Raw genomic sequence first — 54,750 nt, 5'->3', positions numbered from 1 at the left:
CCGTTCTATCCGGCGGCGGTGCACTCGGTGAGCGCGGTCGAACCCGCCGATCTCGGCTGGCGGCTGGCCGCGGAACGGATCGCCGCGGCGACGGTTCCGGTGGAGCGGGCCGGTCTGGACGGGCAGGCGCTGCCGTTCGACGACGACAGCTTCGATTCCGCGCTGTCGACGTGGACGCTGTGCACCATCCCCGATGTCGGGACCGCGCTCGCCGAGGTGCGCCGGGTGCTGGCGTCCGGCGGCACTTTTCATTTCGTCGAGCACGGTCTCGCACCCGATGCCGGTGTCCGGAAATGGCAGCAGCGGCTCAATCCGATACAGATGGCACTGGCCGGCGGCTGCCACATCAATCGCGATATTCGCGGATTGATCGAGGACGCGGGATTCGAGATCCGCGATATCGATCAGTATTACCAGCAGGGGCCGAAGCCCTGGGTCGCGCTGTCGGTGGGCACCGCGGTGGCCGTCTAGCTTTCACCGCGGCGCCCGGTGAGAGTTACTGCGGCCAGCCGCCGTACGGGACGGTGATCAACTCCATGTAGTGGCCGACGGGATCGAGGAAATAGATCCCCCGGCCACCGTCATTGTGGTTGATCTGATTGACGCCCTGCTGACGCGGATCGGCCCAGTAGGTCATGCCGTACCGCTTGATCTTGTCGTAGGCGGCGTCGAATTCTTCCTCGGAAACCAGGAAGGCGTAATGCTGCGGCTGCGGTTCGCCCTCGAAACCCGGTGGCAGATCGGCGAAGTCGAAGGTGACGCCATTCCCGACGGTAATCGGAATGAACGGACCATACGGCTTGCCCACCTCCACCCCGAGGATGTCCGCCCAGAATTCGGCGGAGACTCGTTTGTCCGTGCACGCGACAATGGTGTGGTTGAACTGGATAGTGATAGGAATTCTCCTGCGCTCGTGACGATCCCGACCCTGGACCGGTACAAGTCGGCCGACAGGAGCATCGCCACGCCTTCGACGTTAACCACCCGCCGGCGAATCCGCCAAGCGCCCTGTGCGAACCGTCACAGCGGTGGGCGGCGCCGGAAAGCAGGGGCAGCTCAGGTGTCAGGTGCGCCGCGGTACCGAGTATTCCTGTTCCGGGCGGCCGATGCTGCCGTAGCGCAGCCGCACACGCAGGTCGCCGGCCCCGGCCAGATTCGCGAGGTAGCGCTGGGCGGTGGCGCGGGAGATGCCGATGGCGGCCGCCACCTGGGCGGTGGACATGGGCGATTCGGCATCGCGGACCGCTTGCAGGACAAGCTCTTTCGTAGGCGAGGCGACGAGGGACGCTCCGGCCGCGATACCGGCCGGGGCCGCCGCCCGCCGCCTCGCTCTACATGCGCTGCGAGACCGTGGCCGGGCACCCGGACATCGTGCAGAAACTGGCGAACCCCTTCGTCCAGACCCTGCGGTGGGTCAAGACCCACTCCCCCGAGGAGATCGCGGCGAAGATACCGAGTCAGTACGCGGGCGGCGATCCGCAACTCTACGTCCCATCGCCGACTCGATCAGCATGTTCAACGACGACGGCCTGATGAAACCCGAAGGCGCGCATAACGTCCTGCGCATTCTCGCCCAGTACTCGCGCAATGTCGCCCCGGTGCTGGACCGCATCGATCTCGGCGCCACCTACACCAACGAGTTCGCGGAGAAGGCCCAGGGCGCACGCAAACCCTGACCGGCCCACCTGGAACCGCACATCGATTGAGGGGTATGCGGTTTCGCGCTATTCCGGGACGGCGACCACGGGTCGGCGGGAGCGGCGCAGGGCATCGACGGTGAAGATGGCCAGCGCCAGCCAGATCAGCCCGAACCCCGCCCAGCGGGACGCGGGCATGGGCTCGTGCCCCACCGCCACACCCCAGGCCAGCTGCAGTCCGGGCGTGAGGTACTGCAGAATTCCCATGGTGGACAACGGCACTCGCGGGGCCGCCAGCGCGAACAACACCAGTGGTACGAGGGTGACCGGGCCGGTCAGCATGAGCAATCCCGTATACGGAAGTGAGGAACCGAAGGTCGCGTTGCCGGTCACCGCGATCACGATCACCGCGATCAGCGCGAACGGCGCGGCCGCCAATCCCTCTGCCGCCAAGCCGGGTAGCGCGTCGAGCCGAATCACCTTCTTGACCAGTCCATAGGTGGCGAAGGAACAGGCCAGGATCACCGCGATCCACGGCGGCCGACCGTAATCGATGGTCAGCACGATCACCGCCGTGGCCCCCAGCCCCAGCGCGACCCACTGCGGAGCCCGCAGCCGTTCCCGGAAGATGACGACCCCGAATGCCACCGTCACCAGCGGATTGATGAAATACCCCAGCGCACACTCCACCACGTGATGCGAGATCACGCCGTAGACGTACGCGCCCCAGTTCATCGAGATCGCCGCCGACGCGACGACCGCCAACCGCCAGGTCCGCGTATCGATCCGCCGCAGCTCCCCCAGCCGCCCGGCGAGCGTCATCACCAGCAGCGAGACCACCAGCGTCCAGAGAATCCGCTCGACCAGGACCTCGCCCGCGCTCGCGAAGGACAGCAGTCCGAAGAAGGCCGGAAAGAGTCCCCAGATGAAATACGCCCCGATGCCGAAGGCGATGCCCGCGTCCCGGGGGCCCTCGTGTCCCGTCGGCCGACCACGCCGACCCGTATCGACCGCTGCGTCCGAGTTCCCAGGTCCTTCCGCCACCCGAATACGTTAGCCCGCGCAACAAAAGTCACGACAGCGAATACATGGGATGATCCTCACACACCCCTCTGTCCCATAACGGGCAGCTACGGGCCAGTTTCTTTGGTCGCCCTTTACTGTGGAGGGCATGTCGATTACTGCGCAGGCAGCTAGTCCGCCCAGTCCACCCGCGCTGGGGCTCACCTCCGCCGAGGTGGAACAGCGGCGCCGCGAGGGGCTGACCAACGACGTGCCGGAGCGCGCCAGCCGATCCGTCAAGGACATCGTCCGGGCGAACGTCTTCACCCGGATCAACGCGATCCTGGGTGTGCTGTTCATCCTCGTGCTCGCCACCGGATCGCTCATCGACGGCATGTTCGGGCTGCTGATCATCGCCAACAGCGCGATCGGCATCATCCAGGAACTGCGCGCCAAGAACACCCTCGACAAACTGGCCATCGTCGGGCAGGCCAAACCCATGGTGCGTCGCGAGGGCCGGGCCACCGCCGTGGCGCCGCAGGCGATCGTGCTCGACGACATCATCGAACTCGGGCCCGGCGACCAGATCGTCGTCGACGGCAAGGTGATCGAGACCGAACTGCTCGAGGTCGACGAGTCACTGCTCACCGGTGAGGCCGACCCGATCGACAAAACCCTTGGCGCGCCGATCATGTCGGGCAGCTTCGTGGTGTCCGGCAGCGGCGCCTACCGGGCCACCAAGGTCGGCAAGGACGCCTACGCCGCCAGACTCGCCGACGAGGCCAGCAAGTTCACCCTCGTCAAGTCGGAACTGCGCAGCGGCATCGACACCATCCTGAAAGTCATTACCTACCTGCTGATTCCGGCGGGCCTGCTGTCCATCTACAACCAGCTGTTCTCCTCCAAGGAATCCTGGCGGCCCGCCGTCAACGGCATGGTGGCCGCACTGGTGCCCATGGTGCCCGAGGGCCTGGTGCTGATGACCTCCATCGCCTTCGCGGTCGGCGTGGTCCGGCTCGGCGCGCGCAAGTGCCTGGTGCAGGAGCTGCCCGCCATCGAGGGGCTGGCCCGGGTGGACGTGGTGTGCGCGGACAAGACCGGCACGCTCACCGAGAACGGCATGCGGCTCTCGGAAGTCCGTCCGGTGAACGACATTCCGGAGGCGACGCTGCGCGAGGTGCTCGCCGCGCTGGCCGCCGACGACCCGCGGCCCAATGCCAGCGTGCTGGCCATCAAGGAGGCCCTGCCGGACGATCCAGGCTGGCAGTCCACCGGGGTCGCGCCGTTCTCCTCCGCCAAGAAGTGGAGTGGCATGTCCTACGGCGAGCACGGCAACTGGCTGATGGGCGCGCCGGACGTGCTGCTCGACCCAGCGTCCGAGATCGCCGACACCGCACAGGACATCGGGGCCAAGGGCCTGCGCGTGCTGCTGCTGGCGCGCACCGACCGGCCGGTGGACGCGCCGGACGCGCCCGGGCAGGTCACCCCGGCGGCGCTGGTGGTGCTGGAGCAGAAGGTGCGGCCCGACGCCAAGGGGACCCTCGAATACTTCGCGTCCCAGCATGTTTCGACCAAGGTCATCTCCGGCGACAACGCGGTGTCGGTCGGCGCGGTGGCGTCCTCGCTGGGGCTACTCGGCGGTGACGACCCGGTCGACGCCCGCACGCTGCCGACCGATCAGAACGAGCTCGCGGACGTGCTCGACCACAAGACCGTGTTCGGCCGGGTCCGCCCGGATCAGAAGCGCGCCATGGTCGGTGCGCTGCAGTCGCGCGGCCACACCGTCGCCATGACCGGCGACGGCGTCAACGACGTGCTCGCACTGAAGGACGCCGACATCGGCGTCGCCATGGGTTCCGGCAGCCCCGCCACCCGCTCGGTCGCGCAGATCGTGCTGCTGGACAACAAGTTCGCCACCCTGCCCTACGTGGTCGGCGAGGGCCGCCGGGTGATCGGCAATATCGAGCGGGTCTCCAACCTGTTCCTCACCAAGACCGTGTACTCGGTGGTACTGGCGTTCCTGGTCGGCATCGCGGGCATCGGATCACAGATCTTCAGCTACAAGGCCATCGGCTATCCGTTCCTGCCGCGGCACGTGACGATCGCCGCCTGGTTCACCATCGGCATCCCCGCCTTCATCCTCTCGCTGGCCCCCAACAATGAGCGCGCCCGCACCGGGTTCGTCGGCCGCGTCATGCGTTTGGCGGTCCCGTCGGGCGTGGTGATCGGCGTCATGACCTTCATCTCGTACCTGATCGCCTACAAGGGCCCCGACGTCAGCGAGACCGCGAAGGTCCAGGCCGGCACCACCGCCCTGATCACGCTGCTGATCATCGCGGTCTGGGTGCTCGCCATCGTGGCCCGGCCCTGGAACTGGTGGAAGATCCTGCTCGTCGCCGGTTCCAGCGCCGGCTACCTGATCCTCTTCGCGGTTCCCTTCACCCGCCACTTCTTCAAACTCGACCCGTCGAACATCGCCCTGACGACGCTGGCCATCGTATGCGGCGGCATCGGCATCGTCCTGGTCGAGGTGGCGTGGTGGCTGAGCGCCAGGCACCTCGGCGAGTCACCCCACACCCGAATGCCGGACGACAACGACTGAACCGGAGTTCGTTTCGAGCCGGGACCACCTCGAGGTCCCGGCTCGAATCATGTTCGGCCGCGCGGTACAGGAAGACGTTGGGGCGGTGTCGGATTGCTCGCGTGTCCAGGGGTCTGGTCAGCCAATTGGTCGCATGCTTCGGCTCGCCGTGGGTAATGCCGTCCTGGGCAGTGATTGAATTCGCAGGTACCTTGAGCGACATGGAGGTCTTGCTGCATCAGCTCGACGCATTCGCCGACGCACCGTTCTCGGGCAATCCCGCCGCGGTCATGCCGCTGCTGTCCTGGCTGCCGGACGAGCTGCTGCAGCGACTCGCCGAGGAGAACAATCTCGCGGAGACCGCCTTCTACACCTCGGCGCTACCGGCGGAAGCGGGTGCGCCGCCGGACAACTCGCCCGCCTTCCAGCTGCGCTGGTTCACCCCGACGGTGGAGGTCGACCTGTGCGGGCACGCCACCATGGCGGCGGCCGCGCAGATCCTGGAGGACATGCATCCGGGGGCCGATCGGGTCCACTTCTACACGCGCAGCGGATGGTTGCGGGTGGATCGGGATCGGGACGACCTGGTGCTCGATCTGCCATCGGTGTCGTCGGTGGAAATCGATGTGCACGATGACATTCCGCGTCAGCTCGCGGAGGCGCTCGGGGTGCGGCCGGTGCGCGCGTTCGAGGGGACCGATGTGGTGCTGGTCGTGACCGCCGAACACGAAGTGCGCGAATCCCGTCCGAACTTCTCGGTCTTCCCCGACCTGAACCGCGCCGCAATCCTCACCGCCGAAGGCGACGAGGTCGACTTCGTCTCCCGGGTCTTCGCGCCCGGCCAGGGCATCCCCGAGGACCCCGTCACCGGCTCCGCCCACGCCCAGCTGACCCCGCTGTGGAGCCGGGAACTCGGGCGCACCACCCTCACCGCCCGCCAGCTCTCCCGGCGCGGCGGGGCCATGCGCTGCGCCCTCACCGGCGACCGGGTGCGGCTCACCGGCCGGTGCCGCCGCTACCTCGACGGCGTGGTCCGCCTGCCGGACTGAGCAATTCAGCGTTCGGTGACCTGCCGGGTCAGCGCGTTCAGGTCCGTGACGCGGTAGCCCGGGTAGCCGTGCATGACCTCCAGCCATTCAGCCGGGATGGCCGACGCGCCCCAGCGCGCACCGAGCAGACCACCCGCGATGGCCGCCGTGGTATCGGTGTCGCCGCCCGCACGGACAGCGAGTTCCAGTGCGGCGGGCAGGGTTTCGGCGTGCGTGATGGCCCACCAAGCCGTCTGCAGGGCGTGCACCACCCAGCCGTTCTTGGGGAAGTCGGCGGGACTGCCCGATTCGGCCTTGTCCAGCAACGGTTCCCAGAAGCCGGTGTCCACCTGCGACAGCGCCTCCCGCAGGCCGTCGTAGGTGCCGAACAGGATGGCGTGCCGGATGGCCAGGGACCAGAGCTTGCACGCCTGCATGGCCTGCATGTCGTAGTGGGTCAGCGAACTGACGAGTTTGGCTGCCTTGCCACACTTCTCGGCATCGTCGAGATAGGTGAGGGCGACCGGGGCGGTGCGCATCAGCGAGCCGTTGCCTGCCGTCAGGCCCTTCAGATCGTGGGCGCGCATCTGCATGGCGCGGCCGGTCTGATCACGCCACTCCAGCACCTCTCGGGTCTGGTTGCCGATGTCCTTGGGGCCGGAATCCCACCAGGCCACGAATTCGGCCGCGACCGCGTCCAGCCCCTCCGGACTACAGATGTCCCCGACCCGCGCGGCCGCCCGCGCCACCGCGACCGCCATGGCGGTGTCATCGGTCCATTCGCCGGGCGCCCAGCCGAACGAGCCGCCGCCCTTCATCCGAATCTCCGCGTCCGGGCCCGGCACGGTGAACTCGTAGCCCGCCCCCAGCGCGTCCCCGGCCGCGGTCCCCAGCAGTACCCCGGCGGCCCGATCGGCCTGCTCCGGCGTCAATTCCATCTGCGCTCGCCTCTTCCGCTCCGATGCGTACACATCGATCTACCACGACCGTACTCACCCGGCGGGCACGCCGACCCGCGCAGCCGCCGTCTTTACGGGTTCTGCACTACGCTCGAGGACACTCCGGTGCAGTGTCGCCGCCGCAGTTGTTCCGTGCACTCCCTCCCGCTACTGGATGGAAGATCCGGAGGTCTGCCGATGATGAACGAGTTCGCCGACCATTCCACCCTGAACTCGAGCGACCCGCTGGCCACGCCCCTCGCCCCCGTCCCCGGCTCCGGGCACATCTTCGATGTCACCCGCCGGCTCGGCACCGTCGACATGGACGAGAACCAGCACCTGCGCATCGACGGCATCGCCCGCCACCTCCAGGACGCCGGCGTCGACCACCTCGTCCACTGCGGAGCCCTCGACACCCATCCACACTGGATCGTCCGCCGCACCGTCATCGACGTGCTGCAACCCATCACCTGGCCGGCCCAGCTGCGCATGCGCCGCTGGTGCTCGGGCATCTCCCCGCGCTGGTGCACCATGCGGGTACGCATCGACTCCGACACCGGCGGCCTCATCGAAACGGAAGGCTTCTGGATCCACATGAACAAGGAGACGATGAGCCCCTCCCGCATAGCCGACGACTTCTTCGAACTCATGTCCACCACCACCGACAACCGCCGCCTGCGCTGGCGCCAATGGCTCGACGCACCCCAGCCGACCGCCCCCGCCACCCCTTTCCCGCTGCGCCGCACCGACACCGACCACTTCCAGCACATCACCAACACGGCCTACTGGCACGCCATCCACGAAATGACCACCGAAGCAACAGATCTCACCCGCGCACCCCACCGCTTCGTCCTCGAATACAACAAGCCCATCCGCTACGGCGAAACCCTCGACATCCGCACCACCCGCACCCCCGACGCCCTCACCCTCTGGTTCGCCGTCGGCGACGACACCCGCGCCATCGCCCAGCTCCGGCCCGCCGCATCCTGATCGGCCCGATGAATCCGGGGGACTCGCGCCGTCTCGACTCGTATCAGCTCACCGAGGAGGAATGATGCTCGCAGATCCGGTATCGGCCCAGGACTTGAACATCTACGGCAAGGCGGAGCTGCCGTGGGATCGGGTGCAGAAAGCGGCGGAGGCGGGGATCGGGTTGCCCGAGACACCGGCGTTTCTCGGGACGGTGAGTGCTTCGGGGAAACCGAGTTCGGCGGGGATCGGGTGCGTCGAAGCTGGGCGGCAGCTGTACTTCACCAGTGGGCCCGGCAGCAAGAAGTCCCGCAATCTGGCGGGAAATCCGTTCTGCACGTTGTCCTTTCGGTTTCCGGAGGTCGATCTCGTGTTGTCGGGGGAGGCGTATCGGATCGTCGATCCTGGTGAGATCGATCAGGTGACCGCGATGTTCCGCGCGGGCGGCTGGCCTGCGGAAAGATCCGGCGATTCGGTTACCGCGCCTTACAGCGCTCAGAGTGCCGGGCCTGCGCCCTGGTACCTCTACCGGTTCACGATTCACACTGCGGTCGGGGTCGCGCTGACCGACCCGCACGGTGCCACGCGCTGGCAGTTCGCGCACTGAGGTCCGCAGACTGAACCAAGAGCCGAAGAACGAAAAGACAAAGAACCAAAGGACACAAGATGCCTGGAGGAGGGAGCCGGGCCGGGGGCCGCGCCCTCAGCTTCCAGCCCCCTCGCCTTCGAACCTGCATGTGGATGTCGCTGCCGGAGGTTTTCGCTTGGATCACAGGGCTGGGGCATCCGCATGACGGGTCGGCGGGTGGTCGCTGGCTGTGCCGGGGGTCGCGGTGTCCGGCTCGGGGAAGAGCGCTGAAGGTGTGGGGCTTGTGGAGGTACCGTCGTCGGTGGCGGCTCCCAACCCGGCGTCGGCGCAAGTCCGGTCGGGCAGACGACCAGGCCACACTCCCCGGGTTCCCGCGCACGCCAGCAGCACACCAGCAGCCGGGAGTTCATGCGGCCCGTGAACCCCACCCCAGGCAACTCGATTCGATCGCAGCAGCGACCCGCGCCCCGACGTGATGCCTGTCGTTCACGCGCGGGATACCGGTGGGGTCGAGACTCCTCGGGGCGATCCACCCGGTGCGTCCCCTGTATGGGGAATCTTTGCCCATCACAACGGTTTTCCAGCCCTCGGCACTGTCGTTGACCAGTGCGTGGCAGTGGTCGCAGGCCAGGGTCAGGTTGTCCAGGTCGGTGGGCCCGCCCTCGACCCAGTCGGTGACATGATGCACCGCGCACATACTCGCCGGAGTCTCACAACCCGGCCGGGTGCAGCCCTTGTCACGAGCGATCAACGCCAGACGCTGCGCCGGGCTGGCCAGTCGCTCGCAGCGACCGAGATCCACGCTCCCCCGCACGGCCTGCTTGCCACCGCCGACGCCGACACCCACAGCCGACTCCTCGGCATCATCACCGCCTAGAGCGAGGCATGGTGCACCAGCGCGTCGACGATCAGCGCCGCACCGGCAAGTAGCAGCAGGATGCGGACCGACAGCGGACCGAAGCGCTTCAGGCTGCGGACCAGCCCGCGATAGAAGCGCCGGGCGCGGCTCGATTTCAGGGTCGAGGTGACCAGGATCAGCGCCGGCGGCAGGAGCGCGATCAGGCAGTATCCGACAATGATCAGCGGCCACATCGACGGATGCGGATCGCGGGCCGAGATCATGGCCAGCGCTGCCAGATACGGCACCGCGGTCGGGGCCTGCCCCAGCCCGATCGCGACGCCCACGAGACCCAGCAGCAAGGGCCTGCGCCGCGCTTCCAGCGCCCACGGCGGGACCGCGGTCCCGCCCTCCCGCGACAAGCGCAGACCACCGAGCACGAGCAGGATCACGCCGATGAGCAGCTCCGCCCAGTAGCGAACCGTCGGAGTGATGTCGAAGCTGACCCGGTCGGTGAGAAATCCGAGGCCGAGCACGAACGCGATGCCGAAAGCCGTTGTGACGGCGAACACTCCGGCCAGAAAGCTCAGTGCGCCCGGCACCGGCGACCGGCGACTCAACCGGCTGTCATAGACCACCGCCGTCGTGACACCGACCAGCAGCACATCCAGCGAGTCCAGAAAGGCGAAGCCCGCGAGCGCCAGCAGAAAGATCACCATGACCCCACGAACATACGGGAACATTTCCCGGACGCTCTGCCACGCGCGGCGGGATGTCACCGCACCCGGTCTCCATCCGCCACATACCGATGGAGACATACAAACCGGCCGACCAGCAGCAGGATCATCAGCCCGCCCGTGGACCGACCTCCCGACGCGCCGGCTGCGCGAGAGGTTTCCACGACTCGGGTCGGACTCAGCCCCGGGACCTGGACCAGCTCAGTTGTCGGGCACGGGACCATCGTCGGAGGGTGGGCCGGCGGACTCGAGTTGTTCGGGCAGGAGCGGAGAGACCGCGAAGACATCCGCTGACGCGTCGGCAGGCAGTGCCTCGACGGCGCGCACTCCCGGGTGCGCGGCCAGCGTCCGGAGTTGATCCAAGGTGCCATGCAGGACGAGGGCGACGACACACGCGCAGTTGGCGCGCAGGCGGCCTGCCACCAGGTTCTTCACCCGGGTGGAGCGGTCGTCGAAGGTGGGCGTCGAATCCATCTGAGCGGCCGCCGATTTCACCGATGCCACGGCCACCGCGTCACCGGCAGGCACACCGATGCCGATGATCGGCGTCGCCACCCGGTCGACGGCCACGTGGTAGTCGACTTCCGAAATACGCAGGCCGCCATTGAATTCCGGGATGCGGTCGGCGGTGATGCCCTCGGAGAACGTCAGCAATGCCCAATGCCCGCCGGAGTCGGTGCCCTGCAAGGACGTCCGGGCCCGCTCCAGGTAGTGGCCCACCGGTTCACTGCTCTCCGGACCCAGCCGGTCCGAGGAGATGACTGCCGACCTGGGCGGGATGGCCCAGCCCAGCACCACGATCAGGATCGCGAAAAGCACCACGGCCGTGGCGATCCCGACGCGGCGCGGCGTCAGCGCATCCACTTGCGAGACTCCGATCAGTGCGCGCGCAGGACGTCGAGGGCGTGCTCCAGATCGGCGGGGTACTCACTGGTGATCTCGATCCAGCGGCCGTCGGCGGGGTGGTTGAAGCCCAGCTGGCGGGCGTGCAGCCACTGCCGTTCCAGCCCGAGACGTTCGGCCAGCCGCGGGTCCGCGCCGTAGGTCAGGTCGCCGCAGCAGGGGTGGCGGATGGCCGAGAAGTGCACACGAATCTGGTGGGTGCGACCGGTTTCCAGGTGGATGTCGAGCAGGCTCGCGGACTGGAACGCCTCGACGGTGTCGTAGTGGGTCACCGACGGACGGCCGTCCGCGGTGACCGCGAACTTCCAGTCGTTGCCGCGAGCGCGACCGATGGGCGCGTCGATGGTGCCGCTGCTCGGATCCGGATGACCCTGCACCAGCGCGTGATACCGCTTGTCCACGGTCCGGTACTTGAACGCCCGCTTGAGCTGCGTGTAGGCATGCTCGGACTGCGCCACCACCATCACGCCCGAGGTGCCGACGTCCAGCCGGTGCACGATGCCCTGCCGCTCATGGGCTCCCGAGGTCGAGATGCGGTAGCCCATGGCCGCCAGGCCGCCCACCACGGTGGGTCCGGTCCAGCCGACACCCGTATGCGCCGCCACCCCAACGGGTTTGTCGACGGCCACGATGTCGTCATCGGCGTAGAGGATCTTCATCCCCTCCACGGGAGTCGCCTCCACCGTGAGTTCCCGCTTGGGCTCGGGGAATTCGACCTCCAGCCAGGCCCCGGCGGTCAACCGGTCCGACTTGCCGGCCGCGACACCGTCGAGCTGAACCGCGCCCTCCTCGGCCATCGAGGCCACCGCGGTCCGCGACAGCCCGAGCAGCCGCGACAGCCCGGCATCCACTCGCATGCCGTCCAGCCCATCGGGCACCGGCATGCTGCGAGTCTCCCTCATGCTGTCTTCCCCTCCGCGCTCGACGCCGCCGACTGCCGATGCATGCGGGTGCCGTCGGGTTCGAACCCGAACACGGTCAGGGCCACCAGCAGAATGGCGCCGCACACGATCGACGAGTCGGCCACATTGAACACCGGCCACCAGCCGACAGCCACGAAATCCACCACATGGCCCTGCAGCGGGCCCGGCGCGCGGAACAAGCGGTCGATGAGATTGCCGAGCGCGCCGCCCAGCACCATGCCCAGGCCGATGGCCCACGGCAGCGAACGCAGGGTCCGGCCGATGCGGATGACACCGATCACCACGGCCGCCGCGACCAGGGTCAGCAGCCAGGTCATGCCGGTGGCCATGGAGAACGCCGCGCCCGGATTGCGGACCAGGGTCAGGCGCACCGTGTCGCCGATGAGATCGATCGGCCGACCGGGGGTCATGGTCGCGACCACGATGGTCTTGGTCAGCAGATCCAGACCCAGCAGGACCGCCGCGATGACCAGCAGCACCGGCAGGCGCAACGGCTGCGCCGGGGGAACGCTCTCCCCGGGTGACGTGTCTGGTTCCTCTGCGCCGAATTCGCGCGGCAGGTCGGTACTCACCCTGACATCATTCCCTATCCATGTCCGGGCCCTCTGAACGCCCCGAAACCACGGCCCCACGGGATCCCAGCTGTTTTTCAGGAACGCGTCGTAACCTGTTCGACGTGACGGTGTTGTCTTCCTCCCCCAGCTCGGCGAACGCCACCGCACGCTGTTCCGGCCTCCCGCGCCCGCCACGGCGCGGGCCGGGTACGCGCACCACACGCTCGGGGGTCCTGCTCCTGGTTCTCGCGGTGACGCTCACCGCGTTCGGCGTCGGCTGCAGCGATCGCGCCGAGACCACGGCCGAGGCCGACGGCTCCGAACCGGCGGGCATCAACAAAGAGGTCACCATGCCCATCGAGGCGGTAACCACCACCGTCGTCGACCCGGGCGCCGCACCCCGCTCGCCGCTGCGCCGCACTCTCGAGACCGGCGCCACCCAGCAGGTCACGCTGCGTACCGACCACCACATCGAGCAGCAGATCAATCAGCAGGCGCTGCGCGACATCTCCCCGCCCTCGGTGACCATCCCGCTCACCGCGCAGTCCGGCAGCGACGGGGTGGAACTCACCGTCGGCAATGTCACCTCCCCCGACCCGACCCTCGCCAAGGCGCTGCTGCCCGCGGACGGATCCCGGGTCGGCTTCGATGTCAGCGACCTGGGCGCGATCACCGCGATGAAGCTGGCACCCCAGCCCGCCACCTCCGACTCCGCGCGCGCCGCGCTGGAGCAGGCGTTCTATCAGGCCGTGTACCAGTCCATCGCCTTCCCGTCCGACGACGTCGGTGTGGGCGCGGTGTGGACGGTGCGGCAACAGGTTTCCGGCAGCGTGCCGCTGGAGCAGGTCACCACCTGCACCCTCACCTCGCGCGAAGGCAACCAGCTCACCATCGAACTGAATGTGGTGCAGACTCCGAAATCCACTGTCTGGCATCTGCCCAACGAGGCGGGCCAGCTGGAGATCGTCGACTACCTCATGCACGGCACCGGCACCATCGCGGTGGATCTCGGCCTGCCGCTACCGGTTTCCGGCAAGGTCGAGGTCGGCGGCAACCAGACCTACCGCGACCCCCGCAGCTCGGTGACACTGCGCCAGACCCTGCGCACGGAGGTGCAGTGGGGCGCGTGACGCGGTTGGCGCTGCTGACCGGGGTCCTGGCCCTGTCCGCCACCGCCTGCGGCAGCCACAAGGACTCCGCGCCCACGCTCCCGACCCTGGGACCGGCCGTGAAACCGTCCGGGAAGCCCGGCGGCGCAGCGGTGCTCGACCAGTTCACGCTGCGCATGGATCTGCTGGACGTCACCGCGATGCCCAAGGGATTCACCGCGCTCGACGATCCACCGCCGGGCAGTTCCGGCGGGGCGGGCGCCAAGACCGATCCGGCTCCGTGCGGGAATGTGCTGGCGACCATCGCCACTCAGGCTCCGGGGTCGGCGGCGCAGGCCGCGGCCCAGTTCGGCGGGCCCAGCTTCGCCAGTGTCGACATCGATGCCGCGTCCTACGCGAACGGCGGGGCGGCGCAAGCCTTTTCCGCTGTCCAGTCGCTGCTGCCGGGCTGCACCAAGTACTCCGGTAAGGATGCCGACAATACGAAGGTCGAATTCCAGCTGGGCGGTTTGAATCAGCCGCAGGCCGGTGACGGATCGACCGCCTTCCAGGTGCGCACCACCAGTGACGGGCTCACGCTCTACACGGACGTCAGCATCACGCTCGTCGGTTCGACGGTCGTGCAGATCGCCTACTCTGACGCGAAGGAACCCGACCCGCAGCAGCTCAGTGCCATGACCGCGGCGCAGGTACGCAAGCTTCAGGGCGCGGCCGGCCCGTAGGCACGGACCATCCACGGTCCTCCCCCGAAAACACCTCCGCACCCGTTCCGACAAGGAAACGGGTGCGGATCGCGGTGGCCCGGCGGCTACCGCCGGGCCCTCATGGTGACTACTGCCAGCCCGTCACATTGATCGGACCGGGGTTCCACAGACCGGTGCGGGTGTCGGTGGTCACCACCGGCTTGGCGGTCTGCGCCGAGCGGTCGATCCGCTCGAGCCGCTGCAGTTCGCCCCAATCCATGCGCGGGTCATGGTCCAGGTAGGTCGCCAGGGTGACCGGACGCAGCAGCATCGAACTCCAGCCCAGGGCGCCACCACCGTCGTGGCTCTGCCACAGCGTGGTCATGGCCGCGCCGCCGCGGTCGGGCATGATGCGGTAGTCGGGCACCTCGGCGATACCGTCGAGGTGATCGAAGGGCCGCTGGCACGGGAACTGCAGGCCCACTTCCCAATCCAGCAGCACCGGCTTGTCCCGGCCGACGTAGTCCTCCAGCGTCACCGTCTGCGGAATGCGCGGCGGGGTGAGAGCCACCCACTGCTTGGGATCACTGTCCCGATCCTCGGCCACCACGCGAATCGCGGTGGCCTGCACCGGAATATCGCTCAGCGGCACCCGCAGATTGCGCCAGGTCGGCGCGGGACCGATATCGATGGGCATGATGCGGCCCTGGGGTTCGACGGCGCCATCGGCACCCGGCACCCCGTACTCGACCTCGACCTGCTGGCCGGGGGTCACGACGCCGTCCTTGTCGGCCGAGCGGATGCGGCCGGCCGCGGTGAGGGCGATGATGCCGGACCGGTCCTGCTGACCGGGCAGCGCGTACCAGCCCGTGGTCATGGTCGAGACCGCCTCGCTGCTGCCGTAGCTGCCCAGCACCGGGGTGCTGGTGTCCAGACCGAAAGGCAGTGGCGCCGTGGTTGTTCCGTCGACCGTGCCGTTGCTGCGGTTGCTGACCGCGCTGGACACGCTGCCGCCGGTGTCGGCCTCGTCGTCGAGGCGCAGGTCGGTGGACACGCCCTTGGGCGAGAAGCCGACCGCGTCCGCGGTGAAGGTGCCGAGCGCATCGCCGTTGAGCGGCTTCAGCATTCCCTGGTTCGGGTCCGTCTCGACCAGCACGTCGCGGGCCAGGCCGCACGGCTTACCCGCCACCGCATCCACATTCGAGCGCGCCAGCGAGTACGCCGGGTACTGCGCGACCGCGCCCTTGGCCAGCGAGCCCACCTCGAACAGCACCATGAACGCGGCCGCCACGGTCAGCGGCGGAATCGCCACGAAGCGCCAGCCCAGCTTCGAGATCCGGTGCGGGCCGGGCTGTTCCGGCGCGCGCACATGGAACCAGCCGGCCAGCGCCAGCAGCGCCACCGTGATCGCGAGGAAGATCTTCGCGACTCCGATCCCGGCCAGCACCGGTGGCTTGTCGTTCCATGAGATGGCCCAGTTGGAGACGTACCAGTAGCCATTCCAACTGGAGAAGGAGACAGCCAGCGCGAAGGCCATCACCGCGGCGAACAGCGCGCGGTTGCGCGGCGAGCGCATCACCCGCGGCCCCACCGCCACGGCGGCCAAAACCGCCACGACACCGGCGATTCCGGCATAAATGCCGTTGTGGTGGGTCCACTTGGTGGGGGTGAACATCATCAGCAGCATGATGCCGAAGCCGGTCCCCAGCACCCGCCGCACCGGACCCGGCGCGGTGAACGGAATCCGGCCGCCCTTGCGCAGCAACGCGAACACACTCACCAGCAGGCCGATCCAGAAGGCGACCATACCGAAGCGACGCGACAGCGACCCGTCGATGGTGGGCATGAACAGATACTGGTAGCGGATGTATTCGCCGTCCCAGTGCACGTCCGGGCCGACCGCCGTGTGCACCCGGCTCATCTCGAACATCGATGACAGCGGCTGATCGCAGAACATGATGGCCAGCACCACCGCACCGGCCGCCGCCAGCGGGGCGGCGAGGGTCAGGTAGGCGCCGAAACGGGACTTCAGGATGGCGACGGCGTTCGCATCGGGTGCGGTCGGCCTGCCCAGCACGGTCGCGCGCTTGTCGAGGATCCGCCAGGCCGGCCGGATACCGGCCAGCAACGGCGCGAAACAGATGATGCCGGATGGGCCGACCGTACAGGTGAACGCGCCGATCATGATGGCCACGCCGTAGGGCAGCAGCCGGCCGGTCGCGATGGCCCGCTCCACCGAAACCCAGGTGAGCAGGACGCCCAGCGCCACCAGCGGTTCCGGGCGCAGGCCGTTGTTGTACGGCAGCCAGACCGCCAGGAAGCCCAGCGCGCCGGTCCACACCGCGATCCGGTCGCGGCGGATGCGCGCGCCCAGGCGGGGAATCACCTCACGGCTGAGCACCAGCCAGATCACGATGCCCGCCAGCAGGGCCGGCAGGCGCATCCACACGCTGGCCGGGCTGACCTGCGCCATGTGGCCGATGAGGTCGTAATACGGTGTGCCGACCGGCGTTTCGGGGACACCGAAGTAGCCGAAGTAGTTGGCCATGTAGCCGGCGTGGATCGAGGCCCGGCCCATGCCGTACTGGTAGCCGTCGTCGGAGGTGGTCGCGCCGATGAAATGCCAGAGGATCAGTGTGCCCAGCACCACGGCGTCGACCGGCTTGAAGGTCCACCAGTGCTGCGGCAGGAAGCGGCGCGCGCGACGGCCGTCGAGACGGTCCAGCCGGAACAGCGCGAACAGGGCGACGAGGGCGCCGACGACGGCGGTCCAGATGGCGATCCGCTTGATCGTGCTCGGCGTCGAGGTGAAGCGGCTGTCCACCTGTGCGGTGACCTTGGCGCCGTCGGAGACGGTCAGGTCGCTGAAGATGCCGACCAGCTGCGGCCGATAGTCACCGTTCAGGGTGACCGGCGCGGTCGTGGAACCACTCAGCTCCGCGGTGGAGGAGGTGAAATCGGAGTGCACGGTGAGCACGCAGCCCGCGCCCAGCTGCTCGACCGGGACGCTGACCAGCGTCTTGTGGTGCAGAATCGCTTCCAGTTTGGCGGGCGTGGTCACACCGTCGGTGGTGGACGCCGCCGTGACCCGGGCCACGAAGCCGTACTTCTCCAGGTCCGGTGCGCCGTTGGGGGCGGTGGCGGCCAGCGTGCCGCCCTTCGAACCCAGCTCCGTCACCGCCGAACAGGGGATGCTGACATCGAAGTCCACCGGCGCGTAGGTCACCAGCGGAGCCTCGATGCTCTGCGCCGAATTCCCCTGCGGCCAAGCCAGTGTCGTGTGATCCACGCGGACCGGCAGGAACGGCACCGCCAGCGCCGCCAGCACCGCGACCACACCGGCGATCAGAGCGAGCGGCCGAGCCCATCCCCCTCGAATCCTTCTCTCGGGTTCGGCACCAGCACTCCCGGCGGAATCCTGCCCCGCCTTCTCCAACACGTCGGTCACGACCGCCGATCCTAAGCGGAAGTCATCTTCCCCCGCTTCCCCCTCCATGCCTTCGCACCGCGAACCCCCGGGATCCCACGCGGATTACGCATTACGCACCACAATCTGTGCGCCAGCTCACATTTCGAGCGAGTCGAAGGCGGCCCGCGAGCGGGTCACGCGGCGGTGTCCCGGCCCGGCATCCGAGTGGCTCGATGCCGGACCGGTCGGCACCGGACTAGCTGCAGGCCGGGGAGGTCTGGTTGGCCAGCGAGAGGGCGTTGCAGATCCATTCCTTCTGGACCTTCCACTTGCCGTCCTCCGCCACGAACGGCACGACGGCCTGCTGGGGCGCGCCGCCGTTGAGCGCGATCTGGGCGTCGGCGGTGACGGTGCCGTTGCCCAGGTCGGTCACATTGGTGACGGCGATGGTGGCGTTGTTCTGCTTGTAGGCCTCGGCCAGCCGGCTGGGCAGGCTCGGGTCGGCAGTGACGCCCTGCATCATGTCGAGCTTCTCCGAGTCCGGGATGCTCGGGTCCAGCGCCTTCTGCAGCTGGGTGTTCAGGTCCGCCGCGGTCGGGGCCGGCGGGTAGCTCGTCTGCGCCGCGATGCTCTTGGAGGTAGAGACCTTGGCAGGCTTGCTCTCCTTCTTGTCACCGCTCCCACACGCGGACAGCCCGAGTACGGTCACGACAGCCAGTGCGGCGACCGCGATGCGTCCAGTCTTCTGAAGCTTCAACTGCTCGTCCTTTGCGTTCGAGTAGGTCCGTTCGACAACGTGCCAGCTACACCCGACCGGCGGCGCTGCACGACACGCGACACTACCAACGCCCAGTCTCAGAAGCCCCCTCCGCGACGGATGGCGCGGCATTTTCAAACTGAATCCTCATAATTCGCGCAAACCATGCTCAACCGGGTTCAGCGCAGGCTCCCGAGGGGATCAGCACGTGTGAGCTCGGCGTCTGTGGCCGGGAAGGTGCGGGCCGGGCCCGGGCCCGTCGACCGGGTCTCGAATCGGACAGTGACCACGCCGTGTCCCGCACCCTGCACCCAGCCGTGCCCGAACTCGGGGTGTTCGACATCGAGCCCGGGATACCAGGTCCCGATGGCGAACGAGCGAGTTGCGGGCGGCACCACCGGATCCGGGGCCACCGGCAAGGCCAGCGTCGGCTCCTCGGAGACCGCGCCGTCGGCCTCCACCGTCTGATCCAATTCCGGGAACAGCGATTCCTGCCGAATCTCCGACAACCCCGCGAAACCCACGCCCACCAGGCGAATCGGGCCGATCTCGGCCGGGTCGAGGGCGGAACGCTGAGCGGCGGCGGTGAGGGTGGCGAGATCCTCGGTGGCATAGGGCAGCGTGGACGAGCGGGTCACGATGCTCATATCGGTCTTCTTGAGTTTGAGCACCACGGTGCGCGCCGCGCGGCCGTCCGTGGTGAGCCGCCGGTGGGCCGAGACCGCCATGGCGTCGATGGCCGGACGCAGCTGGGCGAGGGTGAGAATGTCGGTTTCATAGGTGGTTTCGGCGCTGATCTGCTTGGCCTCCGCGCGCTCGGCCACCGGCCGGTCGTCGATGCCGCGGGCCAGCCGGTGCAGCGCCGCCCCGACGCTGCCGCCCAGAATCGAGGACGCCTCCGATTCCGGCAGCGCCGCCAGCGCCCCCACCGTCTCGATTCCCAGTGAGCGCAAACGGCTTTCGGCCACCGGCCCGATCCCCCACAGTTTGCGCACCGGCAGCCCCGACAGGAACCCGTCCTGCTCGGCCGCCGGAATCACCCGCACCCCATCGGGTTTGGCCAGGCCGGAGGCGATCTTGGCGAGCTGCTTGCCGCTGCCCGCCCCGACCGAGGCCACCAGCCCGGTACGCGCCCGCACCGCCGTCCGCAGCTCTTCACAGAATTCGAGCACCCGATCCGGGGTGGCGCCGGCCAGTTCCGCGGGTTCCCCGAACGCCTCGTCGAACGACAGCGTCTCGAGCACCGGGATCCGGGCCCGCAGGGTGTCGAAGACCTGCCCGCTGAGTTCGCCGTACACCGCGCCGCGCGGCGGGATCACCACCGCCGACACCCCGACCAGCCGCCGCGCCTGATGCATGGGCATGGCCGAGCGCGCCCCGAACACCCGTGCCTCGTAGCTGGCCCCCGCCACCACGCCGCGCCCGCCCATGCCGCCCACCAGCACCGGCCGCCCGCGCAGCGTCGGGCGGGTCAGCTGCTCGACCGAGGCGAAGAACGCGTCCATATCAATGTGCAGCACCCAGCGCCGCTGTCCCGAACCTCGGGATCGGCTGTCGCTTTGCCGTGAATCCACCCCGGTTTGCCGTGAATCAGCCACCGCCCCGACTGCCCGGCCAGCCACGCCCTTCGACCCGGTATGACCAGCCCCACCAGGCACGACACCAGTGTTCGCGGAGTCGGCGGACGTATTCACACCGGGAAATCTACAAGCGGCTACCGACAGATACGACCAGCCAGGTGTGTGATGATTCGTCCATGACGATTCGCAAGGCCGTGATTCCCGCAGCGGGTATCGGCTCGCGCCTGCTGCCGCTGACGAAGGCGATCCCGAAGGAAATGCTCGCGGTGGGTGACAAGCCCGTCATCGAACACACCGTCCGTGAACTCGTGGCGTCCGGCATCACCGACATCACCATCGTGGTCAGCGCCGGAAAGTCGTTGATCCAGGATCACTTCCGCCCCAACCCGGCGCTGGTCGCGCAGTTGCGCGCCGACGGCAAGACCGCCTTCGCCGACGCGGTGGAGGAGGTCGGTGAGCTGAGCCGGGCCGGTCACATCACCTACCTGGACCAGCACGGCCCGTACGGCAACGGCACCCCGGTGCTGAACGCGGCCCGCCACCTGGGCAATGAGCCCATGCTGGTGCTGTGGCCCGACGACGTGTTCGTCGCCGAGGTGCCGCGCGCCCAGCAGCTCATCGACGCCTACGAGAAGACCGGCGCGCCGGTGCTGGCGCTCATGCCGATGGATCCGTCGGAGTCGACGCGCTACGGCGTCCCGGTGGTCGAGGAGACCATAGGCGACGGCCTGATGCGGATCAGCGGCCTGAAGGAGAAGCCCAAGCCGGAGGACGCCCCCTCCTCGTTCGCCGCCATCGGTGGCTACGTGGTCACCCCGGGCATCATCGCCGAGCTGCGCAAGCAGGTCGACAACTGGTACACCCATCGCACCGGCGAGGTCTACCTGACCGATGCCATCAATGTCTACGCCGCCGAGAATCCGGTGTACGGCCAGGTGATCCGCGGCCGCTGGTACGACACCGGCAACCCGGCGGACTATCTGACCGCGCAATTCGCCTCGGCGCTGGCGCATCCGGAGTACGGTCCGCTGTTGCGTCAGCTCGTCGCCGAGTAGACCGCCGCCGCACCGGAGGCTCCCGGGTTCGGCACACAAGTGCCGTGCGCCCCAACCACGCCAGACCCAAGTTTGTCGAAACCCGAAACATGGGGGCATGTTTCGGCGATCATGCGGGTGGGTCGGGATACCCTCTGGATCGAAGGTCGGTTTTGCTAGGCGGATTGGGCACCCGGGCGGCACTGCTCGCGGCGGCAAGTTGTTCTCTTGTCACTACGTTCTCGATGGTCGTGCCCATGGGTGCGGCCTACGGCGCCCCTCCCGACCCGATAACCAGCACGGCGAGCCTCGCGGGCGCCGCGGTGTCCGACGACGGCTCCACGATCACCGCTTTCGAGGTGCACGACGCCCGCAATCTGACGCTGCACGTGCACTCGGCGGCCATGGACTCCGAAATCGCGGTGGAGGTGCAGCGTCCCGCCGACACCTCCGAGCCGCGGCCGGTGCTGTACCTGCTCAATGGCGCCGGCGGCGGCCAGGACACGGCGACCTGGAAGCGCAATACCGATTCCACCCAGTTCTTCATGGACAAGAACGTGAACGTGGTGATGCCGATCGGCGGTGCGTTCACCTACTACACCGACTGGCGCAGCCCCGATCCCAAGCTGGGCCAGCCCATGTGGAAGACCTTCCTCACCGAGGAGCTACCGCCGCTGGTCGACGCGGCCCTGGGCACCAATGGGATTCACGCCATCGCGGGCATGTCCATGTCGGGCACCTCGGTGCTGCAGCTGCCGATCGCCGCGCCCGGCCTGTACCGGGCCGTCGCCGCGTACAGCGGGTGCGCGCAGATCAGCGATCCGATCGGCCAGAAGTTCGCCGATCTGGTGATCTCCATCGGCGGCGGCAATCCGGTGAACATGTACGGGCCCATGGACGATCCGGAGTGGGCCGACAACGACCCCTACGTGCACGCCGAATCGCTGCGCGGGCTGGGGATCTACGTCTCCAACGGCTCCGGCCTGCCCGGCCGCCACGACAATGTGGCCGATGTGCGCAGCCTCGGCCCGGCGGACGGCGGTCTGCCGCAACAGATCCTGGTCGGCGGCATTCTGGAGGCGGCCAGCGACTGGTGCGCCCGCAATCTCAAGACCCGCCTGCACCAGTTGGAGATTCCGGCGACCTTCGATATCGCCAAGCCGGGCACGCATTCGTGGGGCTACTGGCAGGACGCGCTACGCGCCTCGTGGCCGGTGCTCGCCAAGGGCCTGGAGCTGCCCGAAACGGATTGAGCCGCAACCGGTTCCGGTTCAGCCCTCGTCGGCGGCGTTGTAGCGCACCAGATATGCCGCCAGTCGCTTCACATCCGCGTCGTCCCAGTCGGCGAACCGGTCGGTGAACGCGGCGCTGCGGTTGCGCGCCGCGGCGCGGGCCACCCGCTTGCCCTCGGCGGTGGCATGCAGGACCAGGTTGCGGCGGTTGGCCGGGTCGACCTCGCGAGTCAGGTAGCCGTCGCGTTCCAGCGCGGCGACCTGGCGGCTGACGGTGGATTTGTCGAGGTGGAAGTGCCCGGCCAGGTCCGCCGCCAGGCACCCGTTCCGCTCGATGACCAGGTCGAGAATGCTCGACGCCACCAGCGACAGCTCCGGGTGCAGTTCGGCGGCGCGGCCGCGGGCGCGCCGGGCGAACGCCGTGAGCTCACGCTGTATGACCTCGATCGCATCGGATCGGCCGGGGAATGCGTCCGCGCTCTTCATGGTTGTAGACTACAACCTCGATTGGTTGTATTTACCAACTATTGGAGAAGAACCCATGGCCTCGTATCAGATCCGGCATGTCGCCGTGCACCTGCTCACCCCGCTGCTCATGTGCCTCGGCATGGGGCTGGCGTACCTGGGCGCGTTCCACCAGCCCGAGCCCAACCACCTCGCGGTGGCCGTGGTCGGCGACAGCCCGCAGGTCAAGGTGCTCGCCCAGACCCTGAAGGACAAGGGCGGCAATGCGCTCGACGTGATCACCGTGCCCAGCCGCGACGACGCGGTGAGCCAGTTGCTCCACCGCGATCTGGCCGGCGCTTACGTCCCCGACCCGCAACAGCCCGAATTGCTGGTCGCCAAGGCCGGATCCGATACCACGGCCATGGCGGCCGAGGCCGTCTTCGGCCAGCTCGCGGGGCTGCAGCACACACCGCTGACCGTCACCGACGTCACCATCCCGAGTTCCGGCGACCCGACCGCGCAGGGCATCTTCTTCCTGCTGGTCGCCCTGAGCATCGGCTCCTACGGCAGCGTCGCCGCCATCGGCGCGGCCGGCGCGGGCCTGTCCATGTGGCTGCGTGGCGCGATCAGCCTGGTCACCTCGCTGCTGGTGAGCCTGATCGGCCTGGCTCTCGCGGGCCCGGTGTTCCACATCGTCGACCACGACCTGGGCGCGATCTGGGGCATGTCCTGGCTGTACTCGGCGGGCATCCTGGCCATCGGCATCGGTCTGCACACCTTCCTGAAGCGCTGGACCACCCTGGCCCTGATGGTGCTGTTCGTCATGCTGAACTTCACCAGCTCCGGCGGCGTCTACAGCCCGTGGCTGCAGAACGACTTCTTCGGCACCCTGCACCACTTCTGGAACGGCGCGGGCTTCGTCGAGGGCGCACGCAGCCTGCTCTACTTCGGCAGCACCGGACTCGGTGGCCGGATGACGAGCCTGACGCTCTGGTTCGCCGCGGGCGTGCTGCTCATGATCGCGGCAGGGTCGGCCGAGAAGCGGCAGGCCGCGGCGCAATCCGTGGCGCGCCACGCCGCCCCCGGACCCGTCGAGGCCGCGACCCTGAAGAAAACCTCCGAGACCGAGGTCGCGGCCGAGGAGGAGATCGAGGAGGCGGTCGGCGTCTAGGGCAGCGGCCTATCCAATACCCAGCTGCGACAAGGCGGTCCGGATGCCCACCCGGACCGTCGCATTGTCTCCCACTCCCCCGCTGACGGTGACGCCGTCGCGGGTCATCAGGAGCACCCGGGCGGCAGTATCGATGTCGGTGTGCCCGGCGGCGCGCAACCGGTCGGCCATCAGGTCACGGAACCAGCCGCGGTAGTCGTCGACGACCTTGCGCACGGCGTGATCGGGATTCGGGAACTCCACGGCCGCGTTGAGGAACGGGCAGCCGCGGAAGCCCGGCTCGCAGCTGAGTTCGCCGAGGCGCGCGAAGATGCCGGCGATGGAGTCGGCGCCTGTGCCGGGGATGTCCTCCAAGATTTCGCGCTGGCGGGCGTATTCGCGGACCAGGTAGGCGACGACCAGGTCTTCCTTGGTCTTGAAGTGCCGGTAGAAGGTGGCCTTCGCGATGCCCGCCTCGGCGATGATGCGGTCGATACCGACGGTGTGAATACCCTCGGCGTAGAACAGCCGAGTCGCGGTGTCCAGCAGGCGATCACGGGCTTCGCTCATGGCTGACCTGCACTCCTTCCCCTCATCGGGTTCCGGTGTTGACGATAGCAGACAGATCTGTCTACCCTGAGTCCGGACGTAGACAGACAAGTCTGTCTAGATGAACGCCGGCAGGAGAAAACGAAATGGCTACCCTCTTCACCTCATCCGCCACCTCGGTCGGCCGCGAGGGCCGCTCGGTCAGCTCCGACGGCTACCTCGACCTGAAGCTGGCCCAGCCCAAGGCGGCCGGCGGCAGCGGCGACGGCACCAACCCCGAGCAGCTGTTCGCGGTCGGCTACTCGGCCTGTTTCGCCGGCGCGCTGCAGGCGGTCGCCCGCAACCAGGGCATCGAGCTGGGCGACACCTCGGTCACCGCGGACGTCAGCCTGAACAAGGACGAGGAGACCGGATTCGGCATCTCCGTCGTGCTGCACATCGAGCTGCCGGAGGAGCTGCAGAACGACAAGGGCCGGGACCTGGTCGAGGCCGCCCACCAGGTGTGCCCCTACTCCAAGGCCACCCGCGGCAACATCCCCGTGGAACTGGTTGTCGAATAACGCGATTCAGTAGAAGCGGCGAATGGTGTAGATGTCGAACTGGCTCAGCGGAGTCAGGCCGACGGGCACACCCCAGTCGTACGCGTTCAGCACATTGCCGCCTCCCGCGTAGATGCCTACGTGGGAGGCGTCGTCGTTGAGAACGACCACGTCACCCACCTGCATGGCGCCGACCGGGACCTCGAGTCCGGCGGCGGCCTGCTGCCAGGTGGTGCGCGGCATGTCGATGCCGACACTGCGGAAGGCCCACTGCACCAGGCCCGAGCAGTCCCAGGCGTCCGGGCCGGTGCCGCCCCAGCGATAGGGCTTGCCGGTCTGCGTGGTCGCCAGCCCGAGCGCGGCCATGGCCCGCGGACTGGCCAGCGGCAGCTGCGCGGAACCGCTCGCGCTGCCCGAGGCCGAACCACTGGCGCTGCCCGAGGCGGACCCGGATCCCGAGCCGGACGAGGAGCCGGTGTCCGCGTGCGCGAGGCCCGCCCAGAGTGCGGCGGCCAGTACCAGGGCCGAGGTCGTCGTGACGAACGATGCGAAACGGTGAACCTGCCTTCGAGCCATGTGCGTGCCCCTTCATAGGCGTTACCGCGGGAACATCTCGGGCCAGATTATTAGCTACCCGATAGCTGTTGTAGCGCACACGCAACATGCGTCACAAGGGAACCTGAGTTGGCGTGTCTCGAGACAGACGTCACCCTCGTCGGCGAATCGCCTGTTCAGGCGATTCAATCCTGGAAACAAGAGCGCTCGCCCGGAATCCACGGAAGGACGCTATAAGTTTGCTGCTGGTCAGTGGTGCAGTCGCAGGGCCAGGTGGTGATTGGCCTTCGTCAGCATCGGGATCAGGACGTAGGCCGAGGTGGGCACCACGATCACGGTCAGGACGAGGGTCCGCACGAACACCGGCAGGCCGGCCATGACCGGGCCGAGCAGGGCCAAGGCGAGGGTGATGGTCGGGTACACGGCCAGCCAGGTGATGAGAGCGCGCCGGTGCACCGACGGAACCGCAACGGGGGCAGCCGCATTCACGGGAGCGACGGCCGCATTCGCGGGAGCGAGAGCGGCGTTGGCGGTGGCGACTGTGGCGGGGGTGGTGATGAGGGTGGTCATTGTTCGCTCCTAGCGACCGTGTTCCCGAATATTGACGAGACGGTCCGTCTCGTCTCATGGAGTAAATTAGCCCCGGCCACCGCACCTGTCAAGACGAGACGTTCCGTCTCGCTCGGCGGTACCATGGACCCATGCCCCAGCCGCCCAATCCCGAACTGCGCAGCGCCAAGTCCCACCAGGCGATCCTCGACGCGACCTTCGAACTCGCCGTGCGCAATGGCTACGGCAAACTCACCATCGAGGCCATCGCCGCCGAGGCCGGTGTCGGCAAGCAGACCATCTACCGCTGGTGGCCCTCCAAGGGTGCGATCGCCCTCGAGGCCATCAACGACCAGATCGGTTCGGCCACCGACTTCGCCGACACCGGTGACATCGCCGCCGATCTGAAGACCCAGATCGGCGGCCTGGCCCGGATGCTGGCCGGCGATGTCGGCTGCGTCTACCGCGGTGTGATAGCCGAGGCCCAGAACGACCCGAAGCTCATGCAGATGGTCCGCGAGACCTTCGTCGAACCCCGGGCCCAGCAGGGCGCACTGCGGCTCGAATCCGCCATTCGCGCCGGGCAGATCCGCGGCGATGTGTCCCCGCAGGCCATGACCAACATGCTCTACGGCCCGGTCTACGTGCGGTTCCTGCTCGGCGTCGGCAATGTCCTCGACGCCGCGGAACTGGTAGACCCCATCCTCGACGGATTGCGTCCCCGATCCTGACGGCAGTCGGCTGACGGCAAAAGAAAAGGGGCGGAACCGTTTCGGTTCCGCCCCTTTCGACTATCGGGTCACGCCTTGACGATCGAGACCTTCACCCCGCCGACGACCTCGGGGGCATCCGCGCCCACCGCGCCGAGAGACAGTGTGGTGGCGAGGATTTCGCCCGCGATCAGCTCGCGGTGGGTCTCCGCCCAGCCCAGGCGCTCGGCCGGGACGTCGAGCACGACCGTGATGCGGTCGGAGACGTCGAGGCCCAGGGACTTGCGGGTCTCCTGCAGGTCGCGAATGAGATCGCGGGCCCAGCCCTCGGCCTCCAGTTCCTCGGTGACCACCGAATTCAGCACCACCAGACCGGCGTTGCCGGGCAGGGCGGCGGTGGACTCGGGTTCGGCGGCGACCAGGCGCTGGGTGTACTCCTCCGGCAGCAGGGCGATGCCGGCGGCGGTGACGGTGCCGTCGGCGGACTCGCTCCACTCACCGGCCTTGACCGCCTTGATGACCGTCTGCACCTCCTTGCCGATGCGCGGGCCGGCGGCGCGGGCGTTCACCACCAGCTCGAAGCGGCCGTGCGCGGCCACCTCGGTGGTGAGGTCGACCTTCTTGACGTTGACCTCGTCGGCGATCAGATCCGCGAAGGGCCGCAGGCGTTCCGCATCGGCGGCGGCCACGGTGACCTCCGAGAGCGGCAGGCGCACCCGGAGGTTCTGTGCCTTGCGCAGGCTCAGCACCGTGGAGCAGACCGTGCGGACCTCGTCCATGGCCGACACCAGCTCGGCGTCGTGCGGCAGGTCGGTCTCGGCCGGCCAGTCGGCCAGGTGCACCGACCGCTCGCCGGTGAGGCCGCGCCAGATCACCTCGGCGATGAGCGGCAGCAGCGGCGCCGCCAGCCGGGTGGTCACCTCGAGCACGGTGTGCAGCGTGTCGATGGCGTCGCGGTCCTCTTCCCAGAAGCGCGAACGCGACCGGCGCACATACCAATTGGTGAGCGCGTCGGCGAAGGTGCGCAGTTCGTCGCACGCCGTGGCGACGTCGTACACCTCGAGCGCGGCGGTCATGACATCGCGGGTCGCCGCCAGCTTGGCCAGGATGTAGCGGTCCAGCACGTGCGGGGAGTCGGTGCGCCAGGTGCCGGGCTTGGAGGCGTACAGCTGCAGGAAGGTCCACGCGTTCCACAGCGGCCGCAACGCCTGGCTGACGCCCTCGCGGATGCCGCGCTCGGTGACGATCAGGTTGCCGCCGCGCAGCACCGGAGACGACATGAGGAACCAGCGCATGGCGTCCGAGCCATCGCGGTCGAAGACCTCGTTGACGTCCGGGTAGTTGCCCTTGGACTTGGACATCTTGAGGCCGTCGTCGCCCAGCACGATGCCGTGCGCCACCACCGACTTGAACGCCGGGCGGTCGAACAGCGCGGTGGACAGGATGTGCAGGTTGTAGAACCAGCCGCGGGTCTGGCCGTTGTACTCGACGATGAAGTCGCCGGGGCTGTGCGCGGCGGAGACGGCGGTGCCTTCGAACCACTCCTTGTTCTCGAACGGGTAGTGCACCTGCGCGTACGGCATGGAACCCGACTCGAACCAGCAGTCGAGCACCTCGGGGGTACGCCGCATCATCGACTTCCCGGTCGGGTCATCGGGATTCGGGCGCACCAGCTCGTCGATGCCGGGCCGGTGCAGGTCGCTCGGCCGCACACCGAAGTCCTGCTCCAGCTGATCCAGCGAGCCGTACACGTCCACGCGCGGGTAGGCCGGGTCGTCGGAGATCCACACCGGGATCGGCGCGCCCCAGTAGCGGTTACGGCTGATGTTCCAGTCGTGCGCGTTCTGCAGCCACTTGCCGAACTGGCCGTCGCGGATGTGCTCGGGAACCCAGGTGATCTCCTTGTTGAGCTCCACCATGCGGTCGCGGAAGGTGGTGACCGCCACGAACCAGGACGGCACCGCCATGTAGATCAGCGGCTGGCCCGAGCGCCAGCTGTGCGGGTAGGAGTGCTCGATGGTCTCGTGCCGCAACAGCTTTCCGGCGGCCTTGAGGTCCTTGATGATGACCGGGTTGGCGTCGAAGACCATGAGGCCCTCGTACGGCGGCACCATGGAGGTGAACTTGCCGCCGGCGTCGAGCGGCTGCACGACCTCGATCCCGTTGGCGGAGGCCACATCCATGTCCTCCTCACCGAACGCGGGCGCGAGATGCACCACGCCGGTACCGGAGTCGGTGGTCACATAGTCGGCGTTGAGCACCCGGTGCGCGTTCGGGTGGCCCAGGAAGAAGTCGAAGGGCGGCAGGTAGTCCAGGCCCGCCAGCGCCGCGCCCGAATGTTCGGACAGCACAGTCGGTTCCTCGCCCAGCTCGCGCGCGTAGTGCGAGACCCGCTCGGCGGCAAGCACATACCGCTTGCCGTCCTTGCCCTCGACGTGGGCGTAGGTGATGTCGGGGTGCACCGCGATCGCCAGGTTGGACGGCAGCGTCCAGGGCGTCGTGGTCCAGATCAGGGCGTTGGCGCCGTCGAGGGCGTGCAACGGGTGCTCGGCCGGCACCCGCAGCACCATGTCCACGGTGACCGCCGGGTCCTGACGCATCCGGTAGGAGTCGTCGAGACGCGCCTCCTGATTGGACAGCGGGGTCTGCTCGTACCAGCTGTAGGGCAGCACCCGGAAGCCCTGATAGATCAGGCCCTTGTCGTACAGCGACTTGAACGCCCACATGACCGATTCCATGAAGTCGAGGTCGAGGGTTTTGTAGTCGTTGTCGAAGTCGACCCAGCGCGCCTGGCGTGTCACATAGTTACGCCACTCGTTGGTGTACCGGAGTACCGAGGATTTGCACGCGGCATTGAATTCCGCGAGCCCCATGGCATCGATCTGTGATTTGTCCGTGATACCGAGCTGCTTCTCCGCTTCGATTTCCGCGGGCAGGCCGTGAGTATCCCAACCGAATCGTCGTTCCACCTTCTTCCCGCGCATGGTTTGGAATCGCGGGATCAAATCCTTGACGTATCCAGTGAGCAGATGGCCGTAGTGCGGCAACCCATTGGCGAAGGGCGGGCCGTCGTAGAAGACGAATTCCTCTGCATCGGAACGGTTCTCGATGCTGGCACGGAAGGTGTCGTCGGCGGCCCAGTAGTCCAGGACCCGCTGCTCCAGCTCAGGGAAGGACACCTGACCGCTGGTCTTGCTCAGATCAACGCGGGGATATGCGCTTCGGGTGGTGGTCTCGTCCGCCATGGCGGCCTCTCAGCTCCTCGTGCCAGCACTGTGGGCACGGGGACGATGCCGGCGCTCGGTGCGCCGTAACCGCGGTACCACCCCGCTTGCCCGGCCGCAGGATCACGAAAACCCTTGCAGGACCGAGCCTCTCGTTGTGAGCTGTGACGGGCTCACCCGTTCGGTTCTAATGAGCGGGCGGGCCCGCCGTTCTTCCGAAAGCTCCCCGGTGATGGCCGGATCAACGCCGTGTAGCTGTCTACATACTAGCGGGGCGGGTCCAGCGGATATTCCGCGGACCCGCCCCGCTAGTGCTTCGCATGTCTACCGCCTGCCCGGGACGAGGTGTCCTCGTCGTCGGTCCGCAGCGACAACGCACTGACGAGCAGCAGCACCGCGCCTATCACGCACACGATGATGCAGCCCCATGCCCAGATCACCGAACCGGTGGTCAGTGCGGTCACCAGCAGGCCGAAACCCACGGCTGCGAGCACAAGCGTCACCACGAGCAAGTGCACCACCCCCTCGTTGGGCTTCGATAGCGCCGGCTATCGGAGGACTCGAAAGGTTGGCGGCGATACCGTGCCACCCGGGAGTTCCACCCGCACGACCTGGCATCGCTGGCCGTATCTACGACTTTACTTGCTGCCCTTGAGAAGTGCGCCGTTGCCCGACGGGTCCTGGCCGAACTCGCCGCCGTCGACCGGGACCGCCGAACCACGGTTCTCCAGCTCCTCCAGCTGCGATTCCAGGTAAGACTTCAGGCGCACACGGTATTCGCGCTCGAAGGTCTTGAGCTGCTCGATCCGGCTTTCCAGCACGCTGCGCTGCTGGGTGATGGTGGCCATGATCTCGGTGTGCTTGCGCTCGGCGTCGGCCTGCAGAGCGTCGGCCTTCTCCTTCGCCTGGCGCAGCTGGGAATCCGAGCGGGTCTGCGCGTCGGACAGCATGGCCTCGGCCTTCTGGCGAGCGTCGGCGATCATCGCCTCGGAGCGCGTGCGCGCATCGCTGACCAGGCGCTCGGAGTTGGCGCGGGCGTTGGCGAGCAGCTGCTCGGCCTCGGTCTTGGCATCCGAGGTGAGGCGGTCGGCCATCTCCTGGGCCAGCGAAAGCACCTTGGCGGCCTGCAGATTGGCGTCCGCGGACGGAGCGTCCTGCTTGACGGCGGCCACGGGGACCGGGGCCGGCATGGGGGCCGGGGGCGGCGGCGGAGCGGCCTTGATGGGCTCCGGCGCGACCGGCGCCTTCACGGTCTGGACCGCGGGGCCCCGATTCTTCTTGGCGTCAGCGAGTTCCGCGTCCAGCTCAGCAACCCGCTGGCGAAGATCAGCGTTCTCCTCGATGAGGCGTGAGAGCTCCTGCTCGACCAGGTCGAGGAAGGCATCGACTTCATCCTCGTTGTAGCCGCGCTTCCCGATCGGCGGTTTGCTGAACGCGACGTTATGAACATCGGCGGGGGTCAGCGGCATGGAACGATCCCTTCACGCTTCGTATGGAGATCTAGCGGTAGATCTGGGCAAGCTTTCTTTCGGCCCATTCTGTCACACCTGAGCTATCGACTGCCCTGCCTGGCCCGTGATCGTCATCAAGATGAACACGATGAAAAGCAGGACCATAATGGACAGATCGAGCCGAATTCCCCCAAGATTCACTGGGGGTATCAAACGCCTCAGAAGTTTCACCGGGGGGTCGGTGACCGTGAAGATCACCTCCAGGATGATCACGACGAAGCCCGTCGGCCGCCAGTCTCGCGCGAAGCTGCGGATGAACTCGACGATGACTCGGCTGATCAGCAGCAGCCAGAAGAGGAACAGCAGTAGGTTCAACACCTGGAACAGGGCCACCGCACCACTCTGCCCTAGATTCCATGATCGGCAAAATAGAAACACTGGGCCCGATTGCTCTCCGCTTCGCTCCGGGCGGGTTCGCGGCCCTGTTACCTCGGCCTTCCCCCTGTGTCCGATTGCCCTCCGCTTCGCTCCGGTCGGGGTTCGCGGCCCTGTTACCTCAGCCTTCCCCCTGTGTCCGATTGCCCTCCGCTTCGCTCCGGTCGGGGTTCGCGGCCCTGTTACCTCGGCCTTCCCTCCTACGCTCCCCCGCTTCGCTCCTCCGCTCCGTCAGTCCAGGCCGAGGCGGGCCGCGAACTTCGAGCGTGACCGCGACAAGAGACACATGTAGAGCCCGAGTCCAGGCATGTGATTCATGACATGCCCATCTGAATGAGCGTGCGATACCCGACAACTCGGGCGCAAGACTCCCCCACGAATCCCCCGCGACTATTTCGCAACCCCCGTTGACGAACGCAATTCGTTGCCGCCGTTCAGTTTTGGCGCAACGGTCAACCCCCGGCTGCCGCCTCCGCGTACTCGCAGCTGCGGCAGCTCGTCACTTCTGGTTGTAGAAGCCGTTTTCCGCGATCCGGCGGCGTTCCTCGGCGGAGACGTCCACGTCGGCCGGCGAGAGCAGAAACACCTTGGTGGCGACCTTGTCGAACGAACCGCGAAGCGCGAACGCGAGTCCCGCCGCGAAGTCCACCAGGCGGCGCGCGTCGGAGTTGCTCATCTCGACCAGGTCCATGATCACCGGGGTGCCGTCCCGGAAGCGCTCACCGATGATGGCGGCCTCCGCATAGGTGCGCGGGCGCAGCGTGGTGATCTTGGACAAGGTGCCTCCGTCCTCGAAGATCTGGGGACGGCGGGCCGCCTCTATCCGGCGCTCCTGCTCCCGCAGCTCCTCGATGCGCCGCTCCGCGTCGGTGTCCATCGCGAGCGCGCCGCGGGTGCTGCCGCGCACCGCGGGCGCGCTGCCGCCCATGGCACGGGTACGGCTGGACGGGGCGGTGTCGATGCGGGTGGGACGGCGGGGCGCGTCGTAGCGATCGTCGGCGTCGTAGCGGTCGCGGTGATCCCGCTCACGGTGATCGTCGGCGTAGTCGTCCCTGCGGGACACGCTGTACCCAGGCTTGTAGGGCGCCTTGTAGGACGGCTCGTACGCGGGCTCGTCGTCGTAGCGGTCCTCGCCGTATCGGTCGTATTCACGCTCGCGTTCGGCGTAGGGCCGGGGACGACGCTGGCCACGCTCATCGGCGCTCCGGGCGGCCCCGCGGTCGTCGACGTAATCGTCTTCGTAATCCTCGAGCGGAACCATCCCGAAGTACGCCTTGAACTTGTGCAGCGTGCTCATCTGGTCGACCTTCCTTCGGCCCCGGTTGGCCTGGGGTGTTGTCCTGCTCAGTCCTCGTCTGCCACCAAGCATATGTTTCATATGTGACTGGTGAGGTTTCTTTGCTACGCCGAGGTTATCGGTCGCGCGCCCATCAGGGCAGTACCGACACGCACGCAGGTGGATCCGTGGGCGATGGCCGACTCCAAGTCACCGGACATCCCCGCCGAGAGCTCTTTCGCCTCGGGGTGAACGGCCGTTAATGCGGCGTGGATGCGGGCCAGTTGCTCGAAGGCCGCATCGGGCTCCACATCCAGCGGCGGGATCGCCATCAGGCCCGCGAGCTGCAGGGATCGTGAGGCCGCGACCTGATCGGCGAGCGCGTGCAGCGCCGCGTCGCGGGCGCCGCCGCGAGCCGGGTCCGCGTCCAGGGACACCTGCAGCAGCACGCGCAAGGGGGTGGTGCGGAATCCGTCGCCCAGAGCGGCCTCCGCACCCGCGTCGAGGGCGCTCGCGAGCCGGTCACTGTCCACCGAGTAGACCGTATCGGCCCAGCGTGCAACGGATTTCGCCTTGTTGCGCTGCAGCCGTCCGATGAACTCCCAGCGTATCCGGGACAGGTGTCCCAGCTGCGCCACCTTGCCCGCCGCCTCCTGCTCACGGGACTCACCGAACTCGCGGCGGCCCAGGTTATAGAGGATCTCGATATCCGAGGCGGGGAAGAACTTGGTGACCGGCAGCAGGCGCACCGACCCTGGTTCCCGGCCCGCGGCCGCGCACGCTGCGTCGATTCGCTCGATGAGTGCCGAGAGGGCGGTGGCGAGCTCGCCGGCGCGACCTCCGCCGGACGTGACCTGCGCCGCATCCGATCCCTGTGCGGCGGTGAAGCTTTCGGTCATTCTGAAACTCCCTCGGATGACATCCAAATCACACCGGCGAGTCGGCCCGTCGGCGCGCCGCGGCGGTGCGAGAACAGCGTCTTGTCCTCGATGGTGCACCGCGGGTCCGCCGCCACCGCGCCCACGCCGGCCGCCTCCAACTGCCGGCGGATGCCCGCGCGCAGATCCAGGCCGGGCGTGCCCTTGGCCGTGGTGGTCGCGCTGCCGGGCAGATGCGCCTCGACATCGGCGCGCATGGCGGCGGGCACCTCGTACTGGCGACCACTGGCCGCCGGGCCGAGGAACGCGCCGATGCGCTCGGGCTTCGCGCCCACCGACACCATGGCCTCCAGCACCCGCGGCACGATCCCGATCCGCGCGCCGATGCGCCCGGCGTGCACGGCGGCGATGACGCCGGCCTCGTCGTCGGACAGCAGGATCGGCACACAGTCGGCGGTGAGCACGACCAGCGCGAGATCGCGACGGGTGGTCACCAGCGCATCGGTGGCGGGCACCGGCTCGGTGCGCGGCCCGTCCACGATCTCCACGTTCCGTCCGTGGATCTGTTCCATCCAGACCAGGTGGTCCGGCGCGAGCCCCAGACTCTCCGCGAGCCGAACCCGGTTGCGCCGCACCGCCTCCGGATCATCACCCACGTGATCACCGAGATTGAACGAGTCGTACGGTGCGGCCGAGAAGCCGCCCGCCCTCGTCGTCACAACCCGTCTGGTCCGAAACACCGGCGCCGCTGCAGTCATGCCTTCGAGGGTAGTAGTCACCGGCGGGCAACCCCGAACTCAGCTCCGGTCCGGAACGCGCTCGCGCCCGCTCCGGGAGCCGGAGCGGGCGCGAGGGGCGAATCCGTCAGGGGCGCAAGGTCAGTGGCGCCCGGACAGGTCAGCGACGCATGAAGGAGGGGACGTCGACGTCGTCGTCATCGGCATCCGGCGGCTGGATGTGGCCGCGATTGTTGCCCGCGACCGTCGGGTCCACGGCGGGCCGGGGCGCGCTGTAGGACGGGGCCGGGCCGCGCTCGGCGATCGGCTGCGGGGCCGGTGCGGGCTCGGGGCGCGGCGCGGGCGCCGACTCGGGGGCGCGGGCCGAGGTGTATTCGTGCGTGCGGCTGACGCTTCCGGCGCTGGCGCTCGCGGTGCCGGCGGTATTGGTGAACCGGCTGACCGCGGGTTCGATGCGCCGGGAGGGACCGCTGCCATCGAAGCCGGCCGCGATCACGGTGACGCGGACCTCATCGCCGAGAGAATCGTCGATGACCGTACCGAAGATGATGTTCGCCTCGATGTGGGCGGCCTCCTGGACCAGCGAGGCAGCCTCGTTGATCTCGAACAGGCCGAGGTCGGAACCACCCGCGATCGACAGCAGCACGCCGTGCGCGCCGTCCATGGACGCTTCCAGCAGCGGCGAATTGATCGCCGCCTCAGCGGCCTTCACCGAGCGGCCCTCGCCGCGGGCGGAGCCGATGCCCATGAGGGCCGAGCCCGCGCCCGACATGACCGACTTGACGTCGGCGAAGTCGACATTGATCAGACCCGGGGTGGTGATCAGGTCGGTGATGCCCTGAACACCGTTGAGCAGCACCTCGTCCGCCGAGCGGAAGGCGTCCATCAGGCTCACGGCGGCGTCGCCGAGCTGCAGCAGCCGGTCGTTGGGGATGACGATGAGGGTGTCGCAGGACTCGCGCAGCGCCTGGATGCCGGCCTCGGCCTGGTTGCTGCGGCGCTTGCCCTCGAAGGAGAACGGCCGCGTCACCACACCGATGGTGAGCGCGCCGAGCTTGCGAGCGATGGAGGCCACCACGGGCGCGCCGCCGGTGCCGGTGCCGCCGCCCTCGCCGGCGGTCACGAAGACCATGTCGGCGCCCTTGAGGACTTCCTCGATCTCGTCCTTGTGGTCCTCGGCGGCCTTGCGGCCGACCTCGGGATCGGCGCCGGCGCCCAGCCCGCGGGTGAGTTCCCGGCCGACATCGAGTTTCACGTCCGCGTCCGACATCAACAACGCCTGCGCGTCGGTGTTGACGGCGATGAACTCGACTCCCTTGAGTCCCTGTTCGATCATCCGGTTGACGGCGTTCACGCCGCCGCCGCCGATACCGACGACCTTGATCACAGCAAGGTAGTTGTGCGGGGGCGTCATGGGCTCTCGCCTTCCTTCGATCTGAAACAGCTTGTCGTCTTCGGCTACCGACAAAACGCCGCCACTATGGTCTCGGTCCGGTAAACCCTCAACCATAGGTTCAGCGTTATGTCAAGTATCCGACTGGTGCCGAACGGTATTCGCAGCCACCGCGTTACGGGCGCAGGCGCGCCGAACCGAGCATCAGAATCTTGTGTGATTCGACTCGTCCGACCCACCCAGGCATCGTATCGTGGACGGTTGCCCTCCGGTCCTGGATCGGAACCGACGGTGCCCTTCCGGCAAACCACCGAAAATTTCGGCAGCCCAATGGGTATCGCTCACTTTACCGTGACCAGATTCGGACTCGAAACATCGAATACCTTGCCCGGCTGGGAGAGCAGCGGTCCGACCACGGCGGCTTTCCGGGCCGAATCCCCGGTTCCGCCCCAGAGCACGGTACGGCCGTCACGCAACTCCAGGGCAATATCCGAAACCGAGCGGGCCACAACCGCTCCCACGCCGACCTGGTCGCGCAGCGGAATCGGAATGGCGGCCATGACCGCGACCGCGGCCTCGGTGACCGGGTCCGAACCGCCCGGATGATCGGTCACCAGTTTGGGTATTCCGGGCCCCGGCGGCTCGATCGCGAATTCCACGCTGTCGCAATCGAGCAGGTGGGCACCATCCGGACTGTCGAAGTACAGCACCGGAGTCCGCTCCACCACGGTCACCCGGACCGTGGAGGGAAAAACCCGCTGCACGCGGACGGAGCGGACCTTGGGCAATCGCGAGACCCGTTCGGCCATGGCATTGGTGTCCAGCCGCATCATGGACAGACCGTCCGGTACCTGTAGCGCGGCCTGAACCTGTTGTTCCGGAACAGCACTCAGCCCATCGACTTCCACCGTGCGCACCGACAGCAGCGGCGTAAACCAGGCGACCAGTCCAAACGCGATCAGCACTACGACCCCGGCCAGCGCCCCCCGGCGCACTCGGCGCGACTGCCAGGCCGTCATGATCCGCGATTCGCGGGGCGCCCGCCCGCGCCGCAGCCGGGCCCGCCGGGCCGCCGCGCTCTCGGTCGCGGATTCCCCGCTGTCCTGCGCTGCCGCACCGGATTCGGCGTCGTACCCGTCCGGGTCGTAGCTATCGACGGCGGTCCCGACCGGCCGATCCGCCGCTCCCCCACCCGAGCTCACGGTGACTCACCGCCCGTGTGCGGGTCGTGCGCGCAGCCCGTCCAGAATCTGGCTGCCCAGCATGGTCACATCGCCCGCGCCCATGGTGATCACCACGTCACCCGGCCGCGCCAGCGCGCCCACCTGCTTGCCCACCCGGGACATATCCGGCTGGTAGTGCACGGGTTTGGTGACCGCGTTGGCCACCAGCGCGCCGTTCACACCGGGCAGCGGCTCTTCCCGCGCGCCGTACACATCGAGCACCACCACCTCGTCGGCCAGCGACAGCGCCGCGCCGAACTCGGTCGCGAAAGTGGCGGTGCGGCTGTACAAGTGGGGCTGGAACACCACGATCACCCGGCCCGGCCGCGAACGCGCGCCGTCACGCGCCTCCTGCGCGACCAGTTCGGCGGCGGCGGACAGCACCGCGCGCACCTCGGTCGGGTGGTGGGCGTAGTCGTCGAAGACGCGCACGCCGTTCTCGCGCCCGGTGAGCTGGAAGCGGCGGTGCACACCGCCGAAACCCTCCAGGCCCTGGATGATCTCGCCCATGTCGGCGCCGGTCGCGCGGGCTGCCAGCAGCGCGCCCAGGGCGTTGAGGGCCATGTGGCGGCCGGGCACCGACAGCCGCAGGGTGCGCGGGGCGGCCTCGTCGGAGAGCTGGAAGACGGCCACGCCGCCGACATCGCGCGGCTCCCAGGACAGCAGCTGCGCGCCGACCGGGACGCCGGTCTCGGCGAAATCGCCGGAGCCGTAACCGATCACCCGGATGCCGCGCGGATCCTCGGCCAGCCGGGCCACCGACCGCTGCGCCAGACCCAGCGAACCCGGATCGTCCACGCACACCACCAGACGGCCGCCCGGTTCGAGCCGGTCCACGAAATCGTCGAAGACCTGGACGTAGGCCTCGTCGGTACCAAAGTAGTCCAGGTGGTCGGACTCGATATTGGTGACGACCGCGACGTCCGGCGCGTACTGCAGCAGCGAGCCGTCGCTCTCGTCGGCCTCGGCCACGAAGATGCCGCCGGTGCCGTGGTGGGCGTTGGTGCCCGCCTCGTTGAGCTCGCCACCGACCGCGAAGGAGGGGTCGAAGCCGCAGTGCTGCAGGGCCACCACCAGCATGGAGGTGGTCGAGGTCTTGCCGTGCGTGCCCGACACCAGCAGCGTCTTGTGGCCCTGCATGAGCGAGGCCAGCACGGCCGGGCGCAGCAGCACGGGCACCCCGCGCCGATGCGCCTCCACCAGTTCGGGATTGGTCTTGGGGATGGCGGCGTAGGTGGTCACCACGGCGGTGGGCCCGCCGGGCAGCAGATCCAGGGCGCCGGCGTCGTGGCCGATGCGCACCTGCGCGCCGCGCGCCCGCAGGGCCAGCACGCCGCGGCTCTCCTTGGCGTCGGAGCCGGACACCATGCCGCCACGCGACAGCAGTATTCGGGCGATCCCGGACATACCGGCACCACCGATGCCGATCATGTGCACGCGCTGCAGATGGTCGGGTAGATCGGTGTGAGCTTCCGCGGTACCCACATCACTGTCCGGCCGCTCCACTGTCACCTCGAAGTACCCCGTTCCCTGGCATGTTTCATCGGATAGTTGGGCTCCCAGGCCCGGGTGCTGCGCCACGACTCGGTGGAGCGGCTGGTGCGCCGGGCCGAATCCGAATCTATCGACCGCCGCGCCGACGGTTCCGACCCGCCCCGGCCTCGACCCGAGGGTAGCGCGCGCCGCTGCGGACCCGACTTCACCTTGGCGTTGGCCTTCGCCTTGGCCTGGGTGCGGGCGCGGGAGGCCCTCGCGCGCTCGGGCGAATACAGTTCGGGTTTCGGCAGTCGCAGCAGACGGCTGAAGCGCCCGTCCTGGCCGGCGTGCAGGGCCGCCACCGCCTCCGGCTCGTGCCGGGCGGCGTTGGCGATGATGCCGAACATGAGCAGCGTGATGGCCAGCGAGGAACCACCCGCCGACACCAGCGGCAGCTGCAGACCGGTCACCGGCAGCAAACCGACGACATAGCCGACATTGATCAGCGCCTGACCGGTGATCCAGGTGGTCGCCGAGGCGGTGAGCAGCCGGATGAAGGGATCCACCGAGCGGGTCGCGATGCGCAACCCCGCGTACACGAACAGCGCGAACAGTCCCAGCACCAGCGCACAGCCGAGGAACCCGAGCTCCTCGCCGATGATGGCGAAGATGAAGTCGTTGTGCGCGTTGGGCAGATAGCTCCACTTGGCCCGGGACTGGCCCAGCCCGCGACCCCAGATGCCGCCGTCGGCCAGCGAATACATGGCCTGCCGGGCCTGATAGCCGATGCCCTGCGGATCGTCGCCCGGACTGAAGAAGGCGCGCATGCGGTCGGACCGGTAACCGGCCGAGAGCGCCAGGATCGCCGCCGCGACACCACCCGAGACCGCGATGGTCACGAACATGCGCAGCGGCAGCCCGCCGAACCACAGCAGCGAGGTCAGCACGATGCCGAGCGCGATGGTGGTGGACAGGTTGGGTTCCAGCACGACCAGGAAGCACACCAGCAGGCCCGCGGGCACCAGCGGCATGAGAATGTCCTTGTACCCGGCCTTCTCGCTCTGCCGGGAAGCCAGCAGGTGTGAACCCCACACCACCAGCGTGACTTTCACGACCTCCGACGGCTGCACCGACACCACGCCCAGGTCGAACCAGCGCCGCGAACCCTGCACCTCGCTACCGATGCCGGGGATCAACACCAGCACCAGCAGCACCACCGACAGCGCGAAGACCGGGAACGACACGCGGCGCATCACCCGCATCGGAATCCGCAGCGCGATGTAGAACAGCACCGCGCCGAACGCGGCCAGCACCGCCTGCTGGATGAACAGCTTGTAGGCCGAGCCGCCGCCCGCGTAGGACTCCACGCTGGAGGCCGAGAGCACCATGACCAGACCGAGCACGGTGAGCAGCACCGCGATCGCCACCACGAGGTGGAACGACGCCAGCGGGCGGGCCAGCCAGGCACCGAACCATCCGATTCTCGGTCGCTGGGTCTGGTTCCCGGCCCGCCGCGGCGTCGCCGTCGTCATTCGGTTCTCCCGATGTCCTTCTCGTCCAGGGCCTGCACGGCGGCGGCGAAGCTGCGACCGCGGTGCGTGTAGTCGGCGAACATGTCCAGGGACGCCGCGGCCGGGGCCAGCAGCACGGTATCGCCGCGATGGGCGAAGCCGGCCGCCACGCGCACCGCGCGCGCCATCACCGCTTCGGGCTCGATCTCGGTGAAGGGGTCACCCATTCGAGCATCGTCCCCCGAATTCAGCTCCACGACCGGCACATCCGGCGCGTGTCGCGCGAGCGCGGCGGCGATCGCGGCCGCGTCCTGGCCGAACAGTACGGCCGCCACGAGATGCTCGCGGCATTCCTCGATCAGGTCCTCGACGCTGGCGCCCTTGAGCTGACCGCCGGCCACCCAGATCACGCTGGGGTGGGCCAGGATCGAGGAGCGCGCGGCATGCGGGTTGGTGGCCTTGGAGTCGTCGACGAATTCCACGCCGGACAGCTCGCGCACGAAGGCCGCCCGGTGCGGGCCGACCTTGTGCTCCTGCAGGCCCTCCTTCACGAACTGCGGCGCCACATCGATGGCTCGGGTCAGGGCGGCGGCCGCCAGGGCGTCGGCCACACCGGCCGGACCCTGCGGGCTGATGTCGCCGACCTCGGCCAGGATGGCGGCCTTGGTGAAGGCGCGGTCGAGCAGCTTGCCGTCCACCACGCCGAGTTCGCCGTCGGCCGGGACGCCGATGCGGAAGCCGACGGTGCGGCGCGCCTTGGACTTTCGCGCCAGCGACGCGGCGACGGCGTCGTCCAGGCCGACCACGCCGACCCGTCCGGTCAGCGCGCGCGCCTTGGCGGCGGCGTAGGCGTCCAGGCCGCCGTGCCAATCCAGGTGATCCTCGGCCACATTCAGTACCACGCCGGCCTCTGGGCGCACCGACGGCGCCCAGTGCAGCTGGAACGAGGACAGTTCCACGGCGAGGATCTGCGGGCCCGGACTGCGGCGCAGCGCGTCCAGGATGGGCAGGCCGATATTGCCGCAGGCCACCGAGGGGATCCCGGCGGCGCGCAGGATGGCGTGCGTCATCTGGGTGGTGGTGGTCTTGCCGTTGGTGCCGGTCACCACCAGCCACTTGCGGACCGGGCCGTAGATGCGGGCCTGGTCGACCCACCAGGCGAACTCGACGTCGCCCCACACCGGGATGCCCTCGGTGACGGCCGAGACCAGCACCGGGGAGTCCGGCCGCCAGCCCGGGCTGGTGATCACCAGCGCGAAGCGTTGCAGCGCATCGGGTGTCAGCAGGTCGGCGCTGGTGGCGGTGCCCAGACCCAGTTCCGCGGCCTCGGCCAGGGCCTTCTCGCCGCCGTCGGTGACCACCGGGCGTGCGCCGATGTCCTGCAGCGGCTCGATCAGCGAGCGTCCGGAGACGCCCCAACCGGCCACCAGAACGTCACGGCCACGCAGGAATTCGAGCATGGGCCCCGGCGACCGCAGAACCCTCGGAGAATGTTCGGACATTGCTCACTCACCCTGCCGCAGAGAGGTATTCGCTGTAGAACAGGCCCAGTCCGATCGCCGAGGCCATACCGGCCAGCAACCAGAACCGGATGATGACCGAGGTCTCGGCCCACCCGCTCAGCTCGAAGTGGTGATGGAACGGAGCCATCTTGAACAGGCGATTGCGCGTGGCCCGGAAGACCGCCACCTGCAGCACGACCGAGGTGGTCTCGGCCACGAACAGCGCGCCGATCACGACCATGAGCAGCTCGGTGCGGGTCGTGATGGACAGACCCGCGAGCAGACCGCCCAGCATCAGCGAGCCGGTGTCGCCCATGAAGATCTTGGCGGGCGCGGCATTCCACCATAGGAAACCGATACAGGCCGCACCGCCCGCCGCGCACACCAGGGCCAGATCGAGGGGATCCCGGACCTGGTAGCAGCCCGCGACCGCGTGCGCGGAGCAGGAGTTACGCCACTGCCAGAAGGTGATGATCATGTACGCGCCGAGCACCAGGCTCATCGAGCCGGCGGCCAGGCCGTCCAGGCCGTCGGTCAGGTTCACAGCATTGGACCAGGCCACCACGATGAGGCAGACGAACGCCAGGAACACAACAACGCTCATGGACAAAGTGTTGATATCGCGCGTGTAGGACAGGCGCTTGTCGCCGGGGGTCAGGCCGTGAATGTTCTTGAACTGCAACGCCAGCACGCCGAAGACGACGGCCGCGGTGATCTGGCCGATGTACTTGCCGGCCGCGGTCAGGCCCAGGTTGCGCTGCTTGCGCAGCTTGATCAGGTCGTCGGTGAAGCCGACGAAGCCCAGCGCGGTCGCCAGGCCCATGACCAGCAGGCCCGAGGCCGAGGGGCCCGGCTCGCCGTAGGTCATGGAGATCAAGTGCGAGCCGAGGTAACCGGCCCACATGCCGATCATGATGGCGACGCCGCCCATGGTGGGGGTGCCGCGCTTGGCCTTGTGGCTCTCCGGGCCGTCGACCCGGATCTCCTGTCCGAAGCCCTGTTTGGCGAAGTAGCGGATCACCACGGGGGTCAGCAGGATGGAGACGGCCAGCGCGATGGCCGCCGACAAGAGGATCTGGGTCATCGCGCGGCCTCCTGCTCCGCACCGATCAGATGGTCGGCGACCGTCCACAGGCCCGCGGAGTTCGAACCCTTCACCAGCACCACCGCACCCGGCTCCAATTCCTCGTCGAGCAGGGCGATGGCCGCGTCGATGTCCGGCACGTGAATGGCCTCCTCACCCCAGGAGCCCTCCTGCACCGCGCCCTGGAACAGGGCGCGCACGGGGCGGCCCTGGCCGACCACGACCAGGCGATCCACATCCAGGCGCACCACCAGGCGGCCGATCTTGTCGTGCTCGAGGACGGATTCCTCGCCCAGTTCCGCCATTTCACCGAGTATCGCCCAGCTGGGGCGCGGCTCGGTCCCGGCCTTGGACATGGTGACCAGCGCCTTGAGCGCGGCACGCATCGAATCCGGGTTGGCGTTGTAGGAGTCGTTGACGACGGTGACGCCGTCGGCGCGGGTCCGCACGTCCATGCGGTGCGCCGAGACGGCGGTCGCGACGGACAGCGCCCGCGCGACGGTCGCCAGGTCCGCGCCCTGGGACAGGGCGACGGCGGCCGCGGACAGCGCATTGCCGACCTGGTGCTCACCGTGCACGGCCAGCTGAACCTCGATCGATTCACCGTTGGCGTGCAAGGTGAATCGGGCACGGGCCTGCTCGTCGAGGACCACGTCGGAGGCGCGGACATCGGCGGTGGCGGCCTGGCCGACGGTCACCACGCGGGCGGCGGTCCGGTCGGCCATCTTCGCGACCAGGTGGTCATCGGCGTTCAGCACCGCCAGCCCGGAGGCCGGCAGGGCCTCGACGAGCTCTCCCTTGGTCTGCCCGATCACCTCGCGGCTGCCGAACTCTCCCAGGTGCGCGGTGCCGACATTGAGCACGACACCCACACCTGGCGGGGCGATCTCGGTGAGCGCCTTGATGTGCCCGGGTCCGCGGGCGGACAGCTCGAGCACCAGGAAGCGAGTCCCGGCGTCGGCGCGCAGTGCGGTCCAGGGGTGGCCGAGCTCGTTGTTGAACGAACCGGGCGGGGCCACAACGGGTCCCAGCGGCGCGAGCACCGCCGCCAGCAGATCCTTGGTGGAAGTCTTGCCCGCGGAGCCGGTCACCCCGACCACTGTCAGGTTCCCGGCCTCGACCAGGCGGTCCACGCTGGCGCGGGCCAGCGCGCCCAGCGCGTCCAGCACCGCCGCGCCGGAGCCGTCGGTGTCGTGGGCCAGCGCGATGGCGCGCGTGTTCCCGGGCCGGGGCGTCACCACGATGGCGGGCACCCCGACCGGGCGGGCGGCCAGCACCGCGACCGCGCCCCGCGCGACGGCCTGCGCCGCGAAGTCGTGGCCGTCGGCGCGCTCACCCGGCAGCGCCAGGAACAGGTCACCGGAACCGATACGGCGCGAATCGAATTCGGCCGAGCCGGTGACCTTCGCCTCGGGATCGGGGGCGTCGTGCAGCGTGCCGCCGACGACCTCCGCGATCTCCCGCAAAGTCATCTCGATCATGAATGCGTCAGGTCCCTCGTCTTTTCCGACAGGGCGGCCGCGAGTACCTCGCGGTCGTCGAACGGATGCTTCACGCCTGAAATCTCCTGCCCTGTCTCATGTCCCTTGCCCGCGACCAGCACCACGTCTCCGGGCTGCGCCCAGTCGACGACGGCTTTGATCGCGGCCGCCCGGTCCCCAACCTCCCGGACCTCACCGCGTTCCGCGACCGGCACCTGGTCAGCACCGGCGAGCACCGCGGCGCGGATGGCCGCCGGGTCCTCGCTGCGCGGATTGTCATCGGTAATGATGGCCAGGTCGCTGCCGCGCGCCGCCGCCGCACCCATCAAGGGCCGCTTGCCGGCATCGCGATCACCGCCCGCACCCACCACTACCGCCAGACGCCCCTCCCCCTGCTCGGCCAACCACGTGCGCAGGGTCGCCACGACCGATTCGATCGCGGCGGGCTTGTGCGCGTAGTCCACCACGGCCAGAAACTCCTGACCCCTATCCACCCGCTGCATGCGGCCCGGCACGTCGACCGCGCCGAGCGCCGCGGCGGCAGTCTCCGCCTCGACACCGGCCGCCGCGCACACCGCGACGGCCAGGATTCCATTGGCGATGTTGTACGCGCCCGGAAGCCGCAGCCGCACATCCACATTGACACCCGGCCCCGAAGCAGTGAACTCCTGGGTGCCGCCGAGCCCGGCCGTGGCCGCACCGGCGGTCCAGTCCGCGGGCGCGCCCGGCCGGGTCGCCACGGTGCGCAGGCGTCCGGTGGTATCACCGCATCCGGCTGCGAGACAGTCGGATACCTCGTCCGCCAGGCGCCGGCCCCACTCGTCGTCGACGCATATAACGGCCGTGCGCGCGGCCACCGAAGGCCGCGCCGCGGCGGCCGAGCCGGGGCCGTCCGGAATGAACAGCCGGCGCTTGGCGGCGAAGTAGTCCTCGAAGCCGGCGTGGAAGTCCAGATGATCCTGGGACAGATTGGTGAACGCACCGACCGCGAAACTCACCCCGTCCACCCGGCCCAGGGCCAGGGCGTGGCTGGAGACCTCCATGACCACCGCGTCCACGCCGCGCTCGATCATCAGCGCGAACATGGCGTGCAGCTGCGGAGCCTCGGGCGTGGTGAGCGCGGAGGGCACCCGGACGCCGCCGATACGGGTCTCGATGGTGCCGATGAGCGCGGTGCGCAGCCCGGCCGCCGCGAGCCCGGCCTCCACCAGATACGAGGTGGTGGTCTTGCCGGACGTCCCGGTGATACCGATGATGCGGAGGCCGCGAGACGGATCACCGTAAAGGGCCGAGGACAGCTCGCCGAGCACCGCGCGCGGCGCGTCGTGTACGAGCACGGGGACGGCGATCTCGCCGATCAGCTCCGCGCCCGCCGGATCGGTGAGCACCGCGACCGCGCCACGCTCGACCGCGTCGCGCGCGAAGCGGGCGCCATGCGAGTGGGCCCCGGCCAGACCGACGAACAGATCGCCCGCCAGCACCGCGTTCGAACGCTGCTCGATACCGGTGACCTGGATGCCGTCGAGAGTCTGCGCAGGTCCCGCGGACCGCGCGCCTGTCAGCTCCATCACCGCGCGCAGGGTGGTCGCCGGCGGTGCGGCCGGCCGAAGCACCTGCGGTGCCCGGTCTCCGCTCTGCGGCTCTGCGCGATCTCCACTGGGCGGCTCTGCTCGATCTCCGCACGGCGGAACCGACTGCGCGGGCACGAAGCTCCTCTCAGGGGCGGTCAAATGCGTGAATCGATCCGGAGGACCGGATCGACGTGTCAGGTTACCTGTGTTCGATCGCCGCGCGATCGGCGCGGCGCAGTTCGGTCACCCGCCGGTGCGCGCATCGGCGGCGGCCGGTGTCACGACCATCCGCTTCCTGCTCTAACTCGCCTGCAGAATCAGCTGTTTGGCGGGCGGTGACGGGGGGATGCGGTCGCGCTGCAACAGCCACGAGGCGATGCTGTGGAACAGGGGCGCGGCCGAACCGCCGCCGCTGCCGTCGGAGCTGCGCACCGGGGCGTCCAGCATCATGCCGATCACATAGCGCGGATTGTCGGCGGGGGCCATGCCCGCGAAGGTGATCCAGTAGCGGTCGCTGGAATAACAGCGGCACTTCGGGTCGATCTGCTGCGCGGTGCCGGTCTTGCCCGCGATCTGATAGCCCTCCACGGCCGCCGGACTGCCGGTGCCGCTCTGGATGCCACGCGGATCCTTCTGGACGATCGCCTGGAACATCTGGCGCAGCGTCTGCGCGGTCTGCGGGGTGACCACCTTGACGCCCTCCGGCGGCTCCTCCTCGGTGCGGGTGCCGTCCGGGGCGATCTTGGCCTTCACGATGCGCGGCGGAATCCGCACGCCGTCATTGGCGATGGCCTGGTACATGCCGGTCATTTGCAGCGTCGTCATCGAAAGACCCTGGCCGATGGGCAGATTCGCGAAGGTGGAGCCGGACCACTGGTCCCGGGCGGGCACCACGCCCGCGCTCTCACCCGGCAGGCCGACGCCGGTGCGCTGGCCCAGGCCGAACTTCTTGATCATGTCGAAATAGCGGTCCTCGCCGACGCGCTGCGCCAGCATGAGGGTCCCCACGTTCGAGGACTTACCGAAGACGCCGGTGGTGGTGTACGGGGCGACGCCGTGCTCCCAGGCGTCGTGCACGGTGACACCGCCCATGTAGATGCTGCCCGGAACCTGGTGCACCTCATCGGGAGTGGTGAGGCCGTACTCGATGGCCGCGGCCGCGGTGACGATCTTGTTCACCGAACCCGGCTCGAACACCTCCTGCACCGACGGGTTGCCCAGGTCGGTGGTGGACCAATACTGCGGTCCCATGGCGGGATTGAAGGTGTTGTCATTGGCCATGGCCAGCACCTGGCCGGTGTGCACGTCCAGCACCACCGCCGAGGCCGCGCTCGCGCCGGAGAGATCCTTGGCCTGCTGCACCTGCTGCTGCACGTAGTACTGCAGATCCGAATCCAGGGTGAGCTCGACGCCGAAGCCGTTCACCGCGGGCTGGCGGTCACGCCAGGAGCCCGGGATCACCGCGCCATCGGAGCCGCGGTCGTAGGTCTCCGAGCCGTCGGAGCCGGCCAGCAGCGCGTCCATCGAGGACTCCAGGCCGATCTGGCCGTGCCCATCCCAGCCGGTCGCGCCGATCACGTTGGCGGCCAGCGATCCACCCGGATACTCGCGCATGTCCTGGCGGTCCATCCCGACCTCGGGGAACTGCAGGGTGATGTCGGAGGCGATCCGGGGATCCACGTTCCGCGCCAGATACACGAACGGCTCATCGCTCTTCAGCTTCGCCAGAATGTCCTTCTCGGGCGCGTCTTTGCCCAGCTTGTCGTGCATGTACTTGGCGATGGCCGCCAGCCGGTCGTTCGGATCCGGGGCGGTCTTCGGCGACTTCTCGTGCGCGTCCGCCAGATCCTTGCGCACCCGCACCGGCTGGAAGCTCAGCTCCTTCGCCGCGATCGTGAACGCCAGCGACTTCCCGTACCGGTCCGTGATCGGCCCCCGGGCAGCCGGATCGGCCACCTTCACGGTGCGCTGGCTGGCCGCCTCCGCCGACAGCTTCGGCGCGGAAACACTCTGCACCCACAGCAATTGGATGGCCGCAACGGCGAGCGCCACCAGCATCACCAGCCGGCCCACCCCGAACCGGAATCGCGTGCTCGAGTCCAGTCCCGGAGCGGGCCGCGGTCTCGACTGCCGGCCCGGCCCCGAACCGGCCCGGCCGGAACCCGACCGGCTCCGGCCCGTGGCGGCGACCCGCCCCCGACCGGAATCGGACCGGCCCCGGCCGGAATCGCGCCCGCGCCCCGCGCGGGTTGGGCTCATCGAGCAGCCTCGATCGCCGGCGCGATGCGGGTCACCGGGGCGCTCCGTTCGCCTGGACCTGCGGGTTCTGCGGAGTCGTGACCGGCGCCGCCGGAACGGGATTCGCGGCGGTGGTGGTCGGCACGGCCGCGACCGGCGGGGCCGGCGTCGTGGTCACCGGGACCACCCGCTCGCCCTGGGACTGCTGCAGCTTCGGCGCCTGCGCGGCGGCCGACGGCGTGGTGTTGAGCGGTGGCGCGGGCGCGCCCTGCGCGGGCTGCGGATTGCCGACCACGGTGACCTGGCCGTCCGGGCCGATCAGCAGCCGCGCCGGATCCTTGGCCGGGATCATGCCGAGTTCGGCCGCGCGCTTGGCCAATTCGGGAGCCGAATCGGCGGAGGCGACCTCACGCTGCAGCGCGTCCCGCTCGTCGGACAGCTTCTGATTGGCGCGGCGCTGATCGCCGAGCTGATAGCTGTCCTCGGTGGCGCGGGTGGTGAGCAGCAGCGTCAACGCCAGGCCACAGCCCAGCAGCGCGATGATGGTGGCCACGAAGGACATCCGGCCGCGCGGCATCGGATCGCTGCGCCGGCCCCGGCGCATACCCGGCAGGTCGGTCCCGCCCTCCCGATTGCGACGGCGCGCGTAGGCCCGTTGCGCCGCACCCGATTTCACCCGTTCGGCGGCCTGCACCCGGCGAGCCCCCCGGCCCGTCGCCTGCGTCCTGATCGTCATCGTGCGGCTCCGATCCAGCGGATGCCCGCCCGGCGTGCCGTCGTGCCCCGGAACCTCACGATTGCTCCTCCCCTACGATCCGTTCCGCCGCCCGCATGCGCACCGGAGCGGCCCGCGGGTTCTCCTCGATCTCCTGCTCGGTCGCCTTCTCCGCGCCGCGGGTCAGAATCCTGAATTCCGGTCCCATGCCCGGCAATTCGACCGGCAGATCCAGCGGCGTGCGCGAGACCGACCGCTTGGCCAGCTCCGCTTTCACCACCCGGTCCTCCAGGGACTGGTAGCTCATCACCACGATGCGGCCACCCGGGGCCAGCGCGTCCAGCGCGGCGGGCAGCGCGGCCTCCAGGGACTCCAGTTCCCGGTTCACCTCCACCCGCAGCGCCTGGAAGGTGCGCTTGGCCGGATGCCCGCCCGTGCGCCGGGCCGCCGCGGGGATGGTGTCGTAGAGCAGCTCCACCAGCTGCGCGCTGGTGGTGAACGGGGTGCGCTGCCGGCGCCGCACGATCTCCGCGGCGATCTTGCCCGCGAAGCGTTCCTCGCCATAGGTTTTCAGCACCCGGGCCAACTCGCCGTGACTGTAGGTATTGAGCACGTCGGCGGCGGTGGGGCCGGTACTGGAGTCCATCCGCATGTCCAGCGGTGCGTCGATGGAGTAGGCGAAGCCGCGTTCGGCCTCGTCCAGCTGCATCGAGGACACACCCAGATCCATCAGGATCGCGCTGACCGAACCCTTGACGGGCAAACCGGCCTGCTCCAGCGCGGCCGGGATGTCGTCATACCTGGTGTGCACCAGGGTGATCCGGTCCTGGAACGGCGCGAGTCGCTCACCCGCCAGCTTCAGCGCGGTGGTGTCGCGATCCAGCCCGACCAGGCGGATGTTCGGATACGTCTGCAGGAAGTACTCGGCGTGACCGCCGAGGCCCAGCGTGCAATCCAGGTAGACCGCGCCCGCCGAATGCAGTGCGGGACCGAGGATTTCGTCGGCGCGATGCAGGAGAACCGGAACATGGCGGGGGCCGTCACTGCTTCGGTGCACCTGGACCTCCCGGAATTTCCTGCCTCACGTTCATTCGCACGGCCGCATGGGGTCGCCAGCGAAAAGGACCTTCGAAGTTGGGCGAATGCCCCGTGGTCTCTGACCGAAGCACCGCACCTGGCGTTGGGGAAGTACGTCAGGGTCGGTGTCGGGCAGAGGCCGCAGGGCACTCGCCTCGCTGCGGGCTAGAAGATCCCGCCCAGCGACTCGTCTCTGGCCTGCGAGTAATCCTCCTCGTGCTCGGCGAGATAGGAATCCCACGCCGTCTTGTCCCATATTTCGAGGAAGTCGACCGAACCGATCACTACGCAATCCTTGGACAGATTGGCGTAGCGGCGATGCTCGGCCGACAGCATGATCCGGCCCTGCGCGTCCGGACGTTGCTCATCGCTGGAAGCCGCCAGGGCCCGGACGAACGCACGGGCCTGCGGGTTGGACCGGGATGCCGCCGCGGCTCTCCGCGCCAGCGCGGTGAACTCGTCCTTGGGATACACGGCAAGGCTGTGGTCCTGTCCTTTCGTGACCATCAACCCTCCCGCCAGCTCGTCCCGGAACTTCGCAGGCAACGTCAGTCGCCCTTTGTCGTCCAACCGAGGGGTATAGGTACCGAGAAACAAATCTCGACACCTCCTGCCGGATCACCCTCTCGACTGTTCGGCCTCCTGTAGTGCGGGCTCCACATTACCCCACTTTCCCCCACTTTCAATCGAAAGCGTCGGTGATCTCGGTCCCCGCTTGGCGAACTTCGCAGGTCACACCAGCTATCACAGGGGTGGGGAAGATTTCGCGCAGTTCCCCCGACACGCGCGACGCGCGTCGGCGAGCATCCGACAACCGCCAGCAAACCCGCAGATAGCGTGCATTTCCGGCACATGCGGGGCGCGGTGGGACACTCCCGTGGGGAGGTGTGGGGAATCCTGGAGAACTCTCGACACGCCGCATCGGCACCAACGAGAAACGCCGTGGCGCCACACCCAAATCGGTGTGGCGCCACGGCGTGTCGCTGGAGCTCCGGTTAGTCGATCACGGTCCGCTGCCGCGCGGCGCCGAAAGCCCTCGGCGGCACGGCAGCCCGGTCAACTGTCCTGTTCGAACCTCTTGCGGAACCGGTCCTCCATCCGCGCGGAGAACCCGCCCTGCTTGCGGGGCTTGCCACGGCCGGCGCCGGGAGCGCCACCCGCACTGGGATGCGTGTCGGCGCCACGCCCGCTCGGCGCGCTCATCCGAGGGCCACCGATCAGCAACAGCACACCCGCGCCGAACATGACGATGAATCCGACCAGACTGATGATCGGGAAGCCGCCCGGCTTGAACGGAGCGGCAATACCGGCCACCAATAGAAACAGACCGAGGACGAACAGGGCGGCCGCCTGAAGTCTGCGTCGACCAGTGGCAGAACGTAACCGTCCGCCCCGAACAGTCGAGGCGAACTTCGGATCCTCAGCATAGAGCGCGCTCTCGATCTGTTCGAGCATGCGCTGCTCGTGCTCGGAGAGTGGCACGGTACCTCCCCCGGCACTAGGTGGTGGCGGTCGCCTCCGGGTAAGCGACGGATAGCCGACCTTGGCGGCTGTCTGCCACCAATAATACGAGTTCGATCAGACCGCTACCACCTACTCGCCGATACTCACGCCAGCATTCCGGTTACCCACCCTGAACTGGGACGCTGTCGAGCCGCGGCGGCCAGCAGATCCGCCACGTCGTGCAGGAATGCGTTTACCCGCGAAGCGAACTCGTCCGCGCGCCGATCATCGATGGGCCGCGGCAGCCCAGCCTCCAGGGCCGCCCGGGTCTCGGATTGACCCGTGAAATAGTCGGCCCACATCACGAATTCCGGTGCCGCGCGCTGCATCAGGACCCAGGCGTTGCGAGAACGCGCACGCGGCGCGCGGTCTGCTCCGGTCAGGGCCAGCACCGCGCCCGCGCCGCGCAGCGCCGCGAGGTAGGCGGTGCGGAAGCGCTCGGCCGGATCTGATTCCCCCTGGGCTTCCTGCAACAGGCCGTCCGCCTTGCGCAGTAGATCGCCGGCGCGGCCGGGATGGCCCGGCCGTTCAGTTTTCCCGCTCATTTCGGGTACCTCCCCACTCGCACACCTGATTCGTCTTCCGCGAGGACATTCGGTCCCGATCAGGCATTTCGCCCGCTGGAAAGATCGAACAGATATTCGAAGGTTTCTCGTGGGTTTGAATATAGACAGACCCACCGACAAGTTGACGCCCCTACGTGGCGCTACTGTCGATCCCATCCGTCCGCGCCAACGAGAGTTGCGTCCAGCCGATGACCGCAGTCACCCCCAAACCGACGCCCGCGCCCGTGGTGGTCGATCTGCCGGCCGCTACCCTGCGGCACCGGCTCCACGACGCCCTCTCGGTCTACGTGGCGGCGATGGATTATCCGCGCGGCACCGAGCATCAGCGCGCACCGATGTGGACCGAGCACACCACCCGGCCCGGCTGGCAGGCCGTGGCGGCGGTGCTGCCCGATGACGACGGACGGCTCGACCTGCGGACCGCGCCCATCGTGGCCATCGCCTACGGGTATCACGGGGCGCCGCACCAGTGGTGGCATCAGCAGGTGTACAGCGGCATGCGGCGCACCGGATGGCCCGAACACGCCGCGCGGGAACTGCTTTCGGACTACTTCGAGCTCACCGAGCTGCACGTGCACCCGGCCGCGCAGGGCCGTGGGCTCGGCGAGATCCTGCTGACCCGGCTGCTGCAGAACCGGCCCGAACGGACCGTGCTGCTGTCCACGCCCGAGGTGGATCGGGAATCCAACCGGGCCTGGCGGCTGTATCGGCGGCAGGGGTTCGGGGATGTGGTGCGGCACTTCATCTTCTCCGGCGATACCCGGCGATTCGCGGTGCTCGGCCGGCGGCTGCCCCTGTGAGGCGCGGCGATTCCCGCAGCGTCGTCATCGTCGGTTCCGGGCACAACGCGCTGGTCGCGGCCTGCTATCTGGCGCGGGCCGGGCATCGGGTGGAGGTGCTCGAGCGCGACACCGTGCTGGGCGGGGCGGTGTCCACGGTCGAGCGGTTCCCGGGCCATCTGGTCGATCGGGGCTCGTCCGCGCACATCATGATCCGGCATACCGGGATCATCGAGGAGCTGGAGCTGGCCCGGTTCGGGCTGCGGTACATCGACTGTGATCCATGGGCTTTCGCGCCCGCGCCGCCCGGGAGCGGGTCGGCACCGATCGTGTTCCATCGCGACGTGGACCGGACCTGTGCGTCCATCGCGGCCGCGTGCGGGGAACGGGACGCCGAGGCGTATCGGCGGTTCGTGCGCGTATGGGGGCCGCGCAGCGCCCGGGTGATGCGGGCGTTCTCGGGGACGCCGTCGGGCGGGCACCTGCTGAAGTCGTTCTGGGGCATGGACCCCCGCGAGGCCGCCGGCGCGACCGGGCGCACCAGCGGCGGGGCGCTGTCCCGGGAGATGGTGCAGACCGGAGACGCGCTGCTGGACAGCCTCTTCGACAGTGAGCGGTTGAAGGCGGCGCTGGCCTGGTTCGGCGCGCAGTCCGGACCGCCCATGTCCGAACCCGGATCCGCGCCCATGGTGGGATTCGCGGCGCTCATGCACACGCTGCCGCCCGGGCGCGCGGTCGGCGGCAGCGGGGCGCTGACCACGGCGCTGGTGGCGCGGCTGGAATCGGATGGCGGCATCGTGAGTGCCGGGGACGCGGTCACCGCCCTCACCCGGGCCGGGGACGGTTGGGTGGTGCGCACCGCGGAGGGGCGAAACGTGCGCGCGGACACGGTCGTCGCGGGCACCCACATCCTCACCACGCTGAACCTGTTGGAGCAGGGCGGATTCGACGCGGGGGTGCTCGCCGACTGGCGGCGGCGCATTCGCGTGGGACCGGGCATCGGCATGGTGGTGCGGGCCGCGCTGAGCGACCTGCCCCGCTATCCGGGCGCGGAGACCGCCGAATCCGCCCACGGCCTGCAACTTCTCGTCACCGATCGCCGCGAGCTGCGCCGCGCCCACGGCGCCGCGCTGGCCGGGGATCTGCCGCCGCGGCCGGTCGTGCTGGCCATGAGTTTCAGCGCCCTGGATCCGAGCATCGCGCCTGCGGGCGAGCATCAGGTGACGCTGTGGTCGCAGTGGCATCCCTACGATCTGGCGGACGGTAGTTCGTGGCCGGAGCACGCCGACCGTGAGGCCGATCGGATCATCGCCGAAGTCGACGCGCACGCACCCGGATTCGCGGGCACGGTGACGCAGCGCTTCGTGCAGACACCCGCCGACCTGGAACGCGAGATGGGTCTGCTGGGCGGCAATGTCATGCACATCGAGATGTCCATCGATCAGATGTTCATGTGGCGGCCGCTGCCCGAACTCTCCGGGCAGCGGGTTCCGGGCGCGCCGGGGCTGTATCTCACGGGTGCCTCCACGCATCCCGGCGGCGGGGTGTCCGGTGCGAGCGGACGCAGCGCGGCCCGGCTGATCGAACAGGACCTGCGGCCGCGCCGCCTGTTCTCGCCGCGCCGATGA

Annotated in this window: 52 protein-coding genes; 15 read left to right on the top strand and 37 right to left on the bottom strand. The window is 68.6% G+C overall.

Translation table 11 applies throughout. The features are described from left to right. On the top strand, window positions 1–471 hold a 471-nt coding region (locus ON33_RS07085; protein WP_040856675.1), incomplete at its 5' end, for a class I SAM-dependent methyltransferase. A gap of 25 nt (window positions 472–496) precedes the next feature. Here the strand turns inward: ON33_RS07085 and ON33_RS07080 are convergent. Both ON33_RS07080 and ON33_RS39410 read right to left on the bottom strand, forming a co-directional pair. Next, window positions 497–895 (bottom strand): VOC family protein, encoded by a 399-nt coding sequence (locus ON33_RS07080; RefSeq protein ID WP_040856671.1) that lies wholly within the window; start codon window positions 893–895, stop codon window positions 497–499. Between the two features lie 168 nt (window positions 896–1,063). Next, a complete protein-coding gene (locus ON33_RS39410; protein WP_373281018.1) occupies window positions 1,064–1,252 on the bottom strand; it encodes a DUF977 family protein in 189 nt (62 codons plus the stop codon). 259 nt (window positions 1,253–1,511) lie between these two features. Here ON33_RS39410 and ON33_RS41000 point away from each other — a divergent pair, with 259 nt between their 5' ends. After that, the gene (locus ON33_RS41000) at window positions 1,512–1,676 is read left to right on the top strand and encodes a hypothetical protein (RefSeq protein WP_157184440.1); all 165 of its coding nucleotides are present in this window, start codon (window positions 1,512–1,514) and stop codon (window positions 1,674–1,676) included. 48 nt (window positions 1,677–1,724) lie between these two features. On the opposite strand, the gene rarD is transcribed toward ON33_RS41000, so the two are convergent. Beyond that, on the bottom strand, window positions 1,725–2,591 hold the full coding sequence (gene rarD / locus ON33_RS07070; protein ID WP_040856773.1) for an EamA family transporter RarD: 867 nt from the start codon (window positions 2,589–2,591) through the stop codon (window positions 1,725–1,727). A gap of 217 nt (window positions 2,592–2,808) precedes the next feature. Between rarD and ON33_RS07065 the strand changes: the two genes are divergently transcribed. Together ON33_RS07065 and ON33_RS07060 are read left to right on the top strand one after the other, a co-directional pair. After that, on the top strand, window positions 2,809–5,241 hold the full coding sequence (locus ON33_RS07065; RefSeq protein ID WP_051151736.1) for a cation-translocating P-type ATPase: 2,433 nt from the start codon (window positions 2,809–2,811) through the stop codon (window positions 5,239–5,241). Between the two features lie 200 nt (window positions 5,242–5,441). Beyond that, a complete protein-coding gene (locus ON33_RS07060; RefSeq protein ID WP_040856667.1) occupies window positions 5,442–6,269 on the top strand; it encodes a PhzF family phenazine biosynthesis protein in 828 nt (275 codons plus the stop codon). Window positions 6,270–6,274: 5 nt separating this feature from the next. On the opposite strand, the gene ON33_RS07055 is transcribed toward ON33_RS07060, so the two are convergent. Next, on the bottom strand, window positions 6,275–7,186 hold the full coding sequence (locus ON33_RS07055; protein WP_040856664.1) for an ADP-ribosylglycohydrolase family protein: 912 nt from the start codon (window positions 7,184–7,186) through the stop codon (window positions 6,275–6,277). Window positions 7,187–7,384: 198 nt separating this feature from the next. On the opposite strand from ON33_RS07055, the gene ON33_RS07050 reads away from it, so the two are divergent. Both ON33_RS07050 and ON33_RS07045 read left to right on the top strand, forming a co-directional pair. Then, window positions 7,385–8,176 carry an acyl-[acyl-carrier-protein] thioesterase gene (locus tag ON33_RS07050; RefSeq protein WP_245550328.1) on the top strand — a complete coding sequence of 264 codons (792 nt, stop codon included), beginning with the start codon at window positions 7,385–7,387 and terminating at the stop codon, window positions 8,174–8,176. 64 nt (window positions 8,177–8,240) lie between these two features. Next, window positions 8,241–8,762: a pyridoxamine 5'-phosphate oxidase family protein gene (locus ON33_RS07045; protein WP_040856763.1), complete on the top strand. Its 522-nt coding sequence runs from the start codon at window positions 8,241–8,243 to the stop codon at window positions 8,760–8,762. Between the two features lie 388 nt (window positions 8,763–9,150). On the opposite strand, the gene ON33_RS39405 is transcribed toward ON33_RS07045, so the two are convergent. The 5 genes from ON33_RS39405 to lspA all read right to left on the bottom strand — a co-directional run bounded on the left by ON33_RS39405 (window position 9,151) and on the right by lspA (window position 12,717). After that, the gene (locus tag ON33_RS39405; protein WP_083868657.1) at window positions 9,151–9,591 is read right to left on the bottom strand and encodes an HNH endonuclease signature motif containing protein; all 441 of its coding nucleotides are present in this window, start codon (window positions 9,589–9,591) and stop codon (window positions 9,151–9,153) included. Between the two features lie 26 nt (window positions 9,592–9,617). Beyond that, window positions 9,618–10,301 carry a GAP family protein gene (locus tag ON33_RS07035; protein WP_040856657.1) on the bottom strand — a complete coding sequence of 228 codons (684 nt, stop codon included), beginning with the start codon at window positions 10,299–10,301 and terminating at the stop codon, window positions 9,618–9,620. A 219-nt stretch (window positions 10,302–10,520) separates the two neighbouring features. Further along, a complete protein-coding gene (locus ON33_RS07030) occupies window positions 10,521–11,183 on the bottom strand; it encodes a hypothetical protein (protein WP_051151727.1) in 663 nt (220 codons plus the stop codon). 14 nt (window positions 11,184–11,197) lie between these two features. Further along, window positions 11,198–12,124: an RluA family pseudouridine synthase gene (locus ON33_RS07025; protein WP_040856655.1), complete on the bottom strand. Its 927-nt coding sequence runs from the start codon at window positions 12,122–12,124 to the stop codon at window positions 11,198–11,200. Next, window positions 12,121–12,717 carry a signal peptidase II gene (lspA, locus tag ON33_RS07020; RefSeq protein WP_083868655.1) on the bottom strand — a complete coding sequence of 199 codons (597 nt, stop codon included), beginning with the start codon at window positions 12,715–12,717 and terminating at the stop codon, window positions 12,121–12,123. Before lspA ends, ON33_RS07025 begins: the two co-directional genes overlap by 4 nt. A 233-nt stretch (window positions 12,718–12,950) precedes the next feature. On the opposite strand from lspA, the gene ON33_RS07015 reads away from it, so the two are divergent. Together ON33_RS07015 and ON33_RS07010 are read left to right on the top strand one after the other, a co-directional pair. Beyond that, window positions 12,951–13,829: a hypothetical protein gene (locus ON33_RS07015; RefSeq protein WP_245550327.1), complete on the top strand. Its 879-nt coding sequence runs from the start codon at window positions 12,951–12,953 to the stop codon at window positions 13,827–13,829. Then, window positions 13,826–14,530, top strand: a complete 705-nt coding sequence (locus tag ON33_RS07010) for a hypothetical protein (protein ID WP_157184439.1) — start codon at window positions 13,826–13,828, stop codon at window positions 14,528–14,530. The genes ON33_RS07015 and ON33_RS07010 overlap by 4 nt, the downstream gene beginning before the upstream one ends. A 109-nt stretch (window positions 14,531–14,639) precedes the next feature. Here ON33_RS07010 and ON33_RS07005 read toward each other — a convergent pair whose 3' ends face one another. The 3 genes from ON33_RS07005 to ON33_RS06995 form a co-directional block, all read right to left on the bottom strand. Then, window positions 14,640–17,987, bottom strand: coding sequence for an arabinosyltransferase domain-containing protein (locus ON33_RS07005; RefSeq protein ID WP_083868653.1), 3,348 nt, complete (start codon window positions 17,985–17,987; stop codon window positions 14,640–14,642). A gap of 169 nt (window positions 17,988–18,156) precedes the next feature. Then, window positions 18,157–18,657 (bottom strand): WKL family lipoprotein, encoded by a 501-nt coding sequence (locus tag ON33_RS07000; RefSeq protein ID WP_040856646.1) that lies wholly within the window; start codon window positions 18,655–18,657, stop codon window positions 18,157–18,159. A gap of 179 nt (window positions 18,658–18,836) precedes the next feature. Further along, entirely contained in the window at window positions 18,837–20,162 is a 1,326-nt protein-coding gene (locus tag ON33_RS06995; RefSeq protein ID WP_157184442.1) for a DNA polymerase IV, read from the bottom strand. A gap of 251 nt (window positions 20,163–20,413) precedes the next feature. On the opposite strand from ON33_RS06995, the gene ON33_RS06990 reads away from it, so the two are divergent. Further along, window positions 20,414–21,292, top strand: coding sequence for a UTP--glucose-1-phosphate uridylyltransferase (locus ON33_RS06990; RefSeq protein ID WP_040856641.1), 879 nt, complete (start codon window positions 20,414–20,416; stop codon window positions 21,290–21,292). A gap of 224 nt (window positions 21,293–21,516) precedes the next feature. Further along, the gene (locus ON33_RS06985; protein ID WP_051151726.1) at window positions 21,517–22,524 is read left to right on the top strand and encodes an alpha/beta hydrolase; all 1,008 of its coding nucleotides are present in this window, start codon (window positions 21,517–21,519) and stop codon (window positions 22,522–22,524) included. Between the two features lie 18 nt (window positions 22,525–22,542). On the opposite strand, the gene ON33_RS06980 is transcribed toward ON33_RS06985, so the two are convergent. Beyond that, window positions 22,543–22,989 carry a MarR family winged helix-turn-helix transcriptional regulator gene (locus ON33_RS06980; protein ID WP_051151725.1) on the bottom strand — a complete coding sequence of 149 codons (447 nt, stop codon included), beginning with the start codon at window positions 22,987–22,989 and terminating at the stop codon, window positions 22,543–22,545. A gap of 55 nt (window positions 22,990–23,044) precedes the next feature. On the opposite strand from ON33_RS06980, the gene ON33_RS06975 reads away from it, so the two are divergent. Beyond that, window positions 23,045–24,121 (top strand): ABC-2 transporter permease, encoded by a 1,077-nt coding sequence (locus tag ON33_RS06975; protein WP_040856640.1) that lies wholly within the window; start codon window positions 23,045–23,047, stop codon window positions 24,119–24,121. A 9-nt stretch (window positions 24,122–24,130) separates the two neighbouring features. Here ON33_RS06975 and ON33_RS06970 read toward each other — a convergent pair whose 3' ends face one another. Continuing rightward, complete coding sequence (locus ON33_RS06970; RefSeq protein ID WP_040856638.1) at window positions 24,131–24,670, bottom strand: TetR/AcrR family transcriptional regulator; 540 nt, start codon at window positions 24,668–24,670, stop codon at window positions 24,131–24,133. Between the two features lie 125 nt (window positions 24,671–24,795). On the opposite strand from ON33_RS06970, the gene ON33_RS06965 reads away from it, so the two are divergent. Next, window positions 24,796–25,209, top strand: coding sequence for an organic hydroperoxide resistance protein (locus ON33_RS06965; RefSeq protein WP_040856636.1), 414 nt, complete (start codon window positions 24,796–24,798; stop codon window positions 25,207–25,209). A gap of 6 nt (window positions 25,210–25,215) precedes the next feature. On the opposite strand, the gene ON33_RS06960 is transcribed toward ON33_RS06965, so the two are convergent. Together ON33_RS06960 and ON33_RS06955 are read right to left on the bottom strand one after the other, a co-directional pair. Beyond that, window positions 25,216–25,764: an NlpC/P60 family protein gene (locus tag ON33_RS06960; RefSeq protein WP_040856634.1), complete on the bottom strand. Its 549-nt coding sequence runs from the start codon at window positions 25,762–25,764 to the stop codon at window positions 25,216–25,218. A gap of 228 nt (window positions 25,765–25,992) precedes the next feature. Beyond that, window positions 25,993–26,313 (bottom strand): putative antibiotic biosynthesis monooxygenase, encoded by a 321-nt coding sequence (locus tag ON33_RS06955; RefSeq protein WP_063710951.1) that lies wholly within the window; start codon window positions 26,311–26,313, stop codon window positions 25,993–25,995. A gap of 131 nt (window positions 26,314–26,444) precedes the next feature. On the opposite strand from ON33_RS06955, the gene ON33_RS06950 reads away from it, so the two are divergent. Further along, complete coding sequence (locus ON33_RS06950) at window positions 26,445–27,023, top strand: TetR/AcrR family transcriptional regulator (protein ID WP_040856632.1); 579 nt, start codon at window positions 26,445–26,447, stop codon at window positions 27,021–27,023. 68 nt (window positions 27,024–27,091) lie between these two features. Here ON33_RS06950 and ileS read toward each other — a convergent pair whose 3' ends face one another. From ileS to ON33_RS06845, 21 genes are all read right to left on the bottom strand, one after another. Beyond that, on the bottom strand, window positions 27,092–30,247 hold the full coding sequence (gene ileS / locus ON33_RS06945) for an isoleucine--tRNA ligase (protein WP_040856629.1): 3,156 nt from the start codon (window positions 30,245–30,247) through the stop codon (window positions 27,092–27,094). Window positions 30,248–30,534: 287 nt separating this feature from the next. Continuing rightward, window positions 30,535–30,738 carry a hypothetical protein gene (locus ON33_RS06940; protein ID WP_040856741.1) on the bottom strand — a complete coding sequence of 68 codons (204 nt, stop codon included), beginning with the start codon at window positions 30,736–30,738 and terminating at the stop codon, window positions 30,535–30,537. Between the two features lie 126 nt (window positions 30,739–30,864). After that, window positions 30,865–31,695, bottom strand: a complete 831-nt coding sequence (gene wag31, locus ON33_RS06935; protein ID WP_040856627.1) for a DivIVA-like cell division protein Wag31 — start codon at window positions 31,693–31,695, stop codon at window positions 30,865–30,867. Between the two features lie 72 nt (window positions 31,696–31,767). Continuing rightward, window positions 31,768–32,070: a YggT family protein gene (locus tag ON33_RS06930; RefSeq protein WP_040856625.1), complete on the bottom strand. Its 303-nt coding sequence runs from the start codon at window positions 32,068–32,070 to the stop codon at window positions 31,768–31,770. 541 nt (window positions 32,071–32,611) lie between these two features. Beyond that, window positions 32,612–33,409: a cell division protein SepF gene (sepF, locus tag ON33_RS06925; RefSeq protein WP_040856623.1), complete on the bottom strand. Its 798-nt coding sequence runs from the start codon at window positions 33,407–33,409 to the stop codon at window positions 32,612–32,614. Between the two features lie 104 nt (window positions 33,410–33,513). Continuing rightward, complete coding sequence (locus tag ON33_RS06920) at window positions 33,514–34,287, bottom strand: YggS family pyridoxal phosphate-dependent enzyme (protein ID WP_040856620.1); 774 nt, start codon at window positions 34,285–34,287, stop codon at window positions 33,514–33,516. Then, a complete protein-coding gene (gene pgeF / locus ON33_RS06915; RefSeq protein ID WP_040856617.1) occupies window positions 34,284–35,024 on the bottom strand; it encodes a peptidoglycan editing factor PgeF in 741 nt (246 codons plus the stop codon). The genes ON33_RS06920 and pgeF overlap by 4 nt, the downstream gene beginning before the upstream one ends. A 139-nt stretch (window positions 35,025–35,163) precedes the next feature. After that, window positions 35,164–36,417, bottom strand: coding sequence for a cell division protein FtsZ (ftsZ, locus tag ON33_RS06910; RefSeq protein WP_040856614.1), 1,254 nt, complete (start codon window positions 36,415–36,417; stop codon window positions 35,164–35,166). 320 nt (window positions 36,418–36,737) lie between these two features. Further along, entirely contained in the window at window positions 36,738–37,598 is an 861-nt protein-coding gene (locus ON33_RS06905) for a cell division protein FtsQ/DivIB (RefSeq protein ID WP_306307506.1), read from the bottom strand. 6 nt (window positions 37,599–37,604) lie between these two features. Further along, complete coding sequence (gene murC, locus ON33_RS06900) at window positions 37,605–39,050, bottom strand: UDP-N-acetylmuramate--L-alanine ligase (RefSeq protein WP_051151731.1); 1,446 nt, start codon at window positions 39,048–39,050, stop codon at window positions 37,605–37,607. A 77-nt stretch (window positions 39,051–39,127) separates the two neighbouring features. Then, on the bottom strand, window positions 39,128–40,627 hold the full coding sequence (ftsW, locus tag ON33_RS06895; RefSeq protein ID WP_051151724.1) for a putative lipid II flippase FtsW: 1,500 nt from the start codon (window positions 40,625–40,627) through the stop codon (window positions 39,128–39,130). Next, a complete protein-coding gene (murD, locus tag ON33_RS06890) occupies window positions 40,624–42,066 on the bottom strand; it encodes a UDP-N-acetylmuramoyl-L-alanine--D-glutamate ligase (protein ID WP_040856610.1) in 1,443 nt (480 codons plus the stop codon). Before murD ends, ftsW begins: the two co-directional genes overlap by 4 nt. Window positions 42,067–42,115: 49 nt before the next feature. Beyond that, entirely contained in the window at window positions 42,116–43,192 is a 1,077-nt protein-coding gene (gene mraY, locus ON33_RS06885) for a phospho-N-acetylmuramoyl-pentapeptide-transferase (RefSeq protein WP_040856607.1), read from the bottom strand. Beyond that, window positions 43,189–44,673, bottom strand: a complete 1,485-nt coding sequence (locus tag ON33_RS06880) for a UDP-N-acetylmuramoyl-tripeptide--D-alanyl-D-alanine ligase (RefSeq protein WP_040856604.1) — start codon at window positions 44,671–44,673, stop codon at window positions 43,189–43,191. Before ON33_RS06880 ends, mraY begins: the two co-directional genes overlap by 4 nt. Next, a complete protein-coding gene (locus tag ON33_RS06875) occupies window positions 44,670–46,241 on the bottom strand; it encodes a UDP-N-acetylmuramoyl-L-alanyl-D-glutamate--2,6-diaminopimelate ligase (RefSeq protein ID WP_083868667.1) in 1,572 nt (523 codons plus the stop codon). The genes ON33_RS06880 and ON33_RS06875 overlap by 4 nt, the downstream gene beginning before the upstream one ends. A 303-nt stretch (window positions 46,242–46,544) precedes the next feature. Further along, window positions 46,545–48,503 carry a peptidoglycan D,D-transpeptidase FtsI family protein gene (locus tag ON33_RS06870; protein ID WP_157184438.1) on the bottom strand — a complete coding sequence of 653 codons (1,959 nt, stop codon included), beginning with the start codon at window positions 48,501–48,503 and terminating at the stop codon, window positions 46,545–46,547. A 31-nt stretch (window positions 48,504–48,534) separates the two neighbouring features. Continuing rightward, entirely contained in the window at window positions 48,535–49,218 is a 684-nt protein-coding gene (gene ftsL / locus ON33_RS06865; RefSeq protein WP_051151723.1) for a cell division protein FtsL, read from the bottom strand. Window positions 49,219–49,273: 55 nt separating this feature from the next. After that, the gene (gene rsmH, locus ON33_RS06860) at window positions 49,274–50,254 is read right to left on the bottom strand and encodes a 16S rRNA (cytosine(1402)-N(4))-methyltransferase RsmH (RefSeq protein ID WP_040856599.1); all 981 of its coding nucleotides are present in this window, start codon (window positions 50,252–50,254) and stop codon (window positions 49,274–49,276) included. A gap of 185 nt (window positions 50,255–50,439) precedes the next feature. After that, window positions 50,440–50,871: a division/cell wall cluster transcriptional repressor MraZ gene (gene mraZ, locus ON33_RS06855; protein ID WP_033085808.1), complete on the bottom strand. Its 432-nt coding sequence runs from the start codon at window positions 50,869–50,871 to the stop codon at window positions 50,440–50,442. Window positions 50,872–51,330: 459 nt separating this feature from the next. Further along, on the bottom strand, window positions 51,331–51,756 hold the full coding sequence (locus ON33_RS06850) for an SCO2097 family morphological protein (protein ID WP_040856596.1): 426 nt from the start codon (window positions 51,754–51,756) through the stop codon (window positions 51,331–51,333). Between the two features lie 125 nt (window positions 51,757–51,881). Next, the gene (locus tag ON33_RS06845; protein ID WP_040856593.1) at window positions 51,882–52,322 is read right to left on the bottom strand and encodes an SAV_6107 family HEPN domain-containing protein; all 441 of its coding nucleotides are present in this window, start codon (window positions 52,320–52,322) and stop codon (window positions 51,882–51,884) included. A gap of 209 nt (window positions 52,323–52,531) precedes the next feature. Between ON33_RS06845 and ON33_RS06840 the strand changes: the two genes are divergently transcribed. Both ON33_RS06840 and ON33_RS06835 read left to right on the top strand, forming a co-directional pair. Continuing rightward, window positions 52,532–53,143, top strand: a complete 612-nt coding sequence (locus tag ON33_RS06840; RefSeq protein ID WP_040856591.1) for a GNAT family N-acetyltransferase — start codon at window positions 52,532–52,534, stop codon at window positions 53,141–53,143. Continuing rightward, window positions 53,140–54,750 (top strand): phytoene desaturase family protein, encoded by a 1,611-nt coding sequence (locus tag ON33_RS06835; protein WP_040856588.1) that lies wholly within the window; start codon window positions 53,140–53,142, stop codon window positions 54,748–54,750. The genes ON33_RS06840 and ON33_RS06835 overlap by 4 nt, the downstream gene beginning before the upstream one ends.

Origin of the sequence: Nocardia niigatensis NBRC 100131 (assembly GCF_000308655.1) — a bacterium.
GTDB classification, from domain to species: Bacteria; Actinomycetota; Actinomycetes; order Mycobacteriales; family Mycobacteriaceae; genus Nocardia; species Nocardia niigatensis.
The sequence above is the reverse complement of the archived record's forward strand: the minus strand, read 5'-3'. Positions and strand labels throughout refer to the sequence as shown.

Bases quoted from the DNA above. Each gene is read 5' to 3' on its own strand.
- ON33_RS41000 (WP_157184440.1), top strand. From the start codon at position 1,512: ATGTTCAACGACGACGGCCTGATGAAACCCGAAGGCGCGCATAACGTC.
- ON33_RS07065 (WP_051151736.1), top strand. From the start codon at position 2,809: ATGTCGATTACTGCGCAGGCAGCTAGTCCGCCCAGTCCACCCGCGCTG.
- ON33_RS07060 (WP_040856667.1), top strand. From the start codon at position 5,442: ATGGAGGTCTTGCTGCATCAGCTCGACGCATTCGCCGACGCACCGTTC.
- ON33_RS07055 (WP_040856664.1), bottom strand. From the start codon at position 7,186: ATGGAATTGACGCCGGAGCAGGCCGATCGGGCCGCCGGGGTACTGCTG.
- ON33_RS07050 (WP_245550328.1), top strand. From the start codon at position 7,385: ATGATGAACGAGTTCGCCGACCATTCCACCCTGAACTCGAGCGACCCG.
- ON33_RS07045 (WP_040856763.1), top strand. From the start codon at position 8,241: ATGCTCGCAGATCCGGTATCGGCCCAGGACTTGAACATCTACGGCAAG.
- ON33_RS07035 (WP_040856657.1), bottom strand. From the start codon at position 10,301: ATGGTGATCTTTCTGCTGGCGCTCGCGGGCTTCGCCTTTCTGGACTCG.
- ON33_RS07025 (WP_040856655.1), bottom strand. From the start codon at position 12,124: ATGAGGGAGACTCGCAGCATGCCGGTGCCCGATGGGCTGGACGGCATG.
- ON33_RS07005 (WP_083868653.1), bottom strand. From the start codon at position 17,987: ATGGAGGGGGAAGCGGGGGAAGATGACTTCCGCTTAGGATCGGCGGTC.
- ON33_RS06995 (WP_157184442.1), bottom strand. From the start codon at position 20,162: ATGGACGCGTTCTTCGCCTCGGTCGAGCAGCTGACCCGCCCGACGCTG.
- ON33_RS06990 (WP_040856641.1), top strand. From the start codon at position 20,414: ATGACGATTCGCAAGGCCGTGATTCCCGCAGCGGGTATCGGCTCGCGC.
- ON33_RS06985 (WP_051151726.1), top strand. From the start codon at position 21,517: ATGGTCGTGCCCATGGGTGCGGCCTACGGCGCCCCTCCCGACCCGATA.
- ON33_RS06980 (WP_051151725.1), bottom strand. From the start codon at position 22,989: ATGAAGAGCGCGGACGCATTCCCCGGCCGATCCGATGCGATCGAGGTC.
- ON33_RS06975 (WP_040856640.1), top strand. From the start codon at position 23,045: ATGGCCTCGTATCAGATCCGGCATGTCGCCGTGCACCTGCTCACCCCG.
- ON33_RS06970 (WP_040856638.1), bottom strand. From the start codon at position 24,670: ATGAGCGAAGCCCGTGATCGCCTGCTGGACACCGCGACTCGGCTGTTC.
- ON33_RS06965 (WP_040856636.1), top strand. From the start codon at position 24,796: ATGGCTACCCTCTTCACCTCATCCGCCACCTCGGTCGGCCGCGAGGGC.
- ON33_RS06960 (WP_040856634.1), bottom strand. From the start codon at position 25,764: ATGGCTCGAAGGCAGGTTCACCGTTTCGCATCGTTCGTCACGACGACC.
- ON33_RS06955 (WP_063710951.1), bottom strand. From the start codon at position 26,313: ATGACCACCCTCATCACCACCCCCGCCACAGTCGCCACCGCCAACGCC.
- ON33_RS06950 (WP_040856632.1), top strand. From the start codon at position 26,445: ATGCCCCAGCCGCCCAATCCCGAACTGCGCAGCGCCAAGTCCCACCAG.
- ileS (WP_040856629.1), bottom strand. From the start codon at position 30,247: ATGGCGGACGAGACCACCACCCGAAGCGCATATCCCCGCGTTGATCTG.
- wag31 (WP_040856627.1), bottom strand. From the start codon at position 31,695: ATGCCGCTGACCCCCGCCGATGTTCATAACGTCGCGTTCAGCAAACCG.
- sepF (WP_040856623.1), bottom strand. From the start codon at position 33,409: ATGAGCACGCTGCACAAGTTCAAGGCGTACTTCGGGATGGTTCCGCTC.
- ON33_RS06920 (WP_040856620.1), bottom strand. From the start codon at position 34,287: ATGACCGAAAGCTTCACCGCCGCACAGGGATCGGATGCGGCGCAGGTC.
- pgeF (WP_040856617.1), bottom strand. From the start codon at position 35,024: ATGACTGCAGCGGCGCCGGTGTTTCGGACCAGACGGGTTGTGACGACG.
- ftsZ (WP_040856614.1), bottom strand. From the start codon at position 36,417: ATGACGCCCCCGCACAACTACCTTGCTGTGATCAAGGTCGTCGGTATC.
- murC (WP_051151731.1), bottom strand. From the start codon at position 39,050: ATGATCGGCATCGGTGGTGCCGGTATGTCCGGGATCGCCCGAATACTG.
- ftsW (WP_051151724.1), bottom strand. From the start codon at position 40,627: ATGACGACGGCGACGCCGCGGCGGGCCGGGAACCAGACCCAGCGACCG.
- murD (WP_040856610.1), bottom strand. From the start codon at position 42,066: ATGCTCGAATTCCTGCGTGGCCGTGACGTTCTGGTGGCCGGTTGGGGC.
- mraY (WP_040856607.1), bottom strand. From the start codon at position 43,192: ATGACCCAGATCCTCTTGTCGGCGGCCATCGCGCTGGCCGTCTCCATC.
- ON33_RS06880 (WP_040856604.1), bottom strand. From the start codon at position 44,673: ATGATCGAGATGACTTTGCGGGAGATCGCGGAGGTCGTCGGCGGCACG.
- ON33_RS06875 (WP_083868667.1), bottom strand. From the start codon at position 46,241: ATGGAGCTGACAGGCGCGCGGTCCGCGGGACCTGCGCAGACTCTCGAC.
- ON33_RS06870 (WP_157184438.1), bottom strand. From the start codon at position 48,503: ATGAGCCCAACCCGCGCGGGGCGCGGGCGCGATTCCGGCCGGGGCCGG.
- ftsL (WP_051151723.1), bottom strand. From the start codon at position 49,218: ATGACGATCAGGACGCAGGCGACGGGCCGGGGGGCTCGCCGGGTGCAG.
- ON33_RS06845 (WP_040856593.1), bottom strand. From the start codon at position 52,322: ATGAGCGGGAAAACTGAACGGCCGGGCCATCCCGGCCGCGCCGGCGAT.
- ON33_RS06840 (WP_040856591.1), top strand. From the start codon at position 52,532: ATGACCGCAGTCACCCCCAAACCGACGCCCGCGCCCGTGGTGGTCGAT.